This is a genomic window from Mucilaginibacter sp. GW821-FHT07G05 (assembly GCF_059418565.1).
The window spans coordinates 1-57,671 of the sequence record NZ_JBWKQC010000006.1 but is presented as its reverse complement, the minus strand read 5'-3'; the positions used below and the strand labels follow the sequence as shown (position 1 = coordinate 57,671).

General features: G+C 41.2%; 45 protein-coding genes and 1 tRNA gene (1 of these 46 running past the window's edge). 27 read left to right on the top strand and 19 right to left on the bottom strand.

What is annotated here, in order from left to right; translation table 11 throughout:
• From AC07NA_RS16135 to AC07NA_RS16095, 9 genes are all read right to left on the bottom strand, one after another.
• Positions 1–801, bottom strand: partial view of an SIR2 family protein gene (locus AC07NA_RS16135; protein ID WP_494898614.1) — the 5' end (the start) only. 2,256 nt of this gene lie to the left of the window's left edge; only the first 801 of its 3,057 coding nucleotides appear in the window; the start codon lies at positions 799–801; its stop codon lies off the left edge, out of view.
• Positions 802–2,194: 1,393 nt separating this feature from the next.
• Positions 2,195–3,709 carry a hypothetical protein gene (locus AC07NA_RS16130; RefSeq protein WP_494898613.1) on the bottom strand — a complete coding sequence of 505 codons (1,515 nt, stop codon included), beginning with the start codon at positions 3,707–3,709 and terminating at the stop codon, positions 2,195–2,197.
• Positions 3,710–3,719: 10 nt separating this feature from the next.
• Entirely contained in the window at positions 3,720–4,955 is a 1,236-nt protein-coding gene (locus AC07NA_RS16125) for an ABC transporter ATP-binding protein (RefSeq protein ID WP_494898612.1), read from the bottom strand.
• Entirely contained in the window at positions 4,942–6,045 is a 1,104-nt protein-coding gene (locus AC07NA_RS16120) for a hypothetical protein (protein ID WP_494898611.1), read from the bottom strand. Before AC07NA_RS16120 ends, AC07NA_RS16125 begins: the two co-directional genes overlap by 14 nt.
• Before the next feature lie 3 nt (positions 6,046–6,048).
• Positions 6,049–6,372 carry a hypothetical protein gene (locus AC07NA_RS16115; protein ID WP_494898610.1) on the bottom strand — a complete coding sequence of 108 codons (324 nt, stop codon included), beginning with the start codon at positions 6,370–6,372 and terminating at the stop codon, positions 6,049–6,051.
• 151 nt (positions 6,373–6,523) lie between these two features.
• The gene (locus AC07NA_RS16110) at positions 6,524–6,862 is read right to left on the bottom strand and encodes a tyrosine-type recombinase/integrase (protein WP_494898609.1); all 339 of its coding nucleotides are present in this window, start codon (positions 6,860–6,862) and stop codon (positions 6,524–6,526) included.
• 312 nt (positions 6,863–7,174) lie between these two features.
• A complete protein-coding gene (locus tag AC07NA_RS16105; RefSeq protein ID WP_494898608.1) occupies positions 7,175–7,663 on the bottom strand; it encodes an RNA-dependent RNA polymerase family protein in 489 nt (162 codons plus the stop codon).
• 6 nt (positions 7,664–7,669) lie between these two features.
• Positions 7,670–8,014 (bottom strand): hypothetical protein, encoded by a 345-nt coding sequence (locus tag AC07NA_RS16100; protein ID WP_494898607.1) that lies wholly within the window; start codon positions 8,012–8,014, stop codon positions 7,670–7,672.
• On the bottom strand, positions 8,007–8,300 hold the full coding sequence (locus AC07NA_RS16095; protein ID WP_494898606.1) for a helix-turn-helix domain-containing protein: 294 nt from the start codon (positions 8,298–8,300) through the stop codon (positions 8,007–8,009). The genes AC07NA_RS16100 and AC07NA_RS16095 overlap by 8 nt, the downstream gene beginning before the upstream one ends.
• A gap of 831 nt (positions 8,301–9,131) precedes the next feature.
• Between AC07NA_RS16095 and AC07NA_RS16090 the strand changes: the two genes are divergently transcribed.
• The 7 genes from AC07NA_RS16090 to AC07NA_RS16060 all read left to right on the top strand — a co-directional run bounded on the left by AC07NA_RS16090 (position 9,132) and on the right by AC07NA_RS16060 (position 13,606).
• Positions 9,132–10,004 (top strand): SMODS domain-containing nucleotidyltransferase, encoded by an 873-nt coding sequence (locus tag AC07NA_RS16090; RefSeq protein WP_494898605.1) that lies wholly within the window; start codon positions 9,132–9,134, stop codon positions 10,002–10,004.
• On the top strand, positions 9,982–10,575 hold the full coding sequence (locus AC07NA_RS16085; protein WP_494898604.1) for an SLATT domain-containing protein: 594 nt from the start codon (positions 9,982–9,984) through the stop codon (positions 10,573–10,575). Before AC07NA_RS16090 ends, AC07NA_RS16085 begins: the two co-directional genes overlap by 23 nt.
• A gap of 98 nt (positions 10,576–10,673) precedes the next feature.
• Entirely contained in the window at positions 10,674–10,982 is a 309-nt protein-coding gene (locus tag AC07NA_RS16080) for a hypothetical protein (protein ID WP_494898603.1), read from the top strand.
• Positions 10,979–11,320 carry a hypothetical protein gene (locus AC07NA_RS16075; protein WP_494898601.1) on the top strand — a complete coding sequence of 114 codons (342 nt, stop codon included), beginning with the start codon at positions 10,979–10,981 and terminating at the stop codon, positions 11,318–11,320. The genes AC07NA_RS16080 and AC07NA_RS16075 overlap by 4 nt, the downstream gene beginning before the upstream one ends.
• Positions 11,311–11,856 carry an SLATT domain-containing protein gene (locus AC07NA_RS16070; protein ID WP_494898599.1) on the top strand — a complete coding sequence of 182 codons (546 nt, stop codon included), beginning with the start codon at positions 11,311–11,313 and terminating at the stop codon, positions 11,854–11,856. The genes AC07NA_RS16075 and AC07NA_RS16070 overlap by 10 nt, the downstream gene beginning before the upstream one ends.
• Positions 11,857–12,168: 312 nt before the next feature.
• Entirely contained in the window at positions 12,169–12,525 is a 357-nt protein-coding gene (locus AC07NA_RS16065) for a plasmid mobilization protein (protein ID WP_494898598.1), read from the top strand.
• Positions 12,500–13,606 (top strand): relaxase/mobilization nuclease domain-containing protein, encoded by a 1,107-nt coding sequence (locus AC07NA_RS16060; protein ID WP_494898597.1) that lies wholly within the window; start codon positions 12,500–12,502, stop codon positions 13,604–13,606. The genes AC07NA_RS16065 and AC07NA_RS16060 overlap by 26 nt, the downstream gene beginning before the upstream one ends.
• Before the next feature lie 2 nt (positions 13,607–13,608).
• On the opposite strand, the gene AC07NA_RS16055 is transcribed toward AC07NA_RS16060, so the two are convergent.
• Complete coding sequence (locus AC07NA_RS16055) at positions 13,609–13,776, bottom strand: hypothetical protein (RefSeq protein WP_494898596.1); 168 nt, start codon at positions 13,774–13,776, stop codon at positions 13,609–13,611.
• Between the two features lie 569 nt (positions 13,777–14,345).
• On the opposite strand from AC07NA_RS16055, the gene AC07NA_RS16050 reads away from it, so the two are divergent.
• Positions 14,346–14,768: a helix-turn-helix domain-containing protein gene (locus tag AC07NA_RS16050; protein WP_494898595.1), complete on the top strand. Its 423-nt coding sequence runs from the start codon at positions 14,346–14,348 to the stop codon at positions 14,766–14,768.
• Between the two features lie 344 nt (positions 14,769–15,112).
• On the opposite strand, the gene AC07NA_RS16045 is transcribed toward AC07NA_RS16050, so the two are convergent.
• From AC07NA_RS16045 to AC07NA_RS16030, 4 genes are all read right to left on the bottom strand, one after another.
• Entirely contained in the window at positions 15,113–15,394 is a 282-nt protein-coding gene (locus tag AC07NA_RS16045) for a helix-turn-helix domain-containing protein (RefSeq protein WP_494898594.1), read from the bottom strand.
• Positions 15,395–15,583: 189 nt separating this feature from the next.
• Complete coding sequence (locus AC07NA_RS16040) at positions 15,584–16,126, bottom strand: ORF6N domain-containing protein (RefSeq protein ID WP_494898592.1); 543 nt, start codon at positions 16,124–16,126, stop codon at positions 15,584–15,586.
• Positions 16,127–16,131: 5 nt separating this feature from the next.
• Positions 16,132–17,427 (bottom strand): site-specific integrase, encoded by a 1,296-nt coding sequence (locus AC07NA_RS16035; RefSeq protein WP_494898591.1) that lies wholly within the window; start codon positions 17,425–17,427, stop codon positions 16,132–16,134.
• Positions 17,428–17,936: 509 nt separating this feature from the next.
• Positions 17,937–22,562, bottom strand: coding sequence for a sacsin N-terminal ATP-binding-like domain-containing protein (locus AC07NA_RS16030; RefSeq protein WP_494898590.1), 4,626 nt, complete (start codon positions 22,560–22,562; stop codon positions 17,937–17,939).
• 234 nt (positions 22,563–22,796) lie between these two features.
• Here AC07NA_RS16030 and AC07NA_RS16025 point away from each other — a divergent pair, with 234 nt between their 5' ends.
• The 8 genes from AC07NA_RS16025 to AC07NA_RS15990 all read left to right on the top strand — a co-directional run bounded on the left by AC07NA_RS16025 (position 22,797) and on the right by AC07NA_RS15990 (position 39,929).
• Entirely contained in the window at positions 22,797–24,002 is a 1,206-nt protein-coding gene (locus tag AC07NA_RS16025) for a DUF262 domain-containing protein (protein WP_494898589.1), read from the top strand.
• A complete protein-coding gene (locus AC07NA_RS16020; RefSeq protein ID WP_494898588.1) occupies positions 23,980–25,101 on the top strand; it encodes a DUF3696 domain-containing protein in 1,122 nt (373 codons plus the stop codon). The genes AC07NA_RS16025 and AC07NA_RS16020 overlap by 23 nt, the downstream gene beginning before the upstream one ends.
• The gene (locus AC07NA_RS16015; protein ID WP_494898587.1) at positions 25,101–26,048 is read left to right on the top strand and encodes a hypothetical protein; all 948 of its coding nucleotides are present in this window, start codon (positions 25,101–25,103) and stop codon (positions 26,046–26,048) included. Before AC07NA_RS16020 ends, AC07NA_RS16015 begins: the two co-directional genes overlap by 1 nt.
• Before the next feature lie 220 nt (positions 26,049–26,268).
• Positions 26,269–31,590, top strand: a complete 5,322-nt coding sequence (locus tag AC07NA_RS16010) for a DEAD/DEAH box helicase (protein WP_494898586.1) — start codon at positions 26,269–26,271, stop codon at positions 31,588–31,590.
• Positions 31,587–31,982, top strand: coding sequence for a type II toxin-antitoxin system death-on-curing family toxin (locus AC07NA_RS16005; protein WP_494898585.1), 396 nt, complete (start codon positions 31,587–31,589; stop codon positions 31,980–31,982). The genes AC07NA_RS16010 and AC07NA_RS16005 overlap by 4 nt, the downstream gene beginning before the upstream one ends.
• Positions 31,982–34,837 carry a helicase-related protein gene (locus tag AC07NA_RS16000; RefSeq protein WP_494898584.1) on the top strand — a complete coding sequence of 952 codons (2,856 nt, stop codon included), beginning with the start codon at positions 31,982–31,984 and terminating at the stop codon, positions 34,835–34,837. Before AC07NA_RS16005 ends, AC07NA_RS16000 begins: the two co-directional genes overlap by 1 nt.
• Positions 34,838–34,843: 6 nt before the next feature.
• Positions 34,844–39,547, top strand: a complete 4,704-nt coding sequence (locus AC07NA_RS15995) for an Eco57I restriction-modification methylase domain-containing protein (RefSeq protein WP_494898583.1) — start codon at positions 34,844–34,846, stop codon at positions 39,545–39,547.
• Position 39,548: 1 nt separating this feature from the next.
• Positions 39,549–39,929 carry a hypothetical protein gene (locus tag AC07NA_RS15990; RefSeq protein WP_494898582.1) on the top strand — a complete coding sequence of 127 codons (381 nt, stop codon included), beginning with the start codon at positions 39,549–39,551 and terminating at the stop codon, positions 39,927–39,929.
• A 43-nt stretch (positions 39,930–39,972) separates the two neighbouring features.
• Here AC07NA_RS15990 and AC07NA_RS15985 read toward each other — a convergent pair whose 3' ends face one another.
• Positions 39,973–40,677, bottom strand: coding sequence for a hypothetical protein (locus AC07NA_RS15985; protein WP_494898581.1), 705 nt, complete (start codon positions 40,675–40,677; stop codon positions 39,973–39,975).
• A 251-nt stretch (positions 40,678–40,928) separates the two neighbouring features.
• On the opposite strand from AC07NA_RS15985, the gene AC07NA_RS15980 reads away from it, so the two are divergent.
• The 6 genes from AC07NA_RS15980 to AC07NA_RS15955 all read left to right on the top strand — a co-directional run bounded on the left by AC07NA_RS15980 (position 40,929) and on the right by AC07NA_RS15955 (position 49,015).
• Positions 40,929–41,237 (top strand): helix-turn-helix domain-containing protein, encoded by a 309-nt coding sequence (locus AC07NA_RS15980; protein ID WP_494898580.1) that lies wholly within the window; start codon positions 40,929–40,931, stop codon positions 41,235–41,237.
• Between the two features lie 594 nt (positions 41,238–41,831).
• Positions 41,832–42,188 (top strand): plasmid mobilization protein, encoded by a 357-nt coding sequence (locus AC07NA_RS15975; RefSeq protein WP_494898579.1) that lies wholly within the window; start codon positions 41,832–41,834, stop codon positions 42,186–42,188.
• Positions 42,163–43,314, top strand: a complete 1,152-nt coding sequence (locus AC07NA_RS15970) for a relaxase/mobilization nuclease domain-containing protein (RefSeq protein WP_494898578.1) — start codon at positions 42,163–42,165, stop codon at positions 43,312–43,314. The genes AC07NA_RS15975 and AC07NA_RS15970 overlap by 26 nt, the downstream gene beginning before the upstream one ends.
• A gap of 238 nt (positions 43,315–43,552) precedes the next feature.
• Positions 43,553–44,449, top strand: coding sequence for a tyrosine-type recombinase/integrase (locus AC07NA_RS15965; RefSeq protein WP_494898577.1), 897 nt, complete (start codon positions 43,553–43,555; stop codon positions 44,447–44,449).
• Between the two features lie 47 nt (positions 44,450–44,496).
• Entirely contained in the window at positions 44,497–45,501 is a 1,005-nt protein-coding gene (locus tag AC07NA_RS15960) for a hypothetical protein (protein ID WP_494898575.1), read from the top strand.
• A gap of 283 nt (positions 45,502–45,784) precedes the next feature.
• Positions 45,785–49,015: an SNF2-related protein gene (locus tag AC07NA_RS15955; RefSeq protein ID WP_494898574.1), complete on the top strand. Its 3,231-nt coding sequence runs from the start codon at positions 45,785–45,787 to the stop codon at positions 49,013–49,015.
• Between the two features lie 208 nt (positions 49,016–49,223).
• Here the strand turns inward: AC07NA_RS15955 and AC07NA_RS15950 are convergent, their stop codons facing one another.
• The 4 genes from AC07NA_RS15950 to AC07NA_RS15935 form a co-directional block, all read right to left on the bottom strand.
• Positions 49,224–49,922 (bottom strand): nucleotidyl transferase AbiEii/AbiGii toxin family protein, encoded by a 699-nt coding sequence (locus tag AC07NA_RS15950; protein ID WP_494898573.1) that lies wholly within the window; start codon positions 49,920–49,922, stop codon positions 49,224–49,226.
• A complete protein-coding gene (locus AC07NA_RS15945; protein WP_494898572.1) occupies positions 49,880–50,380 on the bottom strand; it encodes a DUF6922 domain-containing protein in 501 nt (166 codons plus the stop codon). Before AC07NA_RS15945 ends, AC07NA_RS15950 begins: the two co-directional genes overlap by 43 nt.
• A 70-nt stretch (positions 50,381–50,450) precedes the next feature.
• Positions 50,451–51,671 (bottom strand): site-specific integrase, encoded by a 1,221-nt coding sequence (locus AC07NA_RS15940; protein ID WP_494898571.1) that lies wholly within the window; start codon positions 51,669–51,671, stop codon positions 50,451–50,453.
• Positions 51,672–51,922: 251 nt separating this feature from the next.
• Positions 51,923–51,996: transfer RNA gene (locus tag AC07NA_RS15935), tRNA-Asp, on the bottom strand.
• A 232-nt stretch (positions 51,997–52,228) separates the two neighbouring features.
• On the opposite strand from AC07NA_RS15935, the gene uxuA reads away from it, so the two are divergent.
• The 5 genes from uxuA to AC07NA_RS15910 all read left to right on the top strand — a co-directional run bounded on the left by uxuA (position 52,229) and on the right by AC07NA_RS15910 (position 57,160).
• Entirely contained in the window at positions 52,229–53,431 is a 1,203-nt protein-coding gene (gene uxuA, locus AC07NA_RS15930) for a mannonate dehydratase (protein WP_494898570.1), read from the top strand.
• Positions 53,432–53,530: 99 nt separating this feature from the next.
• The gene (locus AC07NA_RS15925; RefSeq protein WP_494898569.1) at positions 53,531–54,553 is read left to right on the top strand and encodes a PfkB family carbohydrate kinase; all 1,023 of its coding nucleotides are present in this window, start codon (positions 53,531–53,533) and stop codon (positions 54,551–54,553) included.
• A complete protein-coding gene (locus tag AC07NA_RS15920; protein ID WP_494898568.1) occupies positions 54,546–55,205 on the top strand; it encodes a bifunctional 4-hydroxy-2-oxoglutarate aldolase/2-dehydro-3-deoxy-phosphogluconate aldolase in 660 nt (219 codons plus the stop codon). Before AC07NA_RS15925 ends, AC07NA_RS15920 begins: the two co-directional genes overlap by 8 nt.
• Positions 55,206–55,216: 11 nt before the next feature.
• Complete coding sequence (locus AC07NA_RS15915) at positions 55,217–56,497, top strand: MFS transporter (RefSeq protein ID WP_494898566.1); 1,281 nt, start codon at positions 55,217–55,219, stop codon at positions 56,495–56,497.
• Between the two features lie 51 nt (positions 56,498–56,548).
• The gene (locus AC07NA_RS15910) at positions 56,549–57,160 is read left to right on the top strand and encodes a hypothetical protein (RefSeq protein WP_494898565.1); all 612 of its coding nucleotides are present in this window, start codon (positions 56,549–56,551) and stop codon (positions 57,158–57,160) included.
• Positions 57,161–57,671: the final 511 nt, after the last annotated feature.

Here is a 57,671-nt window from a genome sequence, read left to right as displayed (position 1 = left end):
CAATCCCAACCGCCCTCCGTAATCTGATAGCGAGGCTTTTACTTCTTCATAATGTTTCTCTGGCACAAGCATAAAGTGCTTTTGCCCATCGAGGGGAAAGATTTGCTTTAGCCAATTCAATTCATTTTTGATGTAATCGTCTGAAAAGCTAAAGCCGATAAATAAAACACTTCGCGTTTTTAGCACATCCCGTAAGAGCTCGATAAATGGTGCGCTATTACCCTCATTACCGCCCTTATATAATCGGCTAAAGTCCTCATCAGACAATACAATACCTTCAACGTCGGTAACACCACCATGTAAATGCCAGACTGTCGGATTAACAATTTCGTCGAGTTGGCTTCGCCCGGGTTTAGAAGGCCATTCTTTTATGTTGTTAACATCCGGGCAAGCCCATCGCATTACGGGGTCGTAATTGGTAGTTAAGATGAGTTTGGATCCAAGTTGCCAAATCAAACGTGGTAAGACTAAAGAGTCCGGCCTTGCCCGTTCGCTAGAAAAATCGAATTTTTTCACGATCCAATCGGCAAATAGTGGGCCAAGGTCCCGCTTAATGGTCTTTGCTGCAGCGACATAATTATTGTTTTTTAGCTGAATTTCAATATATTCAGCTTTATCTTGTTCTCCTTCGTCCCGAAGAAGATTGACCGCGGAATCCAATAATTCTCTCCAAGTGGGAAAGAGTGGCTCGCCAGATTTACCCTTCACCGACAGGGAAACACCTGCACCGATAAACGGTACAATTTTGCCCGCTTGAGCAGCTTCAATAAGTCTTTGAGGGAGTTTAGATTCGTCAGGCATGATAAATAGAGGCCACAAATGGTGAAAAGCCAAGTTACTTTATATGTTTGTGTTTTACAATATGATATTCATTTTGATTACGCTAAACAACTCATTTTTCACGATTAATGTATTTTAACAGATTTATTTTCTGTTTCATCTTTACTAATTGATCTAATTTTGATACCAAAAAAGATTGGCATGGAACCATTAAAAAAGTGATTGACGTAGCAAAGAACAGCGAAAGTTTTAGCAAAGCATGATACAATTATTAGTCTTGAAGAAGCAGAGGTGCTAATTAGAATTTATTGAAAAAATAGGAAGATTAAGTATAGAAGGCGCTTTGGATGTTTCCAGGTAGCATTTTGAACAGTACAAGTTAATTTTATCCACAAAGTCAATACAAGTACAAATCAAAACCGGCGGAGAAAAATCTTCCCCGGCAGTTCCGGCTTTGCACTAAATATCAAACCTCGTGCTCCAAATTGTGCAACTTTCACGCCATTTTTGGACGATATATGCCTTTAGTAGACATTCCGGAGCCGTTGATCACCGCGTTCCGAAAAACAGGGTAACGTGTTCCGTTACACTTTGACCATGCGAAGCAGCTGATTTAATAATTTGAATTTAATATTCAGTATCACAACACCTTAATTTAATTGGCACGGAATAGGATGGTCAAGTATACCGGAATGTCCATTCTTAGCCTCATCGTCATGTTCGGAACGCGGATCTATTTGAGGAAGATCATTAAAGGCCATGTCAATAACTTGTTATTACTCTACTAATATAAGAACGACGGCCTTGATTTCCAATGATAAAATATGCTGTCGGTAAACCTCATTCAACCGTTTTATTGTATGTTGAAAGGCACAACCTTCGGTAAGTTTATTTCTTGCGGCGACCGATCCATTACGTAAAAAGCTATGAAACTTACGTTTGCAATAATGCCAATGATGTACTGCGCGTAGCTTGGCGCACGTGCGCTACTAATATCGGCCTGCATTTGGATACCTTCTATATGAATATTGAGGAGTGTAATTTCTGTAATCCGTTGTTCGCTGCCGGAAACAACTTAAACATATGCATATAACTGAAGTGACCGTGGAATGATTGGTGAAGGCAATGTAAAATGGAATGACCTATTCCGCGGATTAGTGGCCATCGAATATTCGGGCGCATTGGTGCTTGAAAATTCTATTCGGCAATTCCTGGTATGGCTGAAGCTGTCAGCTTGTGGCGACCATCCAAATATGATGCTTCAACCTGGCCAGGGGAAGCCTGGATTTTATGAAGATAAAAGCGGCTGAATTTGGACTTTAAGCAAAGTAATCAGCCCTTCACTCCGATTTAAACGTGGTTAATCATTGTCCATTTAGGCTTCGTTCACGTATTTTGATGTCATACTTTCGAATCATTGTGATTCTTTGATTATTAATCTGCTAATTTTATTGAGCCCATTTTCTGTAACTGATTCATTATCGAGTGGTAGTGTGGAATATAAATACACTCTTTTACCTATTAAAGCTGGCAAGCCTAGGATCAAAATTAAGAAATAAGTCGCTGTCAGGAAGTTGAACTGTAAGTGGCGAACATTGATCTCGGTTGCAGGTTGAATACCAATGAAGTTAGCAAAGAAGGTGACGCTTAAAACACCAATGATTATGGATAAGACTGAAATTCCAAGAGTATTTATACCATGACGTTTATGGCCGGATGAAAGCCCAAAAAGCATTATACACAATAATAATATCAAGGGAAGTGACCATAATGTCCCAAAAGTTGTAAACTTAATTATCGTCGGAAAGAACATTGCAATTATAGAAACCGGAAGAATTATGAATGCGACTGCTGGAAAGGTATAGGCGACGCCAAAGCAACTTGCCAGAAACCAGAAATTGGTTAAAACAAAAATTATACACAATCCTAAAAAGGACAAGATTTTCGATATATCTTCAATTTCTTCAGACGGCTTAGTAAAAGTTTCTAGACGCTCAATGTTTTCGATCGTTGACCATTTACCGGATTGCCAGATGAAATGATCAGTGAATAGACTGGCATTTAGTGCACCCTTACTTACATATCTTAATCGCCCTGTAGAAGCATTTTGATAAAAATATAATGCGACTGAATCAACAACTTGTTTTTCCTGATTCTTTAACTGATAGGTTCGTTTAGTTATTGTTTCTGGATAATGCCTGGTATTGATTTTTTTTTCGTTAAAACGCTTATATGACACATACAATTTATGTTTTGCGCTATCTGACGTGTGAATATTTTTGTAAACAATCTCAAGATTTTTCGAATCGTAGTATAATGAGTCGATGTTATCGTCAGAAGAAAATATAACCTTTGAAGCCATGCGCATATCATTCAAAACGGTGTCTGACGTAAATCTAAACCCGTGAGCATTTGTAGCGTCACTAAAATCGATTATTGAGTCAATGAGACAGGATTGATTTTTTGCAGACTTAATATTTGTTTTTTTTAGCTTATAGGCAGCCGTAGTAATTCCATCACTATATGGCTTTAATTCTGCAAATGAAACGCCGGACATCGTAATGAAATTTTCAAGACGTTGGTTGATGATATGGTAAGGAATGTATTGTATAGTAATGATTAGAGAAAAAACTATGTGACAAGTAACAATGAGTTTAATGAAATAAAATCTGCTAATTAATCCATTCAAGCGACGAAATAGAATCATTCGCTGATTGGATAACCAAAACAGGTAAAAAAGCCCGCCAATAAACGTAAAGAGTATCCCTACACTTTCAATACTTGGCATGAATGAAAAATCCACAGGAATTAAAAGTGCCACAATAAGCTCTATGGTAAATATACATGCACTCCACACAAAGACATGCAGCAAGTTACTTGCCCAAAGTAAAGGGTTATTAATCAAAAGGTACTGATCTATTTTCTTCATTAAGGAAAAATTAGTCGTTTTCAAAAAATACTCTGGTCGAATTGCTGACATCGCGGAAATATTCAATTGCAATATTGGCAGCAAGAATAGTTTCAATTAGTTTGGTACTTGTCACTTCTTGAGTGGCCGTTATCATCAACTCTTGTTGATCACCAGCTACTTTTACTACTTCACCCTCTAACGTTTCAAGCGCTGATTTCAATTCTTGGGCACTGGCGTTAATCTTTAATAAAAAACTATGGGTATTGGTTATTTTCTTTATGTCCTGGACCGGGCCATTATACTTGGCGACCCCATTTTCCATAAATATGATATTATCAGATATGCCTTCAATTTCATAGAGGTTCTGTGATGATAACATCACAGCCATCGGTGATTGAAGTGAGTCAGTCAAATTGCGTAGGTCATCAAGAAACATTTTTTGAGTTTTTATATCCAGATGGGCTAACGGCTCATCCATAATTAACAACTGGGGTGACCAAACCAATTGCCTTGCCAATTCAAATCGCAATTTGTAGCCCCCTGATAACGCGTTCCAGCTATGTTGTTGATATTTTTTAAGTCCCAATCTAGTCAATATATACTCCACTGCGTCTTTATTCGCCTGGCCTTTTATCCCCTTAATAGCAGCAGTGAAATGTAGATGTTCAGTCCTGGACGAAATACCAGACCAATCAGGCAGATCTTGTGATATGTATCCGATTTTCTGTTTAATGAGAAGCCAATTAACAGTTTTCGAGAATCCCGGATAACTTATCTCGCCGCTATCAGGAGCTAAAGCGCCAGCCGCCATCTTAAGCACCGTAGACTTGCCATTGCCATTTTTGCCAACGATACTGGTAATCTCACCTCTCCGTAGAATAAACGAAACCGGATTTACTGCAAAGTGACCAAGCCGTTTTTGAATGTTTTCGGCAGTAAGTATAGGCTTGTCATCAAAACGGTCCTTATATATTGTTGCGATATGACTGTAAAGCACGTTACGATCCGGCAGTTCGTTCCCGTCTTGGTCTGCAACTGTATTTAATATTTTTACTGCCTCAGAAATAAGGCGTTTTGCTTCCTCACTATTGTCGTTACCAGACTCAAAAACATCTCGGTATTCATTAGCAAGAAGCATTGCGCGTCTGATTAGTGTCCGATCACTGTGCTTATTACTTATAAAAGTCACAAACGAGTCAATGTTCCCAAAAAAATCATGCGGGATTTCTTTTAGCAGCCGATCCAATTCATCATTTATTGCCATTGCCCTTATACTTTTTAATTGACGCAGTTTGATGTTCCATTATTTGATCTAAGATCTCTAAGATTTCTTGGTAAATCGTAAGCCTTTGCGATTTGTAGTCTTCTCTCTCAAGGATTTCCTTATCTTCTAGTAGATCGCTGCATTTAGAGCATAGTAGAACGCTCCTATTATTAAGAGAGCCATCTTCATTAAAGTTTCTGACAAAATCAATAAAAAGGCTCCCCAACGTTGTCATGTTATTCGACATAAGTGCGGTTTCAATCTCCTGTTTTTTGGCTAAGATATCAAACCTATCATCCTTAAACCCATAATTCTCAAAATGATCAAGGTCGGCAATGTCTCCTTCAAGTTGTTTTGGACTGATTATTTCCGGTCTAACACTTTTTCCCGGATTATTACTTTGTATTTGTTGGAACGTGAGATCTTGGATATCTCTTAATGATAGAAATTTTTTTTTTACATGTGAAGAACCTTTTTTTAAAGCTATCTCGAGTCCCTCGGTGAACATCGTTATTTTTCTATCCATCACAATTAGTGCTGGGAGATCCTTAGATGTGGCGCAAAGCAAGGCGATTCCCTTAGATGCAAATGCATCCTTAAGTTGTATGGCAGCCCCATCTGCTCCACTAGACATAAAACCAGTTCCCGCTGCACCAGCGAAACAACAATCTAGTATGATGTAGCACCGAATCTTACTGGCTGTTCTAGTGATAGTGCTTCCTAAAGTCCGAATCGTCAAACTTGATACAGCAGGACTGGCATCCCTAGTACCTTTAGTAGCCAAAAAATATGCATTATCGCCTGGTGAAAAACTACCGTGACCCACATAATATACAAACAAATCTGCTATTCCCTGCGTGGTTTTGCTGACAATAAAGGAACTAATATCATGATCCTGTTCGTCAGGGCTTTTTTCTGCATTGAAAAGGTCTAAAATGTTTTCTTGGTCTACATTCAATGTGTCTATAAAATAACCTACTATGCGACCTTTTGCTTGCAGAAAGGCTGCACTATCTCGAAAGTTATCTGACTTAGGAAAAGAATCTGCGCCCAACAAGATAACAGCGGTTTTTTTTCTGTCGAGTGCCAAAAGTTATTTTTTAATAGTTTCCAGTATCCGTTCTATATCGACGCTGCTTAAATTCTCACCGATGATTTCTCCATCACTTTTTATGGTCAACTTTCTATCTTGTTTTTTTATAAGCCAGTTGGAAAGTCCTGAAATTATTGCAGTTATTGAAGTAGATCCTAAAATAATTCCAAGGGTTGCACCGAAATCCTGGGTGTCATAATTTTCTTTAATAATAACGCTAGATACTTCTTCTACGCTTAACAAATATGCTTGAAGGTCCAAAATTAATTGAGCGGCTTCGGCCGGATTTGCGTTATCAATAGTGATGTTGATTTGTTGGCTCATTTAAATGCGATAAGTTAGTCGGTTTTAGATTAACGGCAAATTACACTTTTTTACAACTTTTTACAATATTGCGAATTAAATACCTAAAACATATAAATCGCTTAACGGCAATCGATCATGAGTAGCATCAATTTACACAACCACACAAATACTATTTATGATATTTCTCTTTTAACTTCTTCATATCATTACTCACTTTCATATCCAGTATTTTAGCATATTGTTGAGTTGTGTTAAGGTTTTTATGACATAACATTTTACTTACGCTTTCCAGTGAAATACCATTTGATAGCGTTACATTTTTGGCGAACGTGTGACGTGCAATATGAAAGGTAAGTTCTTTTAAAATATAACATTTATCCGCGACCTCCTTTAAATAACTGTTCATCTTTTGATTGCTCAAAACCGGGAATAACTTATTTTCGATTTGGCATTTTGGATGAATACTATACTTGTTAAGAAGCGCTTCTGCCGGCGGGAACAATGGCACTCTTGAAGGACTGCCCGTTTTTTGTCTATTGACAATATAACCAATTTTGTTGGTCGATATCTTCTTTGATGTCCTCTTTGCTCAACTTTTTGACAGTCTGACTCACCAATAAAAATTGCTCAATTTGCTACCAAATTTGCTACCTGCAAATTAATCGACAATAAAAAAAGCCTACTACAAGACGTAATAGGCATTTTTTGCTTTTGAGTGGTCGAGCTAGCCCCAACAGTACTAAATTCGAACCGTTTCATATGTGATATGCAGATTTTTGCTGCTATGTAATTTGGGTCATAACCACCTGAATGCCGTTATTTATTTACGTACATTTTTATAATAACTTAATCTGCCTTTTGTACTGTTCAAGTCGAATGATGGATCGTTTATTAGTTCTTTAAAGAAGTCGGGAACATCCAAAACGTTATTTTTTGTTTCAACACCTGTTATTTCCAAATTACCGGCTCTGTATAACGTTTTTTTTAAGCTTATTTTAAAGCCGTCATTGAGTATTACATTGATTAAGTCCACGCATTTATCTCTAAAATCGAAAGGAGATGAAAATACAAGATCGTCCACGAATCTGGTATATCGTATATTATGTTTTTTGCAATAAGCAATTAGGATTTTGTCATTCGGCAGGAAGATTAAATTAGCGATATGTGTGCTGGTAGGTGTCCCTTGCGGCAATACATGCTTGTGTGTGGTTAAATGTGTTAAAATAGTACAACATTTACTCGAAAAGCCATGATCTAAAAACATCTTATATACTCTTGCGTACCCTATTGAGGGAAAGTATTTTTTCATGTCAGTTTAAAATTTATGCTTCCTGCCTTTATGGGCTTCTGCATTCGCTATGTTGCTATAACCCTTAACTCCGCCCTTTATATTTTCGGGCAATGGTATTTTTGAAAGTATCCGGTTTTTAATAATATCCTGAATTTCATATAGCCGTCCGCAGCTTGGATTTAATTCCCTTTTTATAGTTTTTCCATCCGCATCTGTTTTTACCCGCCCTTTTTCTTTTTTAAGCTTGAACATGGTATAGTAATATTTCTCTTTATTCTGAATAAGGTCATTAATTTCGGCTTCATTTGAAATCAATACAGCCATAAGATGTTTAATATTCTTTATCGCCAATGTCTTTATCTCATTCATCGGCAATCAGATTTTTTATCAGTGTTTTAACTGTAGGGCTTATGATTTGAAACACATCTCTCTTAGACTGAGGAATGTCCGCTTCATTTAAAGAAAGGAAAAAGAGAATTGGTAATGCAATTTGAAGTTGGGCTGAAATCTCTTTTAACGTGGAGATGTTAGGCTCTTTCTGGTTATTTTCTATTTGTGAAAGGTAAGTTTGAGATATATTACAAAGGTCTGCCAAGGCATTTTGTTTAATACCTTTTTGTTTCCTAATATCTTTGATTGTGCTACCTAAGTCCATAATATTAAAAATAAATGTTGGAATGTCCATCAAAAAAATAAACCCTTTAGCTTGTCAAAATCATCGCTAAACAAGACCCGTAAAAGAATCTCAATAACACTTGCTACAATCCTATTTGTGGTAGGGCTTCGCGGGTTATCGGTATCTCGGACGGTTTCGAGAAAAGCGATGCAATCTTTCAAGTGATCTACATCTTTGACAGAAAGCGAACTGCGGCTCTCTGAAACGATTGACTGAATACCATCAATCAATCGGATAATCGTTTGTGTATTAAACATATTTTTTAAAATTTAGTCAGCTAGATATTAAGCTTGCTCCATTCTTAAATACTAAGAGTAACTAAATGCTTCGTCGCAGTTCGCAACATCCCAACATTATTTCTTGCTCCACAAAACGCAAACGGCTACGGGGTCGAAAACGAATACGGGCACGCAAACGAAAAACGGATACGGGGCGCGAAAACGGGTACGAACACGGAGTACGAGAACGGCATGCGGTATGGTGGACAGGTTAGCATTACTATATAGCGTAAGGCAAAACGCGTCACCGGAATAAAACCCAACGGGTGAGTAAATACATTACTCTGAATTGTGTTTGCAGTTTAGTTACAGATTAATACACATTATCTCAAAGAACTCAATTTAGCCTTGCAACTAAATCTTAACAAAGATACATTTTTTATTAAATCTCAGTTAATAAAACTATGTTATTTATTAACATTTATTACTAATTGTGAACAAAATAATTTTAAGGATAGGTTTTGTAGCGTATATTCGTATTATATAATACATTGATTTACAAATCACTATTAAATTATCCTTTAAGGTTATCATGAGCATTTCTAATTGGTTTGAAACATTTAATAAAAATTTAAGGATTTCAACAGATAATATTGATGCGATAACGTACCGCTACAAAAGAATTACCAAACAAATCAATAAGGACTTTTGGTATTCTGAAAGCGAAGCTGCACATAGTTTATATGTTGGATCGTATGGCAGGGACACAGAAACTCATACCAGCGATATTGACGTAATTGTCCAGTTGCCCTATGAAATTTATGTCAGGTATAATAACTATAATGGAAATGGGCAGTCAGCTTTACTACAGGCTGTTAAAGCATCCATTGCGAAAACATATATTTCTTATATGAGGGCCGATGGGCAGGTTATAAAAATTGACTTTTCGGATGGAATTGATTTTGAAATAGTCCCTGCATTTATCAATGACGATAAATCTTATACTTTTCCGGATACTAATGGTGGAGGAAGTTGGAAGATTACTAATCCAAGACTAGAAGTTGCGGCGATATCATCACTTAACAATACCCTTAACAAAAACATGAAACGGTTATGCAGAATGGCCAGGGCGTGGAAAGATAAATGGAGCGTTCCTATGGGTGGGCTTTTAATTGATACCTTAGCTTACAATTTCTTAAAAGACTATACTTACAAAGACAAATCTTATCTATACTACGATTTTATAAGCAGGGACTTTTTTCTTTATCTAAGTAATCTTGACAAAGACAAAGAATATTGGTTAGCTGTTGGTAGTGGTCAAAGAGTTTATAAAAAAGGCAATTTTCAGACTAAGGCATCCAGTTGCTATTATATTGCGTTAGAGGCCATCGAAAAAGAAAAAGACTATCCCTATACAGCAAGATCTAAATGGAGAGATATTTATGGAACAAAATTTCCAGCTTGACAAAGCCCAGCAGATTGAAATATTAGAAGCGCAGATTCGTGAGTGTTTTGGCAGAGTAATTTATACGCATAAAACACAGGAAAAATGTGCTGACATAGTATTCACTTTGCATAAAAGGCTCAAATTGTTGCAAATAATAATTTCAGCATTAGTTACTACCAGTTTATTGGTAAAGTTATTTGGCGACCAACAATGGGCTCTATTTGTAGGTGTAGTTTTATCTACTTTGCTGTTTGGTATAAGCACATACATGAAAGATTATGATTTAGGCGAAATAGCCCAAAAACATACAAATGCCGCGAACGAACTTTGGGACATAAGAGAAACTTACCTTTCACTACTTACTGATATGAAAGCAAATAATGTATCTGTAAACCAAATTATTAGTCAAAGGGATGAACTACAAAAGCGGTTGTTGAATGTTTACACAGGTTCCCCCCGAACGAACAGCAAAGCTTACATACTTGCAAGCAAGTCGTTGCAAAAGAATGAGGAATTGACATTTTCGGACAAAGAAATTGATGCCTTCTTACCGAAAGAGTTAAAGAAAACCAAGTCAGATCCTCAGTAATCAGAAACTTTAAAGACTGCAAATGTTCAAGATATCTACAAGGATTTTCACTACCTTCACTTTGAAAATAATATCGGTTCGCAGACTAAATTATCATTATGACATCAGTACTGAATGCTGTGAAAGAGATATTAACGGCGCATTTCAATAGCGACATTTGCAAATATATTTTAATTGGCTCTCGTATTGAAAACGCGCAAAAAGACAATTCAGATTATGATATAATTATAGTTACAAAGGACAATGTGGATTCTTATGAATTAATAAAAAAAATCACTCCATTTCTGTCTTTAATTTCATTTAAATTCAAAGTCATAATCGGAATATACCCTGTCAAACAAAGCAGTTTGCAAATTACAGATTCGCAGTTTATAAAGAATATTAATACTAAAGGAATTGAATTTTGATCAACACAGGTAGTCACAAAATCAATCAAAAAATTGAGTCCGCTAATATTTTAGTAAATGCTGAATTATATACCCAGGCACTCACATTATATTGGCAAGCATGCAGAGATTATATTTTTTCATGGCTAACTAACCAACAAATTGTTTTTAATAGTACTAATGAGGCTCTTAGAAATGCCATGTTAATTGTCGATGATGATATTAGAGCAAAAATCTTTCAGCTTGAGATAGTTGGCACTTTAGCAGAATGGGATGAGTTTTTTACTGTTACGAAAGAACAGGCTATAGACTTTAAAAATATTTGTATGTCGACTTTAGATGCTTTGGGATGGCAATAATTGAAAATATACAATACGCAGAAGTAATAAAGGCAGAGGTTAATAGACATCTCGAAGATGCCGAGACTTCAAAGTTATCTCATTTCTATGCGGCGGCGAGATATGAAAAACTCCATAAAATGTACATTGGGCTTCCTACCACTATTGCCGCATTGCTATTGTCATGGTTAGTTGCTCAAAAAGATACACTTAATGATTATTCCTCCTTTTTATATGGATTAAAAATTAGTTTGAGTTTAATAGTCGCAATATCCTCAGGGATTAACACCTTTCTAAATTATAATGAACTTGCTTCTCAACATCGAAAAGCTGCACTGAAATATCAAAATATTTGGAGAAATTGTAAAAACTGGAATACTGATTTTCCCGACGATACAGACCTTTCTAATGCAAAAAAAATCATTCAATCTTACAGGAATGAAATGACATCTATCAATCAAGAATCTCCTCAAATACCGAAATGGGCGTGGCGGAGCGTTGATAAACAAATACTAGAGGGATCGACCATTTACAATAATGAACATTTAATTAATTAAATGTTCATTAGCAATATATAACTTTAAGCAAGCCATGTTTTCGCCATGCGAAAACGTGCTTGCCGGGAAACCCGGACCCGGAAATACTTCACTCTGTTCAGCATTTCCAAAAGACTTTTTTCTTTTTTAGAAAGCAATTTCCTAATTTTATATCATTGAATTAAGCCGCTGGCTTAAACAAAATCTTCCATAAGGGAACAAAGTATCTCCCGCAATCTCATTCATTTTCTTGAAAGATTACCCGTATGGAAATTTACTGTTTTTATGTTTTTTGGCGTTTCGCCGTTTTGATCTTGTCTAATTCTTTTGGCTATGGGCAGGCCTAAGTTAACCGGGGACAACAGGCGTTCGGTCAACTTTACCATCAGGCTTACGCCAGCCGAGTTGAAGAAACTGGAGGCTGTCGCACAGCTATGTGGCAAGGCTCCGGGCTTGCTGATGCGCGAGCGTTTCTTCAAAGACAGGTTGCCCGAACCGAAAACAGCCAAACTTGATTATGACACTTATTTTGAACTGAAGAAGATCGGGGTCAATATAAACCAGTTAGCTAAGCGGGTTAATTCTCACCAGATGCCGGTAGGGATCTTGTCTGTGCTTAACAGGTTGTTAAAGCAGCAGGAAGCGATTATTAAACTACTACTTGATGATAGCCATTCAGAAAATTGGTAAAAGCTTTATGGGGGCATTGAGCTATAACCTCAAAAAGCTGAATCATCCCGAAAATTCATTAAGGGCGGAAGTACTGGAAACGAATTTTAGTAGTCTTGATAAAGATATGATCAAAAGGGAGATTGATCTTGTCAGGGAATTAAGGCCGAACCTAAACAGGTACGTTTATCATACCAGCCTGAATTTCTCCAAAGAAGATAAACTATCCAATGAGCAACTACTGAGCATAGCGCACCAGTATTTAGAAGCAAACGGATTTACAGATAACCAGTACATCATATTTAGGCATCACGATGCAGATCATCCGCATTTACATCTTTTGGTTAACAGGATCACTTTTAACGGTGAAGTAGTTTCGGACAGCAATAACTATAAAAAAAGCAAGGCGATATTACGTAAACTGGAAGATCAGTATGACCTTGTACCGGTAGAGCCAAGTAAACGTGTATCTCAAAGTGCAGCTAAAAAGGATGAACTGGAAATGGTATTACGTACCGGTAAAGCATCTAACAGGATGGTCATGCAGGAGATCATTAAGCAACTCCTAAAGAATAAAAATATCACAATATCGGAACTTATCAAACGAGGTGAAAAGGCCGGAATAAATTTCCTGTTCAATCAAGCCTCTACAGGCCGGGTAACGGGGATTACCTATTTCCACAAGGGCTTTAAGATCAAAGGTCAGGCATTAGGCAACAGCTTTAAATGGGCTGAAATAATAAAAAATTTAGATTATAAGCAAATTAGGGACAGCCAGGCAATTAGCGAAGCAAACAGCTGTACAAGAAACCTCTACGGAGAACTCACAGCACCAGGCAACGGAGAAAGAAATGATGGACTTCGTAAAGGCAGTTCAAACGATACTGAATATAGCGGTCAGCAATCAGCAGCAGCTGAGCAGGATGGAACAGAAGATAGTTCAGGTAGAGAAAGATCACTGGAAGCAGGTCAGGATGCTCATTTTCCTGATACTCATTCCGTTAATGATGGCGATAACGGCTTTAACGGTATTAATATTCAGATAAGCGATGATGAGGACGATGCATATTACCGGAGAAAAAGCAGGCGATCTGGCAGATAGTCCTATCTTTTCTTAAATTTAAAAAAGGTGCCGTTGCAAGTTGTTGATGAATTGGATAAGGCGACACCAATACCCGCACCTATGGCGATGCCTATAGCAACGTTATTCAGTGCTACGCCAATCGCTATTCCTGCGCCGATGCCAACGATAAATAAGTTTGGGTTTTTCATGTGTGTGTTATGGTTTTATTTGCCTTTTAGCATTTCCACTTTCTCTTTTTCGCTGGCTAATAAACGTTCCAGTAATTCAACTTTTTCGCTATATAGCCTTTTGTTTTCTTCAACAACTTCTAACCATTTCTCAACGGGATTAAAATTAAATGTTTGAGCATAGAACGCTCCGTTATTAGCACTATTATCATTAAAAGTATTGAAGTAAGTTATAATTGCATCATCGCTGAAGTTCTATATCCCTTCAGATGTAACACCCGGTATTTTTGCAACTTGATTTAGAATATCTTCTTCCACTGTTTCACTTTGCTCTAATCGAGAAACAGTTTGTTGGCTAACACCCCATTTCAGCAGCCAAAGTTTCCTGCTTAATGCCGCGAAGTTCACGGATTCGGGTTATTTTTCTTCCGATATGAGTATTTGATGGTTTAGTCGGTGTTTCCATATCTCAAATATACAAGTTTTCCTGTGGGTAAAAAACTCGGCTCTGTGAGTAAAATACCCGCTTAATGGGTTCGGTACGCAATTTTGTGTGCGGAACTTTATTTGTAATAAAAGTGATTGTTACCATGAACAGGATATTATATATAGCGAGAAAGGCAAAAGGTTTCTCTGTTGAACAGCTTGCCAAAATATTGGAAATTGACAACGGGCAATATATTGAACTTGAACATGCAGATTTAAATATCAATACTACCCAGATATTCAAGTTGTCCAAGCTGTATGATATCGAGCCTGAAATGTTCTTGTATACACAAGATGGCGGTAGTGTTCTCATTAAGGAAGCCATGAATGAAATAACGGGCTACCTGAAAAGCGATGAGGCCGGGCAACTGTTGCCGAAGGAATATGCACGGATCGTAGGGTTAGGCAATACTGCCTTGACACTGATTGCGGATTTAAAGCATTCGCTATACAAGCAGTTTGAACTGGAAAAAGATAATAAAGCGCTTAGGGGGCTTTTAAGCGCGTCAAGCTTAACGATTAATTGAGCAGTAGCAAAAAGAACCGGAAGGTTGCCAAGCCCCGCAGTTCGGCAGGTGGCGAATTATAAATTATAATCGCGCCGCCAGCCTCTGCTACCCGCACAGGAGAATGATTCGTACCTCATCACACACCTGCTTTCCCCACGCGCATTTGACTTGTTTAACATAGCACCGCAGTCACAAAATTAGCACCGCCTTAAAACCGTCAAGAGTATATAAACAGCGCGTTTATTTGTTCTTTAGGGGTTGCGCTGCCCTTGACTGTTCTAAGGCTTACTGCTGCCAGCTGTTTAAGCGGTGCAATGGTTTGGTGTGTACATATGCAGGTTGGTTAAAATTTCAGCTACCTGTCAACGTTCGCCCTTTATTTTTTCTTTTGCCTGTTCGAAGATCTTCATGATGTCCTCGTATTTGTAGTAGATGATTCCGCCGACCTTGGTAAAGGGTAAAGTGCCGTTCGTCCTTAAGTTCTGCAAGGTACCGGGTGAGATCTTCAACAGGTTTTTAACCTGGTAACTCTTTAAAAGCTTTTTAGGTTCTTCGCCTGTTCCGTTCGATCTTCTTATTTCGCTGACCAGCCTTTCCTCCATTTCGATCAAGTCTTGTTTTGTTACGATCTCTATTCCTGCCATGTCTGATAAAATTTGATTGAATACGTTTTTATTTAATTCATTATGGCAGCAAAAGAACTTATTTAGCGAATTCAAAAACAGTGAAAGGGGGTGAAGAATAATCTTCACCCCCTGCATTTTTAAGGAATAATTTGGAAAACGGGTGCGAGGGCTGATTGAAAGAAAGCTTAATTTATTGCCACTTAATGTTTATTCATTATCGGGCATATAGCCGATGCGCTTTCTTTCCTTTACTTCGCTTTTTTGTTGTATTAATTCATCAAGATACCTAAAAACCACTTCCATATTTTTGTCTTGATTATCAAGCTTGGATTTGATCTTTTCAATTTCAAGGCGAAGCTCTGTATTGTCTATCAACATCTGTCGGATCTTAGTGAAGATTCGCATGATCTGAATATTTACCCTTATGGCTGCCTGGCTTGTTAAGACGCTTGAAAGCATCGAAACGCCCTGCTCAGTAAAAACCATCGGTAAATACTTTGAATGACCACCTCTGTTTAAGGTGCCAAATTGGCTCCTTAAAGAATTGTATTCTTCAAGTGCCAGTTCAAACATAAAGTCAGGCGGAAACCTTTCGATATTCCGTCTGACCTGCCTCTTTAATTGCTTTGTTTCGACTTGATAGAGTTCTGCTAAATCATAATCCAGCATCGTTCTTTGTCCTCTTATCACATATATCTTATTTAAAACGAGATCATCAGACATTGCCGCTTCGTTAATTTTGTTGTCCATCGCAGTTATATTGTGGTTGTATCTTTTAATTTCATACGCAAGGCTTTCATATCTGAGCTTACCTTTTGCTCTCTCACCCGTGCATAGATTTGAGTCGTGGTAATTTTCGTATGGCCAAGCATCTTGCTGACTGATTCAATCGGAACACCATTTCCAAGCGTTACCGTTGTAGCGAAGGTATGCCTGGCCATGTGCGTAGTTAAATGTTTGTCTATGTCACATAAGTCTGCGATCTCTTTTAAGTAAGCATTCATTTTTTGATTGCTTTTCATAGGTAAAATGCGACCTGAGTAAATGCAGTCCTCATGATTCTTATATTTATTGATGATCTCAATAGCTTGGGGTAGAAGTGGAACGTTAGCGGCAATCTCAGTTTTGGTTCTGCTGGTTTTGATCCACATCTCGTTATCCTTGTCATTGGCGATATTTGCATACGTCAATTTTGATGCGTCAATAAAAGCATAGCCGGTGTAACAGCTGAAGAGAAAACAATCTCTTACTTCCTCTAAGCGTTTTATGACGAATTTCTTCGCCGCAAGCCTCGTTAATTCTTCCTCTGTCAATTCTTCACGTACAACTTTGCGGGAGGTGCATTTAAATGCAGAAAATGGATTTATGCTGATCCAGTGATTATTTACAGCTATAGTGATAATTCTTTTCAATCGCTTGATGTAACTCATAGTTGTATTATGATCGATACCGGATTTTATTTTAAGGTATTTCTCAAAACCCGTAATAAATCCATACTCAAGCTGATCAAGATAAATATCATTTCTGCCGTATTTAGAGATAATAAATGCTGCAACTTTGCTCCTTATAGTTTTATATTTTGTTAGGGTAGCCTTTACATAGTCCTTACCCACCAGGCTTTCAACATCATTGTTATGCTCGTCAAATACCGCCAAGAGCGAACGCCTTTCAACCGGCCCGCCATTGAATTTATTTTTTATTTCTTCAGCCGATAGGTAATCGTTGTTCTTTTGGAGCTCGGTATATATCCGAAAAATTTCTTCTGAAACCTGATGGATGTGATTGTTGACTGTACGGACTTCGTTTCCGCTTCCCTTCATGAAGCCGGTCTTAGCATCCCATTTTTGGGGATTAACTTTTTTCTTTAGTGAGATCTCCGCCCGTTTCCCCATAACCGTCACCCTTGCATAAAGGGGGATAAGGCCGTTAACATCTGATTTTGCTTTGTTCGCCCAGATCAGGATTGAAAAGCTGTTAGAATTCTTCATAAATAACCATTTTACTGATAAAAGATTTAATAAAATTTGAACCGTTTTGATGCTTTTTTGCATCGGTCTAATTCATTCAAAATCAATCAATTAAATCTTTATTCGGTTACCTAATTTAGGCGATTCAAACAGGTAACCGAATAGGTAACCGAGTGAATCATAAAACTTAGTTTGAAACGGGCGCTTTTGACATAAAAAAAGCGCCTAAATCATTGATTTAAGCGCTTTCGGTGGGTTTTGATACCCTTTTAGCGGAATGGACGGGACATGAACTATGCCCTTATATCTTTGAATTACAATGTTTTTACTTTCTAAAAGCCGGCTGCTCACCAGATGCTCACCTTTTTTTCGCAACTAATTGAATGCAAATAGGTTACATCAAAGTTATGAAAAAGTCTGTTTTGATGCAATTTATATAGCAATAATTATCATTATTAGATGGCAGAATTTGAAGATATCCGACACATTCGTATTCAACCCTCAGTATCAACGGAACGTTTATAACAGATTTCGATTTGGCAAATTGACATTATTATATTAATATAAATAGTTAACTAAATAGCGCTTTGATATTATATCTGATGAAAACGTATCTCAAAACTCTTGTAAATCGCCGTAAATTTATCGTTGGCGAAAAAGTCTTTTCCTTTGTCCAGTAGAAATAAGTTGCCCAGATTTCTGCTCTTCCTGCGCTGTCCGTCCAGGGTATGAGTGATCAAGATCACTTCGTAAAATGCTTTGGCCTCATAAGCTTTTTGCACCTCGTATCGGGTGATCTCGAACGAATCGTTATATTCCCCTCTGCCTTTGACTTCTACGAAGTGCATATTACCCTCCGCGTCGAGGTATTCGATATCGTAACCGTATTTGTCATCTCCCTGCGGGTTATAACCAGGGTGGTCCTTTGGCGCCCGGCTGGCATTCTTTGAGACCCATTTTAGCTGCGTATTGGTTTTGGCTAGCAACTGGTAGGCGATTAGCTCGGCAGCGAGACCGATCTTTTGCTTTTGGGCATCGTTTCCCGCACCGTCATAATGGGAGCCGTTGCCGCTACCGCCGCCGCCATTCCCTTTTGGCGTGGGCACGCTTTCCGTCGACACGTCTTCGATCGCCTCATCGTCCCGGATAGCCAGTTCCGCCATCAGGTCCTCCAAAGTCGAATTAGGCCGGGGTTCTGGTTTAGGCTGCTGGCCGGACAGCCAAGCTTTAAAATTCTGGACGAGATAAGGCACCTGGTCGAAGTATAACAAACTGCCCCACTTTAAAGTATCAGCAAATTTGTGATATTGTTCCTCTGTGAATTTGACTTTGTCCGACCGCAGCGAGGCCTTAAATAGTTTGACCTGCCTAAAGTAGGTCGGGTTCAAATTGAAGCTCGTGCGGCTGGCTCGGATGTCTTTTAGCGTAAACGTTAGTTCGCCGAATGCCTGTTGGAGCAAATGCAGGAAGTGGGCCTCTAGGTCTTCGATTAGCAAATCGATCGGGCAGTTTACCCTAAACTGAGCGCGGTATTCATCCAGTTTAGCTAGATAGCTTTGCTGCTCTGTACGCTTCTTGTCCTTTAGGTACGCATGAACTTTCGCATTGAACCCGGTCTCGAATTTATTTTTCAGCCGGGTTAGTTCAGTGTCAAAGAAATACCGGAAATCCATCTTGGGATAGGCATACGTATTGAGCTGTGGCAGCGTCAGGCCGACCGCAGGAAGTAGTTTTTTTAAAGGATCCAGGTTATTCGCATTGCTGGTTTCTCCGAACTGAAATGCCGCGGAAAATTCATTGAGAATAGCAGTTGTTGTCCCCAGCAGATGCGCAAGCTTTGGTAGGTCGGCCTTAGTACTGTTAAAAATGGCTCCCCGATCATTAATGGCCCTAGCGATTAGCACCGCGTCCCAGAATTTTTGACGGTTGTTAAGCGTCGAGGAACTCAATTTTTCACGAATCTCCAGCAAGCGATCCCCGGTGATTTCACATTCGTCCAAGTATTCCTGCCGGTGACCGGAATTAAGGAAACGGCGCAGTTCCAAATGATAACGGCGGGGTTCCCGGTTTGTGATTTCTACAAAAAGCGCATTGATGGCTTCCGATAGAACTTTGTTGCGGCTGATGAACAGGTTACTCTTAACATGGAGCTCATAGTTGGCCTTATGATCAACAAAATAATCCGTCTCTATGGGTACGGGCGGCGAACCAGCCACCGAAACATTGACTAGGATACTGGCGCGTTCCTTAACGATTGTGTTTTTGATTTGATCAAGTTCCTTGTCCAACGCCTTATCGATCATATATTCCAGGATGGCAATGCTCTGCGGCAGTTCCTCAAAATAGTCTGGCAAATTACTCGTTGCTGAAGCATCTGTTTGCAACAATTGCCGCGCAATTGAATCCGAGAACTTTGTGCCGATCTTGGCCGCTATCTTACCAAATGTTTGCTTGTTGCTCAACGTGAACTGGGGCTGTACGACCTGTTTGATACGGGCTGGCAGAATATCATAATTGGGCCGGTCGTCAATATAAAAGATCTCCTCGCCGCGTTTCCAGTAGGTCGTGCGGTTAACCTCATCCAACGCCAGGAACCATTGTTTCTTCAACAGATCCATGTTGACGGCTTCCCCTTTTGAAAAATAGTAAAAGTCAAATAGTTTGTTCAGCAGCCGATTATAAAAATCCGTGAACTCTTTGTTGTCCGTATCCTTATCTCGGTAACGATCATAGACGGTGGTCAGCAGGTCGATATAGTTTTCCAGCGTATCACCGTCCAGGTGCCGCATGCCCAGCACTTCCAACATATCTTTCTTGTGGGCGAAATTTACCGGGAATACCCTAAGGTAGCGTTTGATCACCCGGTTTTGCGGTTTATAAAAATCAGTCGGGTCGATACCGATGATATCGGCTGGCCTGTACAATTCTTCTTCTCCTTTTAAATTGATCCAGGCCGCGCCTTTTAGGTATCTCAGAAAGCCCGAATAACTCAGTGTCTGCTCTTTGGGCACATATCGGGAATAGGAACTGGAGTTGGAAAACTGGATCCGCGATAAATAATCCGCGCTGATAAATTCTTGGTAGCGGCGCCAGTTACTGAAGACCGCCTCTGTGAACCAGTCATTCAGCTTTGCCGGTACGTCCAGTAAGCGATCATTGTTTAAGGTGAACGGTGTGGTCGACAGACCGGATAATTGAACCAGCCGCCTTTCACGTTCGTCACCCCGGCTCGTGGAAATACTTTTGGCGGAAACATACACCGCCGGAATATTCCAGGCGCCGCAAAGTTTCAAAAAACTCAGAATCTTCTCTTCCTGCATAGTGGAATTCATCAATACGGACTCATCTACAAATTTACCATTGGGATACAGTTCCCGCAGTTCGGGGGATTCCAAGTAAATGGGGTGGTAAATGGGCGAAAGCCAGGCTGCTACGCCTTTGACTGGCAGCAGGATCTTCTCCTGGATTTCTAGCCAGGATTTGTTATCCTGTTCGAGACTGCCCAGATCATTCAGGATCGCGGCGTTCAATGTGCCCTCCGGGACCATCAATTTCAGCAGGCGTCGGGTCAGTTGGTAGGTGCTGTATTCCACGATTCCCGTACGGCTACGGCCTTCCCTGAAATCTGTGATGATGATCCCAGGATTAATAAAATGGATCTTTCTTTTAATTTGCGGCGATAGTTTGATCATCTTTTTATTACCACCGTACAATACATTTTCCTCGCTGGTAACCAGCTGCCACTGATCCGTTAGTAATACCCTCTTACCCGTAAGGTTCAGATCTTCGTGTGCTGTTACATAATTATAAAGGTTTTGAAAAAAAACGGCATTCTGGGCTTTCGCTTGCTTCTTACATTCTGCTTCGATCTCCTCGGCTATTTTGGAAAACTCTAGGTAATGAACGTTAAATTCCTTAACAAGCCAGTCCCTCGTCACCGTATCTTCTAAGTAAACAAGCTGCCTGCCGCCCAGCTTTCCTCCTGGAAACAGATCCTTATCAAACCCATCGGCGATCATCACCTCATCGAGGCCATAATAGCTTTTCGTCAGTTCGTCGTAAATGAATTTTTTATCTCTTAATTTTTCAACGAAGTGGTCATACAGTACCTGTAACTGTTCATCGGGCTGTCTTTTGAAAGTCAAGATCCGGGTGATATTGGTTTTCGTCCTGCTGATTGCTTTGAGCAATTCACCCGCTAGGTAGTCGCCGATCGCTTTGAGGATATGTTGATTGACCGGCGAGGCGCGCAGGGACTTGCGTTCCGGGTCGACAATAAAATAGCTATGTATAATAAAGCGGAAGCCTGAAATGATCTCCAGTGGATAGAATAGATACAACTTGGTGTTGTCCATCAGTTTCACCTGCCGCTTTTCATTGAGTTCCAAGACGATTTTCAGTTCTACCGAAGGATCATGCTGGAATAATTTGCGCTCTTTTTTACTCAACGTAGCAATCGCATCCGGCGGCAACTGGATACGCCCGATCGGGCTGTAGATCTTGAAGTAAAAGGGATCGTCGTCCCTAGTGACGGTCATCAAAGGTGATCTGTCTTTTTTGTCGATCAAGTAGGTGATATGCTTTTGCGGTGACCAGAATTCGACTTTACTGATATTCCCCAGCATCACCAACTCCTTCACCTGTATCCGTTCGAAAGCTTTCAAGATATCTTCTTCCGATAGACCAGGTTTGAGCTTCAGCGCGACCTTGGTCACGATACCAGCCGCCTGTTCCGCGGCGCTAAGATTCTCCTTATCAAAGTGCGGACAGTAGAATAGTGGCAGCTCGTCTTCCTCGACCGCTGTATAATCTTTCGCGGTCAGCGAACGATCGAACAGAATGGAGCCAAAGCGGGTGATAATCTTGGGGGTTTCGCTGATCGCCTGGACCGACTTAAAGCCGATGCCCTTAAAACCGATCAGGTCCTGGCTTTGCTTGCCGCTCCGCCCGATCGTAGTGATCGCTTCGATCCCTTGTTCGTTGAACTCAGCGCCAGTATTGGAGATCGAGAGCAAGTCGTTATCCAATCTGATAAGGACCTCTCCATCCTTATTTAGGTCCTTATTTGCATCTCTGACATTCTGAATCAGCTCAAAGAGAAAGCGCCCTTCGTAAGCTTGCTGTAAATAGAGTTCCGCCTCTGCGATAGTGATGAAACCAGTGCTGGGCGTCGTTAACGCCGATCGATAAAGTGCTGTGACTTTTTGTTGGAGATCCATTAAGCGATAAGGAAAGTTTGAATATACAAATGTTTACTTACACAAATACAAGATAATATCACTAGCCTATACTTTAAAAAATATTGATTGATTCCTTTTAATATGCAAGCACGACATTAATTCAGTTCCTGTGACTATCTTTGAATAATCAAAAATTCATTTATATCTTAACCGAGATAATTAAATCTGTTTAGATAATTTTAAGGGATATCAATTTACAAGAAGAAAAATATAGTGATAAATACAGAGTTAAGTCGTTTAAGGCAATTGGATTATCAGTCTAAGGCAGAATTGCCTTATGATCCTGATGATGTTAATATACGCTTACAGACTTTTCGTGTAATTGAGCTAATCTCCATGATTACCGATGAATCTTTGGACATTCTGGCGGATGATTTCGACGATTTTGATTTTGACGAGCAGAGTAACACAAATCGGCCTTTTCCAGATGAAGATATTGACATCGAGGGGGAAGACGATCTTCAAAGAAATAAAAATTTGTGGAATAATTCTCAGAAAAGTCGCTTCATTGAATCATTGATGATTAAATTACCTATTCCGTTATTCTATTTCGATGGTAGCAGGAAACCTTGGCGTGTAATTGACGGGCTTCAGCGATTGAATACGATTGTTTCTTTTATCAAAGGAGAATTTTCTTTAATTGATCTAGAATACTTAAAAAGGGAATGTGAAGGTTTAAAATTTGCCAGTACAGATTTCCCCGGTCGCTTAAAACGCCGGATATTCGATGCTGAAATTATCGCATATGTTATCAACCCTGGAACCCCACCTGAAGTTAAATACAACATATTTAAACGAATTAACACGGGAGGGCTAAAACTTAATGGGCAGGAAATTAGGAATGCCTTTTTCCGGGGAGGCCCCGCAGAGTTAACCAAAGAACTTGCTAGAAATGAATATTTTAAAAGAGCCACGGAAGGCAAAGTGTCACCTAAAAGAATGATGGACCGTGAGTATACCAATCGGTTTATAGCATTTCAAATTTTTGATTTTCATGAATATAACGGTAAGATGGATCTTTTCCTTTCGTTGTCTATGAATGCTCTTTATAATGCTACCCCTGATGACCTTAATATTATTAGGAACACATTTGAACTAAGCATGACAAGGGCATTTCAGCTTTTTGGTGCTATTGGCTTTCGAAGGCCTAAGGCCAATATGGAGTTTGGTAGACAACCCAATAAAGCATTATTTGATACTGTTTCTTGGAATCTTGTCCAATTAGATAACATAGAGTTTGATTATATAATTTCAAATAGCGTTCACTTCAGAGATCGTTTTTACAGTTTCTTGGATTATGAGCCTATGTATAAGTCAATTAACGATACCACAGGAAACAAATCAGCGGTTAGAAGCCGCTTCAGTCTGTTGCAAGAATTTATAAATGCTTTTCTACATGATCAACCATATCCGTCTTAAAAATTTTAAGTGTTTCACCGATGAACCATTTGGATTGTCACCATTGACCTTATTTACTGGGATTAATGGAATGGGAAAATCAAGTGTCATTCAAAGCTTGTTGCTTTTAAAACAGAGCCACTCGAGTACTGTTTTACAAACACAAAACATCGTTGACCTACATAATTTTAGTTACACTGATCTGCAATCGGCAGATAATCTTTGTAATGCTAATGCTTATCCTAAAACTTTGGAAATAGAGTTAGGTAGTGGTGAAAAACAATTTAACTGGGAAATTGACGCCTCTAAATCTGACAGTACAGAATTGCCTGTTTCATATAGCGGCCCTAATGACTGGAATAAGTTAAATCTTTTCCAACCTGATTTTATTTATATCAATGCCGAACGCATCGGCCCAAGGAAGGCTTACTCTAGGAAAACGGAAAGGGTCTTCAATACTAAATTAGGGATACAGGGTGAACTCACTCCCGTCTATATTTTTGATGCTGTCAATAGGAACGACATCATTGGCCTTGAAAATCTTAAACATAGAGACATTAAAAGTTTAGGATTTTACGAAAATCTCAACGCTTGGATTGGTGACATTTTAGGGCGTGAAACCACAGCTAAAGTAAGTTCGGAAAACAAAGAAGATGTTAACCTTAACTTTGCAGTTAAAGGAGCGAATGGCGGTGATTTTTCTGCAATGCAAGTGGGTTTTGGCTATAGCTTTAGTTTACCAGTAATCACTGCAGCATTAGTTTGTAAACCGGGTGATCTTTTGATTGTAGAGAACCCAGAGGCTCATTTGCATCCTGCAGCTCAGTCGAAAATAGGAATGTTATTGGCATTGGTAGCACAAAACGGCGTACAAGTCATCATAGAAACCCATAGTGATCATGTATTAAATGGTATACGGGTAATCATCAAAGGGTTCGACAGATACGGTAAGGTAGATGCAGAGCTATTAAAGGTCCATTTCTTCTACAATGAGAAAACTACTGATGGTGATTTACAAACACACCGTACTCTATCGGCCCATCCAAATGGCAAATTGACTGGCTGGCCGATAGGTTTTTTCGATGAATGGGAAAACAACCTTGAAAAACTCCTATCCTAATGTTTTGTATTTTAAACAACCTTTCGATTGCCCCTGATGGAGTTCAAATAATGGAACCTGGGCCATTAATTAAGGAATTGATCGATGTTTTTTATTCTGTCAAATCCTACAAACTAGAACAGCTAAAGACTCCTTCCGGATTTGAAGATATGCTTATTGGTGGGGGCTATTCTATAAAGACATACTGGAAGCAGCTAGAAGATCCAGACGAAAAGCAAAGAATACTTGGTTTTTTAACAAATGTTGTTGATGATTTTAACTGGGACTACCAAAAAGAGATAGCTAATGCAGAGGCGGAGAGGATGTTTGAAGTTTCGCATCAGGGCAATATTTCCCAGTCTTTAAAAGACGCTCACGTTTGTCAGCTCCCTTTATTAAGTTTTAGAACAACAGTTACATTTCAAACAGACATTCTTGATTGCCAGAAATACGTCTTAGACCAAAGTGGCGAGCGATATATGTCCATAAGGTTACCGAACTTATACTTTGACGGAAGTGTCGCCAATCACGAAGCGTATTTATTACATACTTGTCAGCAGATTATTCTAGAGAAAAAAAAGTGGGATCCTATTTTTAACCCTTCTTGGCGTACAGAAGTGACTGCAAAAATCATCGCCGATGCCAAATACCCTAATTACAATGAAAATGAAAGTGTAGAAGAAATACGTGCAAAAAACACAGCGGTCGTCATAGAGATTTTAAAAGCTAATGGCTGGATTTTTAATTATAATATTACCCGAAAAAACAAACATCGAGATGAAATATGGAAGGTCTTTACAAATGACCTCACACATGATACCGTTTTTATCTCGGTAGATCTTGGCGAAGGAGAGTTTGAAATTCAGGATCGCCATGGCAAATGGGTAAATACAACATTTTTTGATGGAAGGAAAAATGCTAACAAGAATTATCAAGGAAAAAATACTCATGATATTACTATCAAATAATGTGGTCTTCGCAATATGTCCTTTTTGAAATAAAAGATAACTTCTTGTTCGTTTAGTACTTTAAAGATTTTCTATATATAATTCTACTGTAAATTAATCTAAAGCTTAGTACTCTTATACCTTTCCTTAGTTTACTCATCAATAGTCGTAATATATAATATTATGAACTATCTTTAATAAATTGCCAGAATTTGGCAAATGCCTATTGTTTGTATACAACATGGATATTCTCAATTATCATAAGAAGTTAATTAGTCAGTATAAAGATTATATACGAAGCTTTGTCAATATCAAGGATCAGGGTATTGCAAAGTTTGTAGAAAAAAAGATAAATGAAGGATTGTTATGGCCTGAACCCTTGATCCAGTTCAATCCCACGTTTGAAAAAGGCCGATCGCTGGCAGATCTGGTGAATCAGGAAGGCCTGCACCCCACCTTGAAAAGGATATTTGTTGGTTACGATCTATATAAACACCAGGAAAAAGCAATTTTGCTAGGGTCAAAAGGCCGGGAATTTATCGTGACTTCCGGCACAGGGTCGGGAAAATCCTTAACGTATATCGCTACGATTTGTAATCATGTTTTAAAAATGGGCGCTGATGTATCAAATCAGGTTCAAGCGGTGATTGTCTATCCAATGAATGCGCTTATTAATTCTCAGTTTGAAGAGTTAAAGAAGTTTGAAATTAAATACTTGGAACAAGCTTCAGGGCTAACGATTGATCAAAATGGAAAAAGTTCGGCTGAAATTGTTCGTGAGTTGCACTCGCATACGGACGAAAGGTTTCCATTGACATTTGCTCAATACACTGGGCAGGAAGACGAGGGTCAGCGGGATCGGCTGGAAAAGAACCCACCACATATTATTCTGACGAACTACATGATGTTGGAGTTAATGATGACTCGCGGTGGAAGAGATGTAAAAATTCGTAAAAATATTCTGGACAACATCCGGTTCCTGGTATTTGATGAGTTGCACACCTATCGTGGTCGGCAGGGCTCTGATGTTTCTGTGCTTATTCGTCGGATCAAAGCAGCTGCTTCCGCTGATAAAGTCATTTGTATCGGTACGTCAGCAACAATGGTCTCGGGAGAAGACACCTCCATAGAGCATCAACGCGAAGAGGTGGCAAAAGTTGCTTCAAAGATATTTGGTACGGATTTATCGGCTGAGCAGGTCATTAACGAGTTCCTCATGCGCAGCTTACGTTCTGGTCCTGCGACAAATGACGAATTACGTTTGTCAGTTCAAACGCCAGTGGATCGGTTTGCGAGTTTCGAAATATTTGAAAATAATGCTACAGCAAATTGGATTGAGGAACATATTGCGTTACGGGTAAAGGAAGGTCATCTTGTAAGACGAAAACCAGTTACAATCACTACTATAGCCCGATTGATGGCGGATGCAACAACATTGGATATTGAAACTTGCATGTGCCATTTGCAGGAATTACTGGATTGGGCGAATCAGCTGAACTCTAGGTCAGATAAGGACAGGAGGAAGAATTACCTTCCTTACCGTTTACACCAGTTCATAGCGCAAACAGGCTCAGTTTACACTACATTAGGAGATCAGAGTTCCCGTCAATTATACCTTGATGCCGGATTATATGCCGACAACAAGGATACCAAACTTTTTCCATTAGTTTTTAGTCGCGTATCGGGACATGAGTTCTATAGCGTCAAGCTTGACAAGAAAAATAGTAGAATAGAGCCTCAGGAATTCTATGATGTCGTGGAAGAGCCGGAAGAAGGTTTGATTTCCGAGGAGGGCTATATTTTTATTCAACATCAAGAAGATGACGAATTGGTTTGGGATTTCGAGCGGGATAAAACAGACTTGCCAGAATCCTGGTTTGGTCCCTTAAGAAAGGACGGCACACAAAAGTTGAAACCGGATCAGGAAGCAAAACTGCCCAAAAAGATTTATTTTGATCAGCAGGGTAATTTTTCATTCGACCAAAAAAAGGATTTTGAAGGTTGGTTTATCAGTTCTCCTTTAGCCGTAGACCCGACTTCAGGGATCATCTTTGAACCGCAAGCGGGCGAATGGACAAAAGTCATGAAACTAGGCGGGGAAGGAAGAAGCACAGCCACGACTGTATTATCGTTTGAAACGATCAAACTGCTGGATGCGTTTGAAGAATCGCCAAAAAAACAAAAACTTTTGAGCTTTACAGATAACCGGCAGGATGCGTCACTGCAATCTGGGCACTTTAATGATTTTGTAAAAGTAGGCCAGTTAAGGGCTGCGATCGTCCAGGCGCTGCAGAGTAGCGAGCACCTCGATTATAGCAATATCGCTGATCGCGTATTTGCCTGCCTGGACCTCGGGCAAGAGCAGTATGCACGTCAGCCAGCCCTATTCCCTGGTCCCAAAAAAGAAAATGAGGATGCGCTGAAAGATTTGATCATGTATCGTCTATTGCAAGACTTAAAGCGCAGTTGGCGGGTGGTACTTCCGAATCTAGAGCAATGCGGCTTATTGGCAATTTCCTATAAACATCTTCCGCAATCAGTTACCGATGAATCGCTATGGCTAAAAAATGAACTTTTAGCCATAATGTCCTCTGAAGAACGTTATGAATTTCTGACACAGATCTTTGATTTTTTCAGAAAGGCCTATGCCTTAAACTTTTCGATGCTCGAGCCTGCCCTGATAATGCAGAATGCTAAACGTATCCGTGAAAAATTAAAAAACCCATGGACATTGGATGAGTCTGATAAGCTAGATCTCCCGACATATATACGTTTGGAAAAACTGACCTTTGCAGGCAATTCGTTTCGTACAGAAAGCGTGGGATCACGGAGCATTTTTGCCCGTTACATCAAAAAAACTGCGTTGAAACACGGTATCGAACTGAAAGGAAGAATCGAATATGAATCATTTACCTATACATTATTCGATTTTCTCCAACGAGATGCTGGCTGGCTTTCAGTGAAATTGGTCAAATCGGAAAGTAATATTCAGGTTCCGGTCTATCAGTTAAACGCGGATAACTTGCTTTGGCGTCGGGGCGACACAGAAAAGTTGGCGCCCGACCATATTCGCATTAGATCGTATAAGCCCCTTATTATCCGCCCCAATCAATATTTCCAGCGGTTTTATCAGACAAATTTCCATCAACTCAAACCTATTAAAGGCAGTGAGCATACAGGTCAAATCGCCAACGAAAGCCGTAAACAACGGGAAGCAGCTTTCCGATCCGGGGAAATCAGCGCTCTTTTCTGCTCACCTACAATGGAACTTGGTATAGACATTGCTGATTTATCCATCGTTCATATGCGTAATGTTCCGCCTTCTCCGGCAAATTATGCGCAACGTAGCGGGCGGGCGGGCCGGAGTGGTCAGGCTGCCCTTGTGTTGGTGTACTGCTCAAATTTCAGCGCCCATGACAGGCATTATTTTAAGCATATGACACAAATGGTGTCGGGCGAAGTAACTGCTCCACGGATCGATTTAATCAATCAAGAACTACTGTTAAGTCACCTTCATGCGGGTATTCTGGCTACCCGCCAACTTGCGAATATCAAGGATTCTATTGGTGACTTAATAGAAACCTCAGATCTGGAAAACCTTCCGCTGAAAAAGGAAGTATTTGATTTATTGTTGGTAAAAGAAAAAGAGAAAAAAGAAATACTTGATACATTCAAAAAAGTAATCAGTGACACTTATTTTCAAACCGAATTCGCGCAAAGAAAACCAGCCTGGTTTAATGACAGCTGGATAATCCGTAGCATTGAATTATTTGTCAGCTCATTCGACACTTCACTAGGACGCTGGAGGTCACTGTATCGGGCAGCACAGCAGCAGGTCCGTTTAGCCACTTCAATCATTGAAAACAGGGTTTATGCAGACGATCATGATAAAAAGCGCGATGCTGAAAGAAGCCTGAAACTGGCGGTCAAACAAAGGGAGTTGTTGCTTAACAAAAGCACAGAAGCTGGTCAGGCAGGGAAAAATCGAGAACAAACCGAGTTTTATCCTTACCGCTACCTTGCAGCAGAGGGCTTTTTACCAGGTTATAATTTCACTAGAATGCCCATACGGTCCTTTATGGAAACAGAAGACCAAGGTGGTGAATTCATCGCTCGTCCGAGATTTGTCGCGCTTAGTGAATTTGGCCCCCGCAACATTATTTATCATGACGGCTCAAAATATCGAGTTGACCGGTTGGTGCTTACTGAAGCGGAGTTAAAATTGGAAAAAGCGAAGATCTCACCAAAAACCGGTTATTTCTTATATGACGATCAATTTGGTTACGAAGTGGATCCGATTACAGGCGATCCGTTGCAATTAGATGCTGGGAAGCATTTACATACAACCCTAATAGAAATGACAGAAACACGGGCTCGTGAGATGCAGCGGATTACCTGTCAAGAAGAAGAAAGGACACGAAAGGGCTACGATATCCAGACTCATTTTGCAGTTGACGGTGGGTTTCAAAATACGATGGAAGCTTTAGTAAAAATTAATGAACAGCCTTTATTGCATGTTCATTATATGCCTTCGTGCCGTATTTTTAAAGTCAACTTGAAATGGCGAATTGCTCGTGAAGATGGTTTCACAATCAACCTGAACACCGGTTTTTGGCAAAATAAAAAACAACGGGAAGAAAATTTCGCAAAGGATGAGATTCGGGATGTTAAACTCTTTACATCGGATACTGCCAATGCCATTTACATTCAACCAATACAGGCGCTTGCGCTAAAAGGGGGGGGTAATGGGGTTATTACATTAATGTTTGCCATCAAGCGGGCGATCGAAAATTTCTTCCAAGTTGAAGCAAATGAAATCGGGGCGACCATAATGGGTAGTGAAGACACACCTAACATACTGATTTACGAAGCCGCGGAAGGCAGTCTCGGCGTATTATCACAGATCATGGATAATCCTTCTGTTTACACAAAGTTAATGGAAGAGGCGTATAAGGTATGTTTTTTCGTAAATGGAATAGAACAATTAGGCGAAGTTATCCCGGCAACCTATAACGACCTTTTAAGTTATTACAATCAGCATTATCACCAGCAGATTGACCGCAATCTCGTCAGAGGCGCGCTCCGCAATCTAATGACCTCGAATATTGAAGTCTTGCAGGGCAAAGCGTTTACTAGTTACGAAGATCAATATCTTTTTCTGCAGTCAGCAAGGGATCAAAGTAGTGGCACTGAAGAACAATTTTTAAAATTTCTTTATGAACGTGGACTTAAATTGCCAGATGAAGCTCAGCCTAAGATCCCGGATACTTATGTATACCCGGATTTTTACTATAAGCCAAATGTCCTCATTTTCTGCGATGGTTCCTATCATGATGATATGGCTACGGCCAGCGTTGACCACGAAAAACGTTCAGCATTAAAACAAGCAGGCTATCAGGTATTAGTATGGTATTATAAAGACTCTTTAGCGAATCTTATCGCCAAACGCCCGGATATCTTTAAGCCAGTTAAGGCTGACAATGCCGCAACTCGTAATATTGATGAGATATACGCGAAGGCAAAACGTAAATATGAGTTCACCTTAAGAGAACTCAGCAAATGATCGACCCTGTTTTTCTAACTGCTGAGGAAATTCATCGTCTGCACGCAAATACGATTCGTGACCATGGCGGTCAGGCAGAACTCAGGGATGAGGATTTATTTTTATCGGCAATTTCACAGCCGGAGGCCACATTTGGTGGAGAGTATCTTCATGAGGACTTGTTTCATATGGCTGCAGCATATTTTTTTCATATTTCGCAGAATCAGGCCTTTTCTGATGGCAATAAAAGAGTCGGCCTATTAGCAATGTTTGCTTTCCTAGAATTGAACGGCTATGAGTTAACTGCATCCAACGAAGAGCTCTACCCTAAATTATTGAAGGTTTCAGAAGGCCTTTGTAGTAAGGAACAATTAGCGATATTTGTCAGAGCCAATACCCAACCCTATCAATAATGACGTTTGATTTTAAACCCGGCAGTTTGGTCACTCTTAGGAATAGACCTTGGATTGTTCTTCCTTCGGAAGATCAGGAACTTTTCCTCGTAAAGCCGCTTGGTGGCGCAGATGAGGAGATTACCGGTATATATAAGCCGCTGGCCAATCCTTCCGATATGCCGAAAACCTATAACTTTATCAAACCGGATGCAGGTGATCTCGGAGATTTTCGCTCGGCTAAACTACTTTATAACGCGGCCCGTTTATCTTTCAGGAACGCGGCCGGGCCTTTTCGTTGCCTGGGAAAACTTTCCTTCCGCCCACGTTCATATCAGCTTGTACCTCTGATCATGGCGCTCCGTCAACAAACCACTCGTCTTTTAATTGCAGATGACGTGGGTGTAGGCAAAACGATTGAGGCGCTATTGATTGCCAAGGAGCTCTACGAGCGTAAGGAGATCAAACGGTTCGCCATCGTCTGCCTGCCGCATTTATGCGACCAGTGGCAGGACGAATTAAAAAGTAAGTTCGGGCTGGAGGCAGTGATCATCCGTTCTGGTACAGCTACTGCATTGGAGCGGCAAATCAGGACGCACGAAACCATCTTTCGCGCCTTCCCATTTCAGATTATTTCCATCGACTATATCAAAACGGGACACAAACGCCAGGTATTTTTGGACCATTGCCCAGAACTGGTTATCGTCGATGAGGCCCATACCTGTGCCAAACCCGCTGGCGCCAACAATGCCCAGCAGCTCCGTTATCACCTGTTGCACGATTTGGCACTTCGCGATAAGCAGCATTTACTATTATTGACCGCTACGCCGCACAGCGGCAAACAGGCGGAATTTCAATCGTTGCTTGGATTATTAAATCCTGTTTTCGAACGATCAGACGTGATTACTTCCTCTGAAGAAGACCGGAAAGAAATTGCAAAATACTTTATCCAAAGGCGAAGGAGGGATGTGCTCAACTGGTTGGATGAGACCACGACCTTTCCCGAACGGATAGCTGTTGATCAAGATTATGAGATAGGTAAAAGCTATGGCGAGTTTTTTAATGAAATACTCGCTTATGCCAGGGAACTCGTTAGTCTGAGCACGGCGGCCAACAAGAAGCAACGCTATGGTTATTGGGATGCGCTAGCGCTACTGAGAGGCGTGATGAGCAGCCCAGCCGCAGGTATTGCGATGCTTGAAAAGAAAGCCAACAAAACCAGGCTCCTACAAAATACCGATGAGTTCGAAGAGCTTACTGACGTGGCGGATGAAGTCATGGATACTGATTTTGCCGCCGAGGATCACCTTCCGTTTTCGGTGTTGGAAGCTTTGAACAACAAAGGCGGCACGGAGGCACGGCGGTTATTAAAATACGCTGCAAAATTAAAAGAATTGTCGGGTATTGAATTTGACCAAAAAGCCCGCGAAGCTTTCTTGCAGGTCAGCAGCTTGCTGGAGCGCGGTTATAACCCTATTATATTTTGCCGCTATATACAGACCGCAAATTACCTGGGTGCTATTTTAAAAAAACAGTTTAAAGGCAAAAACTTTAAAAATGTACAATTAGAGGTCGTAACCAGCGAACTCAACGATGAACTGCGCCGCCAGAAAATTGACTTGATGCAGCAGGCCCAGCGCCGAGTACTTGTAGCCACCGATTGTTTGAGTGAGGGGATTAACCTTCAGCAAGGATTCAACAGCGTGATACATTATGACCTGCCTTGGAACCCCAATCGTCTGGAGCAACGTGAAGGGCGCATTGACCGCTTCGGCCAGCAGGCACCTTCTGTGGAAGTGGTGTTACTGTATGGTAGTAACAACCCCATGGATGGCGTCGTATTGGAGGTGCTGTTGCGGAAGGCTCGTGAGATAAAAAAAGCAATTGGTATAGCTGTCCCTTTCCCGGAAAACAGTGCGACCGTAATGGAAGCGGTAACCAATGCGATTCTACTTAAACCTAACGTGGTTGTCAAACAAGTATCCCGACAGCTATCTTTTTTTGAGGACGAAGAAATCACTGCTGAAAAGAACAAGGTAGCCAAAGCCTTCGAAGAGGCTGAACAGAGAGAAAAGGCTTCCAGGAGTATTTTCGCACAAAACATGATCAAGGCTTCGGACATCGAAGACGATTTAAAGGATATTGATGAAGCAATCGGAGATGTCAAGGCCGTAGAACAATTTGTAGTGGAAGCACTGCGCTTTTTGGGCATACAGGTCGAGCCACAAAAAAAAGGTTATTTGATCTATACCCGCAATCTACCCCAAAGGTTGGCCAGTCAGCTGCCTATGCTGACCGACTTCCTGATTTCTTTTCAATCGCCAACACCGCCAGGCTATCGATATATTGGCAGAAACCATGGTTTTACCGAAGCCTTGGCACAATACATCATAAATCAATCCCTCCAGCGCAACGAAGAACACCGGGCATCTCGCTCAGCGGTGGTACGCACGTCCGCGGTCCAAGAGAAAACGATACTATTTCAATTTCGCGTGCGAAATGTCATTGCTGAACAGCCCAGTAACAAAGAAATTGTAGCTGAGGAAATGTCACTATGGGGCTACCGCGGTTCATTGACTGCCCCTGGACCGCTCACAGCAGGTGAGGCAATCGATTTACTGATGACAGCGGTACCGACACAATTAATGGAACGACCGGAACAGGCTTACTGGCTAGAGGAGGACATTGCCTGGATCTATGACGAAAAAATTTTCAGGAGCCATACCGACGATGTGGCACTTAAAAGAGCCCATCACCTGGTAGAAAGTCATATGAAGTTTAAAAAGTTGGTCGCAGGTAATAAGTATAAGGTAGTCGAGCCTGTGTTACCTATGGATGTCCTAGGGGTTTATATTTTTTTACCTACCATTAGTTAGTTGCTTATGAAATATACGGCTATTCAAATTCAAGGCAACCTGATTTCAGAAGAGATTCTTCAAAAAGTCGAAGCGGGAGAGATAATCGGTCAGGCGGCAACAGATTTTGCACTTGAGCCTGGCAGCAACCTGCGTAACGAGATCGAGTATGCTTGGAGCCGTGTCAAGCTCGACTGGAAGCAATTCAGTGATAAGAGCCGGAACCTGCCGGCTTCAGATCCTTATGGAACAAGCCTGAGTCGCAAATGGGTCAAAAACTTTTTGGGTTCCCTTGGTTTTGAATTACGGGACCAAAGGGCTTCGCTGGTCGGCAGCAACAATCAAAATTATGCGATCAGCCATACTGCAGAAAATGCTGCGGATCTACCGGTACATATCGTGGGCTTTTTTGAACCACAGCACCCGGAAAAAAACACTTTGGACATCAAGGCTAGCGGGGGAACGACCCGATATTCTCCGCATGGCACCATGCAGGAATATTTGAATGTTACTCCACATGTTTTCGGAATTACAGCTAACGGCTTGTTTTTGCGCCTAATGCGGGACAGCGGACGCCTAATTAAGTTGACCTATGTGGAATTCGATTTAAAGCGGATGCTGGATGAGGATAAGTATAGCGAATTTACCATCCTTTACCGTTTGTTACATTATACCCGCTTCCCACGGACCGCCGAAGAAGCGGATCAGTCCCTGCTGGAAAAATACTACCAAGAAAGTATTCAGACGGGTAACCGCATCCGCGACGGTCTGAGTAAAGCCGTTAAACAATCTTTGCTTGCTTTAGGCAGAGGTTTTCTGCAGCATCCGGCCAATGAGCATTTACGTTCGAGGTTGCGTGGGGGAGGCTTGAATGCAAGTGAGTATTACCGTCAGTTGCTTCGGGTGATTTACCGGCTGCTATTTTTGATGGTTACTGAAGAACGCGATTTGATCTACGATCAAGAGGATAAGGCACCTGCAATGATCAAGAACAAGAAGATTTACTACGAATTTTATAGTATCGCGCATTTGAGGAAGCAGTCCGAGAAAGGGTTCCTCTATGAGACGGAATTCGATGATTTATGGCAGGGGCTGGCCAATACCTTCCGATTATTTGAGGCCGGTGGCAATGGTCCGTTGCTCGGCATTGCACCTTTGGATGGTGCGTTGTTCAGTAGCCAAGCTATCAACGACTTACATACGAGCTTGATCAATAATCGCTTATTACTCGAATGTATTCGGAACTTGAACGAATTTGAAGACGATCAAAAAAACTTGGTGCCAGTCAATTACCGTTCACTCGACGTGGAAGAATTAGGATCGGTTTACGAAGGTTTGCTTGAACTTCATCCGGTGATCGAAGACTTGGATGCGGGCCAAATTGGTTTCACTTTCCATGAAGGTACCGAACGGAAAACCACTGGTTCTTATTATACACGGCCTGAGCTGGTGAACGAACTAATCAAATCTGCCCTGATTCCGGTAATTGAAGACCGGTTGAAGTCGAATGCAGGCAATAAAGGCGAACAAATGAAGGCACTGCTTAAGCTGAAGGTCTGTGACGCCGCGGCCGGCAGCGGACACATGCTACTAGCTGCGGCCCGGACCATTGCCTGGTACCTGGCACGCTTGCAAAGTGGTGACGAAAACCCTGCCCGTTCTATTTTTCAGAAATGCCTCAGAGAAGTTATCCAACATTGCATTTATGGCGTTGATATGAATCCCGCCGCGGTCGAATTATGCAAGCTCGCGCTTTGGTTGGAAGGACATAATAGTGGTAAACCACTCAGCTTTCTTGATCATAAGATACGAAATGGCAATAGTTTAGTTGGTGTACGTGACCTTGCTGTACTAAATAGCGGGATACCGGCTAATGCATATATACCTTGTACTGGTGACGATAAAGAAATTTGTAGGGAGTTAAAAAAACGGAATAGCGCTTTTAACCGGATGTCCCAATATTCCTTATTTGACCAGCAGCAATTGCTAGGTGAGGATTCCCATAATTTCAGCCAGGAATTTAATTTACTAGAAAATATCGTGCAGGACGATATTGCAGCCGTAAACTTAGTCAGAGTTAGGTTTGAGAAATTCCGGGAACGCCCAAACTGGTGGAGGGACTGGCATGCCTGCAATATCTGGACGGCTGCATTTTTTGAAACCTATAACCGAGTGGTGGATAACGTCCTCTTTACGACTGAAAAATTACAGCATTTCCTGAGAGAACCAAATGCAGCGGAGCCAGGATTATTAGACGAAAGCGAAACACTTTCGCTACAGCATAATTTTTTTCACTGGCCCCTGGAATTTCCGGATGTTTTTGAGCAAGGCGGGTTCGATGTAATACTGGGAAATCCCCCCTGGGAAAGAGTTAAATTACAACAGGAGGAATTCTTCGCGACCAGAGATCAAGCGATCGCAGATGCACCGAATGCGGCAGCCAGAACAAAAATGATCAAAGAGTTAACCCAAACGAATCCGGCCCTCGCTCTTGAATATCAAATGGCACAACATGTGGCCGATTGTTCCGGAAAATTTTTGCGCGAGAGCGGTCTGTATCCGTTGACGGCTGTAGGTGATGTAAACACTTACTCTGTGTTTACCGAATTAGCAACTACACTATTGTCGGTCAACGGCCGATTAGGAATAATTGTTCCGACGGGGATTGCAACCGATGATGGTAATAAAGTTTTTTTCCAAGACATTATCCAATCTAGTCGGTTAATTAGTCTTTTTGACTTTGAAAACCGGCTTGGCTTTTTCCCAAGTGTAGACAGCCGGTATAAATTTTGTTTATTGACCGCCGCTGGCTTGGACATTGGAAGCAAACCAATGCATTTTGGCTTTTATTTAACCAAGATCGAGCATCTGCAGGATCAATTACGCATATTTAGCCTGACAAAAAACGATTTTCTGCAATTCAATCCGAATACGAAAACATGTCCAGTATTCCGCACCAGTGTGGATGCAAATTTGTCGCGCCGAATTTACAGCCGTTTCGGGACATTTGTTGATAACGAAAAGAAAGTCAATGCATGGGGCGCTTATTACATCCGATTGGTCGATTTAGGAGATCATCAAAACGAGATTCAAATGGTACATCTGATGGATCCCGCTGTCTACACGATACCGGTTTATGAGGCCAAGATGTTCTGGCACTTGGATCATAGATTGGCAACCTTTGCAAGTCAGCCCGCCAAAGCCATAGAGGGCGGGGGGGCAATGTTAATGACTTCAGAAGAAAAGGAGGATAGTCGAAGGTTTGCCACAGTTCGGTATTTTGCTAAAGATAATTTATTTCAAGATTTAGTGGGTAAATATCCTGATTACCAAAAGAACTATTTTGTCCTTTGGCGCGACGTTACCAATGCTACTAACGAGCGGACTTCCATTGCCAGTGTTATCCCAAAAGTCTTAGCCTCCCGTTCCTCACCTGGTATCGGATTTGACCATGCGACCTCTCCGGTTCTTTTACTCACTAATTTAAATTCGCTAGTCTATGACTATTTCGTTCGCCAAAAAATCAGCGGGCTACATTTTAATTGGGGGTTATTAAAACAAACGCCTGTAGTGCCACCAGATAGCTATACGGAAGAAGATAAAAACATCATCGCTCAAAAAGCAGTTGAATTGATTTATACGGCCTGGGATGTTAAAGCTTTTGCCGACGACCTGTGGTATACTGCTAATCAGGATTTAAAAATCAAAATTCGTCAGCAATGGGAGGATAATCGGAAATACACAGGGGGACATGACTGGGCTGGCCAAAGCGTTGAAGAACTAGATGGGGCTGTAATTCCATTTCCCCCTTTTAAATGGCATGAAGACCGGCGTGCTATTTTGAAAGCTGAGATTGACGCGCTTTATGCAAGGATATATGGCCTTTCTGATGATGAGTTGCGTTATATCCTGGATCCACAAGATGTCTACGGAGCAGATTTTCCGGGTGAAACCTTCCGGGTATTGAAGGATAAGGAAGTACGGTTTTATGGCGAATACAAAACCAAACGCTTAGTGCTGGCGGCCTGGAATAAATTAAATAATAATGTATCTTTAACCACTAACCATGAACCTGAAATGATTGATTTAAGTCTTCACCAAGGAATTTATAGCATTAGAGAAACGGCTGCGATTACCGGATTCTCGACGCAGAAAGTCACTTCATGGTTCAATGAACTAAACAAAGAAAACTACGAAGGAATTAACACCAAGTCGGTGCGTGATGCAGATAACCGACGCATCAGTTTCCATGGGCTGATTGAATTAGTGGTAATTGGTACGCTTCGGGAAAATGGCTTGTCCCTGAAGAAAATACTTCAGGCGCGCGCGGATCTGAGTGAAAAAACCAAGAAGACCTACCCTTTTGCCACTAATAACGTCAATACAAGCTTGAAAATTGCCGGCAGCGCGATTATCTGGGAATTTGATAACGGGGTTAAAGTAACGCTTAACGGCACCAGCCAGATTAATATTGATTTTATTACCCTTTTCTTCAGAGATATTATCTTCAAAAATGATATAGCGCAACGCCTGATGCCAGCAAAAGGGAATATGAAGGTGATCATCGACCCGCAGATTGGCCTGGGGAAACCGGTGATTATTGATAAAGAAGTACCTGTCGATATGATTGCAGCGGCTTATGTCAAAAACCCAGGTTCAATAAACTTATTAAAAAGTCAGTACGATCTTAGCAACGACGAAGTGATGGCCGCAGTAGCCTATATGCAATAAGATGGATATACTCTTTGACAAACATCATCCAAAAAATCTTATCGAAGCGATCCGATTAATCCAGGCTATGGATGCCGAAGAAGAGTATACTATTTCTTTATATGATAGTACGATACGCGACAGTGAACTAGTTTTACCGATCTTGTTGCGTATTGACAAACAAAAGCGCGGCATTGAACCAGTGACTGAAGTCCTTTTTGAAAGTGGGTTTCGTATACTTGCACTAAAATTTCCGGGAGAGGGTGTTCCGGACATGTTTGAATTATCTTTATTTATTATTGAACTTTGGCCTAAAATACGAAACCTGATGCGGGAAAATAGAAAACCGTTCATTTACAAATCGAATGCTAAAAGCGGGAAATTAATTCGTATTAAGGAATAATAATCTAAAAGATACACGTATTTATTCTCATATTGATAAAAACCTAGATAGTCCTTCTTCGATAATTCGACCAGTTATTAACCTGTCCAATCAAAGTGGTAGATTTCATATTCGGATAATGCAGCTCCACATAATCCTTAAAAGAACTAATCGTTTCAATATTATCCCATTCTAATGCAGTAAGGCAAAGCATCGACCATTTCTTTGTATGCACCATAAAGCTATATAGCTGGATGTAAGGAGGTGCTTTTTCAAATGCTTCTTCAATAAGTTCGTTATACAAAGCTTTTTTAAGCACTTTTTTAAAATCCATGATCAGATCATAAGTTACCAATTGAAGTGTACCCCACTTTATCAATTCCGCCATATGCAGCAATTCCTTGTCATCGAAGAACAAATACAGGTAAGTAATAAAGTCAAATTCCATAGCATCGCAAAGGTCTGTACTGAAATGCGTATAAAGTTTTTTAAACGCTTCCAATGAAAATCCATCCTGAAGCTTGTCTATTACAAAACGAATAACTTCATTTTCCTTCTCAATTATTTGCTCCAGGGCTGAGCCTTTAACGTTGCCATCCGCCAGTTGCATAGCATACCTCGGTTTAGAGAACAATTCAAAATAATAGCTTTTGAAAAAAATAGTTTTTCGCTCATAGGTTACCTGTACGTACAGCGGGTGGGTAAGTTGTCCATGAAAATCTACCTGCTTTAGCCGGTCATTTAAGTAGGTCTTGAAGCTAATTTTCATCTTATTTAAAAATATTTTTAATAGAATTATGTTGTATTTGATCAAGTTCAACGACAATAATAGCACTACAATAAATCAAATCTCATCAAAAGCCGTCAAATCTAATTATGTCAATTGCTGATTTAATGATTCAAAGATAATTATTTGTTTTGACATATTTTAAATTATCAAAACATTGCTTTACATTTGTTTTGATATCAATCCAACTGAGGTGCGGTTAAGGAGGGGCAACTCGAGAATTACCTACACAGATGGATAATAATTATGAAATATTAACAATTAATTTATTGAAAATGACAGCAATTGAGTTGATTACAAAAGAAGATCTGAAGGCGTTTAAGAAAGAATTACTGGAAGATATAAAGGCTATTGTTCATCCGGGAAAAGAACAACAAAAGCAATGGTTAAAAAGCAATGAGGTAAGAAAGCTACTAAACATTTCACCAGGGACACTCCAAAATCTTCGTGTTAATGGCACCCTTTGTTATACCAAAATCGGTGGCATGATGTATTACAAGTTGGAGGACATCTATAAAATTCTGGAAGGAGGTGGGCATTGAAGTCTATTATAAAAAATAAAGAGTTAGCGATTTATGCCGAAAGGGTTAAGCTCATGGGCAGTAATCAGCGACTATACGCCACTCACGTGAGTCTTTTTACCGCTGTATTTGTCAGTTGGCAGCGAAATGGATTTAACAGTCCTTTTTCAGTCAGCCGCCGACAGCTAATGTTGTACAGTCGGATTGCATCATTTGCTACTTATCACAAATGCATAAAGGAGTTAGTTGCTTATGGGTATATCCATTATAAGCCTTCGTATCATCCAATAGAAGGAAGTTTGATGTATTGGCCGGAGAACATGCCTTAGTAAGTTGTAGATCTGTATGACCCTATATACAACTCTCAAAGTAACAGTATAATTAAGTATCAGTAGAACTTAATATCGAAGTAACAGTGTAATTGAATAACAAGGCAAGATGAATCGAGTTCATAAATGGCAGCAAAGTTCCGACATTTAATAATGCACATAAACAGCTATCTGTATATACCAATATATTATCCGGTTGTTTAAAGCAAGCCATGTTTCGGGCCTCCCGAAACGCTTGCCGGGACACCCGGACCCGTTATACTTCACTTCGTTCAGCATAAAATTTATGGGAAGACCAGAGTTGTCAAAGGAGGAAAAAAGGTCAGAAAGGATCACCTTAAAGCTGACAAAAGAAGAAAAGAAAAAGATAGATAAAGCCGCATCAATTTGCGGTTTACCGCCAGTGGTGCTTGTAAGGGAGAAGCTCTTTAAGGGAAGGTTTCCGGAGGCAAAAATTCCCAAGGTTGATATGGACACCTATGTGGAATTAAAAAAAATTGGGGTAAATATTAACCAGCAAACCAAGCAGCTGAATGCAGGTAAATTACCTATCGGCTTACTTGCACTTTTGAATAAATTAAAAGCGCAGGAGGAAAAAATTATTAAGGGATTATTTTATGATAGCCAGTCAGAAAATAGGTAAAAGCTTTTTAGGAGCATTAAACTACAATCTCAAAAAGCTTTATCATCCTGACCAAAATAAGAGAGCAGAATTATTGGACAGCAGTTTTGCATCGACTGATTCCATAATGATACAGCAGGAACTTAGACTAATCAGAAGCTTAAAGCCAAATCTAAGTCGCTATGTATACCACACAAGCCTTAATTTTTCAGTTGAAGATGAATTGGACAATAATAAGTTATTGTCAATCGCCCATGATTATTTAAAGGAAAGTGGATATACGAATAATCAGTATATGATCTTTCGCCATCACGATGCCCCTCATCCTCATATACACCTATTGGTAAACCGAATTTCTTTTGACGGGACAGTAGTTTCAGACAGTAACAATTTTAAACGTAGTGAAGATATTATAAGGAAACTGGAGCGAAGGTATAATCTAAAGACGGTACAATCCAGTAAGGAAACCTTGTTAAAAGCAGCTAAAATCGGCGAAATTGAACAAACATTAAGAACAGGCAAACCCTCAGATAAATTGATACTGCAAAACAAACTAATTAACATCCTCAAGCAGGGAAATCTTTCAATCAAAGAACTAATAGAAAAAGGCGAGCGACAAGGAATTTATTTTCTTTTCAACCAGGCGACGACCGGGAGGATTTCAGGCATTACTTATTTTCATAATGGGTTTAAGATAAAAGGACAGGCTTTAGGGAACAGGTTTAAATGGGCGGAACTGATTAAACAAATCAACTATGAGCAAATTAGAGATAGCAAAGCAATTAGCGAAGCAAACAGCAGAACGAAAGCAAATTATGGAGATCAATCATGGCAAAACGGAGAACTCGAACCAGGCCAGCGTGGACGAAAGAGAGGTGATGAATTTTATACAAGCAGTCCAACTGAATCTTACTTTGACGAGGGAGATTCAAGACAGGCAGATAAAGTTGGAGAAGAAGGTCGATCAAAATCACAAAGAGATTTTGAAGCAGGTGAGGATGTTTACATTCCTCATGATGGTTCCCCTAATAATCGCAATTATGGCCATTATGATTCTTACGGCTTTGAAATAAGCGATGATGTAGATGATGAAGCAATACATAGGAGAAGGAGAAAGAAAAGTCAAAGTAGAAGTATTGGCCGTTGAGGTTCTCGGATGATGTAACCTTATTCACCACTGCCGCAAAGGTAGCCCAAGCCGGAATAAAAAGTCAAGGGTACACAAGCGAGCCGCATCGTAAGCTTTCAGCGGCTGGCTCGCCCTTGACATTTTATCCGGCTTTGCTTTTAGTTGCTTACATGGTGATTAAGGTAGTATCGTTCATAGCTGTCAAAAAAGAAAACTTAACTCCGCCAGTTCTTCGGGATAAACAGATGTTTGTCGAATGAATAATACAAAGAACAATAAATCTACCGCCTTTCTTTTTAAACAGGCCCTCGACAAAAAACTCACATCGGATATTAGTAAACAGCATAAAGACAGCCTGCGATATGTTTACAATCATTTCATGGCTTTTTTGGGCGAAGATGGTCGCGAGACTTCAATCAAAAAAATAAAAACAGCTCAAATTGAAGAATTCCTCCAGCGATACAATTCATCTGCTACAAGCTATATGAATAAAAGGCGCGACTTGAGCGTGCTTTTTAATACTGCCACAAGGTTAATAGACGAAAATCTAATGACGATCAAAAAGACAGAAGTAAAGAGAATAAAAGCTACGCTTCATTTGGCTTATGAAAAAGAACAATTACAGCCTGTACTTGATTTTTTAAAAGGTAATCACACTAATCTATATCGCTGTTGCCTAATGACCTATGGTTGCTTATTACGCCCTCATGAAGAGATACGATTGCTTACAAAAAAGCATTTCAAAAACGGCAACACAGAAATTCATTTAGCAGGAAATGAAAATAAGGGCGGAAGGGTAAGAGTCGCCTTTGTTCCTGATTATGTAAGAGAAGAACTTGAGCCGGTGCTAGCCCAACTAAAAAGAGACGACAATATATTCAGCTTAACTAAAGAGCCCTTCAATTATACCTATTTTGCTAAACAATGGTCGCGGGAAAGAAAGAAACTTCTGAGTCATGGCCTGGTCTATCCAAAACAAACATTGTATTCCTTTCGGCATACTGCCGCAATTAATGTATTTCGACGAACGAAAGATGTTTATATAGTTCAGAAAATGATGGCACATTCCTCGGTAGTTGTGACACTTAAATATTTGAGGAGCCTTGGTGAATTTAATACTGATGAATTAAGAGCAGCAGCACCCGTACTATGATTAGGCTTACCCGTGAAGAGATCTATAACATGGTATGGGAGTTGCCTATGACTGAGATCGCTAAGAAGTATATTATATCTGACGTTGGGTTTCGTAAATTGTGTCTTCGATTAAATATTCCTATTCCCAAAAGCGGGGATTGGTCTAAGGTAAAAGCCGGCCACAAACTTAGGAAGCCTAAATTATCTACAGTATGGAAAGGGAAAGCATTCGCCGAACTTGATGAACGCCCACCAGATCAGCAAGTCAAGAAAGTTTCCGAGTTGGACCTGCTTGTTAAGAAGGTTATCTTAGAGAACCTACCTTTTAAAGTTCCTGACCGCCTAACAAAACCAGACATTTTAACTATTGTTGCAAAAGAAAGTTTATCTAAACTAACCGATGTTAATCATCCAGGAATGGTTGTAACAGCAAAAGGCCAGTTAGATATGCGTGTAGCCCCATCAAACGCCAGTCGGGCGCTTCGCTTTATGGATACGCTGATTAAATGCGTACGTGCTAGGGGCTATTCTTATGAGGTAAATAATGATGGTAATTTCGTTGTTATAAATAATATAAAGCTTCGAGTCAATTTTCGAGAGCAGACAAATAAATTTAGGGTGCATCATAAGCCATATCAAGATTTTGAATGGCGCCCTAATGGTAAACTTGCTTTTCGGCTTGATAGCCGATTAAAGGCAGAATGGAGAGACTTAAAAACTCAGTTACTTGAGGAGCAGCTACCCAAGATATTAGCAAAGCTGGAATTAGCTGCTAAGCAAGAAAAAGAGTATTTAGAAAAAGCACGCCTGTGGCAGGAAAACTGGGAAAGACAAAGGAAAATACAGGCAGAGCGAGAAATACGTCAGCGTCAGGAACAAAAAGAATTCCACGAACTAATGATCAAAGCCAAGCGTTGGAAACAGGCCCAGTTGCTTCGCGAGTATCTTACAGCTATACCAAATGTTAACCATGAATGGCTTTCCTGGGCAAATAATAAAGCAGATTGGCTCGATCCGATTACTAACGCTTATGATGAATGGCTAACAGAAAAAGATTTGGAGGCTGTTTAAAGCCGATTGAGACTATCGTGTACTAATTGTAACTATATATCTGTGTAGCCATATATCTGGCTATATAGCTACACAGATATCAATTGTCAGTTTTATTCTCCGCAAATTTGCGGAGAATATAGCCATGATTCTCCGCATAAATTTAAGACAGACAAGATACACTATTCGTCTCTGGGAATTTTCAGGTTTTCCACTTGTCCAACGTACTGGAAGCGTGTTGTTGGGACTTGATTTATAATTAATTACCTTTAATTCTTATAAATCATTATCACAACAATTTTAAATGGCCGGAACTCATCTACAAAAGCCGTCGCCGCAAACGGTCATCGATTTCGATCAGGTTAAATGGCCTAAACAGGAGGGATATCCCCTAAACATCCACTCTGCCGGGCGAACGGTCGAAAGCATTGTTTACGGAGATATCGCGGATAGTTCCACTTTTTTGATACTGACTGGTTTCACTTCTTTATCAAACTTAGTCGATCTGTTTGGTAGTAAGGACCATCCGCAATTAAGTGCCGTACGTGTACTTATTGGTTTTGAGCCGAATATCAAAGGTCGCAAAGTCTATTTGCGATACGGTCTGGAAAAGGAAATAAAAGAGTACTGGGTTAAAAGAGGTTTATCTATACTTCAAGGTGGTGCGGTGATCTACCTGATCGAAAAAATCCGAAGCGGCTGGATACAGTTCCGCTTCCGGGATAAGCTTCATGCCAAGATCTATGTAGGTGACCACTTCGCTACACTCGGATCCTCCAACTTCAGCAAGAATGGTTTGAACTTACAGGATGAGGCGAACATCAGGGTAGCGAACGAAGGTAGTACCGCCAATCAATACCGGGATATCCGCCTGATAGCCGAGAGTTTTTATGACGAGGCCAGCCCTTATAATGACAAACTGATCGCTTTACTTGAAAACCTTATCGGCGATGCGACTTGGCAGGAAGCCCTAGCCCGCGCTATTGCCGAGATGCTTGAAGGAAACTGGCTGAATGAATATAAAGAGATCATCAGCCGTATGTCCGGCGCTAACCTTTGGCCGACTCAATGGAAAGGGCTCGCACAGGCGGTCTCTATTCTACAGCGTCAGTCGAATGTGCTCATCGCAGACCCGACCGGCGCCGGCAAAACGCGTCTATGTACCGCGCTCGTTCTCTGTCTGCAGCACCTGCTGTATGAGACCGGTAAGCACCATCGCACGGAATCGCTCATCATCTGCCCACCACTTGTACTGAAGAAATGGGCTGGCGAGTTTCATCGCTTCGGTAAGATCAACCATAATCAGGTTTCTATGGGAATGCTCAGTAATGGATCCCCTGAAAATAAAGAACGGATCGGGGCACAACTGAAGCTGGCCAACCTACTCATTATCGATGAAGCGCACAGCTATCTCGCCGATTCTGGGCGTACCTTCCAGATCAAGACCAACCGCGCCGATCATAAGATCCTTATTACCGCTACGCCCATTAGTAGACGCGTGGAGGATGTGCTCAGCCTCGTAAAACTGCTGGATGTCGACAACCTGACCGATGAGGCCTTTAAGATTTATCTCGAATTGCTGAAAAAACCTTACTACGGTAACCAGATGGACAACGTAGCGATGCTCCGGGAATTCATCAGCCAATTCACCGTCAGGCGGACCAAAAAGCGCCTGAACGAGGAAGTTGAAAAGGATGAGGAGGCCTTCAAAAACAGTTTGGAAAAAGGCTGCCGCTTCCCCAAACAGGTGGAAAAGATTTATCAAACCCGGGAAACGCCAGCGGATAAAGATATTGTTCGCGAGATCGGTGAGTTGGCGCGGCAATTGAAAGGCATCACTTATCTGACTGGTTTCCGCCTACAGGACCCCGGGGAAGAGGAGAGTCAAAATTTGAACCATTATGTAGAGCGGCGTATTTTTTCCGCCCGCTCTCTGTCGATCTATATGATTCGTTATGCGCTCCGCTCGTCACACGTCGCGCTGATCGAGCACATTGAGGGTTCTGAAAAGGCAATGACGCATTTCGGCTTCCGGGGTAAATCAAAGGTCACCGGTAATAAGCTGCAGAAGATAGATGACATCATCGCGCGTCGAGAACTCCCGTACCGTCAAGGTAAATTCAAGAGCATACCCTTCCCAGAATGGCTCGTGGACGAGCATCTTTATTTCGAAGCTTGCGAAAAAGAACTGGCACTTTACCGCGAGATTGCCCGCAAAGCCAAGTCATTATCCGGTACCAGGGAACTCGGCAAGGTCCATGAACTGATAAATGCTACCAAGGCCCACCGCAACTTACTGGCCTTTGACTCGACCGTAATCACTTTGTATTATCTCCGCAAACTGTTCGCGGAAAATTACCCTGCACAAAAACTTCTGGTTGCCAGCGGCAGTGAGGAAGACAAAGACAGCCAGAAAGTATTGGATGTTTTTAAACTGGAATCCAAGGACCAGGAACGCTATATTGCCTTATGCTCGGATAAAATGTCGGAAAGCGTAGACCTGCAGAAAGCTTCCTGCGTATTCTTACTGGATACTCCGAGCGTGCTCCGCATTGTCGAGCAGCGTATCGGCCGGGCAGACCGCATGGACAGCATGCATAAAGCCATTGACATTTACTGGGCTTATGATTCCGACGAATATTCGCTCAAAGGAGACGAGCGCCTGATCGAGACCAACCACGTTGTGGAGCTGATTTATGGCTCAAACTTCCAGGTGCCCGAAATATTGAAGGGACGCCGCTTTACCAAGACCGACAGTGTAGAAGCATTGATTGAAGAATATAAGGATTTCGTAGACAAGGACGAATCCTGGACCGGTGTCGAAGACCGCTTTCAGTGTATCCGCAACCTCAAGGAAGGGCCGGATGCCCTGATTTCGGAAGCGGTCTATCAGCAGTTCGCCAATGTGGCCTCCGAGGTCAAAGCCAAGGTAAGCTTCATCGCTGGCTCCGGTAAATGGTGCTTCATCGCCCTGCGCGGCGACCACCGCAAAAGCCCTCACTGGTATTTTATCGATGAGAATGACCTGATCGAAAGTGATATGATTCGCGTGACCGCGCAACTGCGCAGTCATATCAGTAAGGATGCTGTACGCTTGAAATGGGATGCCATCAGCCTGAATCATTATGTTACGCTGTTCAAGAAAAAAGAACGCGAACTGCTACCCGCTAAGAAACGCCGGGCCCTGGAGGTTGCCGATCATATCCTCAGGCAACGCAAGCAGCAGAAAGACCTCGACCGGGAATTGAGCACGGCCCTGAACATGATGCAGGAGCTGCTATTGGGCAGGTCTGAAGAGATCGTCGACTACGACCGATTGGCCGATGAATGGATTGTCGTCCTGCAGCCTTACCTGGAAGTCAAAAGGGAAAATAAAAAAAACAAGAAACTGGAATTCAACCTCAACAGCCTGAAGCGGGATCATGCCCGGATCGAACTATCCGCGGACCAGCTGTACCATATGGCCGAACAGTCGATCATTGCCGAGGCGATCGACAAGCGGATCGCGTCCTGCATCATTGCCATTGGCGGATAAAGATATTTTGCTTTTCACGGTAAATATTGTGTAGAAACAGAGATATTGAGATGTAATGACGTGCTTTACTAGGAATTAATCGGCTATTTAAAGCAGGTTGAACAAAGAGGTAACAATATTATTAGATAGTTGTATATCTTTATAGCCAGATACACCGCTACATAGATATACTTCATATTCTTTACATAAATTAAATTCGCTAGATCTACTATCTCTTAGGATCACCTCTATTGGGGCCGATATCTTCAGAATTATCATCGTCCCGATTAAATCCTCGATTTTGCCGCTCTCTATCATGTTTAGTTATCGCATCATTAATACTCGTACTTACGTGCTGCCATCTTAAGCTTTTATCTTTAAGAATTACCGGAACGTTAAAATCAATATCGTTGTGGTAAAGAAGTGAATTACGAGCTTGAGTCCGATCTACATTAGGATATTTGCTACAATAAAACTCCAGTATGTCATTATATTCAAATTCCTGAAGCAGATAATGAATATCAATAAAGTCCTTTATTCGTTGTCCGCTATGAACTATTGCATTTATTTTCATTGCGGCGATATCTTCTAAAGACATCATTCGAATTCCTTGAATGGTTTCGATTTGTTTAACCGCCGGGTATTTATGACTGATCAGGTCAAAATCCACATCAAAAATACTTCCACTGACGTAGTTGCTTTTTTGCCTTCTGATTAATGCGTTGTATTGTTTTTCCAGATGCATCGCTAATTTTACGGCATCAAAATCTCCGGTATTGAAAAGATCTATGTCAATGGATTCTCTATGGCCAAGCTTCAAAGCTAAAGCCGTTCCGCCAACAAGGTAAAAAGATTTGAATTGCTGATCACGCATCAGCTTGTGGATTAGATCCAGTGTCCCTGGTTTAACTGTTTCTTCGTGTAACATTTGAGCTCAGTTTTGCTCAACTGAAAATATTCACAAACAGCTTCTACAGTCATATCGGTTAAATAGTTGATTTCTTCTTTTAAAGAGTGGATCAGATTATCCTGGCCATAAAATCGTATTATTTCTTTCCAATCTGATTGGTCGCCCTTATTAAGCACCCGCTCAATAATAGTCAGTCTTGACCGTCTCCAATCAATTTTATCAAACTCAAAATCCCAGAATAATACGGGCGATAGATTGGGCCTGCTGATTTTTTGTATCAGCGGCTGCCGTTCTATTTTAATCTCGTCATTTTCGAATGGGATCTTTTTTTTAGAAAGATAATTATTAAGGGTATGATAATTAAAATCCGGGTAGCTATCGCAAAAACCTTTCAGACTTGAAAACACATCAATATCAATGCCTGCAAAACGTTTCCATTGTACCAACACCACTCTTTTATTGATTTCTTTTATCATACCCAAATTTAACCAATAACTATACAAAATGCCTAATATTTGTGAATATTTGTCAATTGAAGGTTAGTGGTTAGTTAATCGATGATAACTTAATTTTAAGTGTAGCCATATCGGAACTGATCTTATGATCCATTACTTTGGCATAAATCTGTGTGGTTTTAATACTGGTATGACCCATCATCTTCGCTACACTCTCAATCGGAACGCCGTTATTAAGTGTTATAGTTGTAGCAAACGTGTGCCTGGCAATATGGAAGGTCAATAATTTGGAAATTCCACACAAATCGGCAATTTCCTTTAAATAGGCATTCATTTTTTGATTGCTCATTACCGGTAGCAATAGGTCATCGACAATACATTGCGGATTGTCTTGGTATCTTTCGATTACTTTTAATGCTGCCGGCAAAATGGGAATGCGAGATAGGGTATCTGTTTTCTGGCGGTTAGTATAAATCCATAAATCACCATCAATACCCTTAACCATTCCAGAGCGTTTAAGCTTTTTAACATCGACATAGGCAAGTCCGGTATAACAGCTAAACAGAAAAATATCCCTAACTAATCGTAGTCTGTCTACCGGAAATTGCTTATCGGCAATAGCTGTCAATTCTTCTTTAGTTAGCACAATCCGATGAACTTTCTTTGTTTTTGGTTTATAATTGAGATAAGGATCGACGGTAAGCCAACCGTTACCCAAACAGATACGGACAATTTTGCCCAAGTTCTTGATATACTTGATCGCAGAGTTATTGGCACACTTGCGCACGCTCCTCAGATAGTATTCAAAGTCATTAAGGAATTCGAAATTGATTTTTGTGATAGGTATATCAGAAACATTGTGCTGCCACTGCATAAAATCTTTGGTATGCATTAAAGCTGTTTCATAACGCTGCAGGGTGCTCTTTTCAAATTCCTGTCCTACCAGGTTACGCATCTTTTGGTTATGGTCTTCAAAAACGGAAACCAAGGTGCGTATCTTTTCTGTTTTACCAATAAAACGATTTTTGAGGCTCTCGGCGGTAACCATTTCGTCATTAGCCGTCATCCAGCGATGAAACTCTTGGGCTTTGGCTTGCAAGGTGTCGAGGTAAGAGTTGAGGGTACGGACGTCTTCTTTGGTGCCGATAGCTCGGCCTGCTTGAGTATTCCAGCGGGATGGGTCACAAGTTTTGCCGGTTGAGGCTTCAGCTCTTTGGCCATCAACGGTAAACCGCAGATAAATGGCTACAGGGCCATTCTTGTAGGTAGAGCGCTTCTTTAAATAAAAAAGCAAATTGATGTTAGTTCTCATTACAAATGAATTAAATAGTGAAACAAAATTGATTATTCCATCATTTGCAATCAAGATGTTCACTCGCTGAACATCTTCTAAATCAGTTACTTATGAAATTTCTGGTGAGCATCTTTTTGGCTTTAATATGCTCACCGAATTGCTCACCTTTTTTATGCTAAAACATGCATATTTTGGTATTTTCGGGCAAACAAAAAAGCCTGTAAATCGATGATTTACAGGCTTTTAGTCAATTTTGACATTGTTTTCTGCGGAATGGACGGGACTCGAACCCGCGACCTCCTGCGTGACAGGCAGGCATTCTAACCAGCTGAACTACCACTCCGTTTTTCCGAAATCCGTTTTGTTTTTCGGTGTGCAAATATACACAGGTTTTCTTATTTCACAAGGGGAGGGTTGTAAAATAGTTCAATTAATTTATACTGCTTTGATTATGTGTTGATTATATTTTATAAAAAAATGAAAATATATGCTCACACATATCAAAATGGCTTATTTTAGCCTCAAATTATTTAAACCAAGGCGGTTTTTAGCTTAAAAAACTGTTTTTATATACTATGATCAACAATTTAAAACAAACGTTTCGCTGGTTTGGCCCGGCAGATCCGGTTACTTTGCAGGCTATTACACAAACGGGGGCCACCGGTATTGTAACCGCCCTGTATCATATATCAAGCGGGGAGGTATGGCCGCTCGGCGAGATCCTACAGCGTAAACAAATGATAGAACAGGCCGGGTTAACCTGGGATGTGGTTGAGAGCGTGAACATTCACGAAGCTATCAAAACCGCCGGTGCAGATCGCGACTGGTATATCGATAACTATATTGCCACTATCAAAAACCTTTCATCGGCCGGCATCAACATTATATGCTACAATTTTATGCCCGTGCTGGATTGGACACGTACTGATCTTGATTTCCGACTAAACAACGGTGCGTCGGCCTTACGCTATGATGCAAAGGCGCTTGCCGCGTTTGATCTGTATATATTGGAACGGGAGGGCGCGTTTAAAGATTATAGCGAAGAACAGCAGGCTGCTGCCAAAGGCTACCTGGCTGAAATAACCGCTGAACAAAAACAACAATTGATCAATAACCTGCTGGCGGGTTTGCCGGGGACTAATAAAACGCTCACCATTCCGGAGTTTAACGGCTACTTGCAACGGTATGCCAATGTGGATGCCGCGGCGTTGAAAAGTAACCTTCAATATTTTCTGCGGGCTATTGTTCCGCATGCGGAGGAAGCGGGAGTGAAAATGTGTATCCATCCGGATGATCCGCCGTTCCCTATATTGGGTTTACCGAGGGTGGTATCTACAGAAAAAGATTTGGAAGATGTGGTGAACGCCAGTCCGTCGCCAAGTAATGGTATCACTTTTTGCAGCGGCTCGTTAGGTGCAAGGGGCGATAATGATTTGCCAGGGATAGTTGAACGCTTAGGCACACATATACACTTTTTACACCTGCGTAATGTACAGCGCGAGGCCGACGGCAGCTTTTACGAGGCCGAACATTTAGGCGGTAGTACTGATATGTACGCGGTAATGAAAAATATTATCATCGAACAAAAGAAACGGGAAGATGCCGGTCGCAAGGATATCGCCATACCAATGCGACCCGATCACGGGCATAAAATACTCGACGATTTTAGGTATAATACCTATCATGGTTATTCGGCCATCGGTCGTTTAAAAGGCCTGGCCGAGCTGCGGGGTTTGGAATTAGGCACAAAAAGAGCGTTATTTGAAAAAGAGGATTGATCTGTTGATCCGCGCAGCTACCAATTACCAAACCTATGATACCATTTACCGGGCAACCGTTTCCGTTCAAATTTAATGTTAACCTCTACCTCAATAGCAATGGATAATAAAGGCGCTGTTTTATCATTTGGCGAACTCTTGCTGCGGATAACACCTGATGCTGATGGTCAATGGCTGCAAAATAATAACCTCCCGTTTTTTGTTGGCGGTGCCGAATTGAATGTAGCTACCGCACTGGCCTTATGGGGATTGCCATCAAAATATTTTACGGCATTGCCGGATAATGGTCTGTCGACGCAAATCATCGCTTACTTACATCAAAAAAATATCGATACTACCCCGGTATTCTTTTCGGGCGACAGGATAGGCCTCTACTTTTTAACCAAAGGGAAGGACCTGAAGAACGATGCCCTCATTTATGACCGTGCACATTCGGCCTTTGCTAATTTGCAACCAGGAATGATTGATTGGGATAGCATACTTGAAGGCGTAAGCTGGTTCAACTTCAGCGCCATATGCCCGGCCATCAGTGATAACGTGGCCCAAGTATGTGAAGAAGCCTTAAAAGAAGCCTCAAAACGCAATATCACCATATCTGTCGATTTAAATTACAGGTCGAAATTATGGAAATACGGTAAAAAACCACAAGAGGTAATGACGGAACTATTGCCTTATTGCGATATCGTGATGGGTAATATCTGGGCAGCCGAAACTATGTTGGGTATTGAAGTAGTGCCCGATATTCATGAAAGCGGCCAGCAAAGCATCTACCTGAAAGAAGCCCTGAATACTTCACAAAAAATTATGGCGCTATACCCTAAATGCAAGGCGGTTGCCAACACCTTCAGGTTTGATGCAAAAAGCGACATTACTTACTATTCGGCATTATACACCGGCGATAAACTGTATCATTCGGCCCAATACGAAACTTCGCATATTGTAGATAAGGTAGGCAGCGGCGATTGTTTTATGGCCGGGCTTATTTATGGGTTTTATAACGATTGGGCTCCTGCCGAAACATTAGCTTTCGCTACAGCATCGGCCTTTCAAAAGTTGTTTGTAGAGAGCGATGCCACCAATAAAACTGTTGACCAGATCAAAAAAACGATAATTTATGAGTAAGCAAGCCGATGTGGTAGATGCCATTATTGTGCAGGGCATGCTGCCCCTGTATTTTTATGAGGATGCCGAAGTAAGCGTACAAGTTGCCCGTACGTTGTATAAAGCAGGGGTAAGGGTGTTTGAATATACCAACCGGGGGGAAAGCGCGCTCGAAAACTTTAAAGCGCTTAAAAAGGTGCAAAAGGCCGAAATGCCCGATCTGCATTTAGGGATAGGTACTATAAAAACCCTTGCCGAAGCCGAAGCCTTCATTAGTGCCGGAGCCGATTTTATTGTTGCTCCCGTAATTAACCCGGAAGTAGGTAAGCTTGCGCATAAACATGGCATGCTGTGGATTCCCGGATGTTTAACACCTACCGAGATTTTTACCGCCCAACAGCACGAGGCGGCCATTATAAAACTGTTTCCGGCAAATATATTAGGGCCGGGCTTTTTGAGCAGTATAAAAGAGCTGTTCCCCGGTCAAAAGTTTATACCAACAGGCGGGGTTGATACCACCAAAGAGAACATTCTCGACTGGTTTAGGGCCGGGGTTTGCGCCGTGGGCATGGGCAGTAAGCTCATCAGCAAGCAGGTGTTAGATAATAAATTATACGATCAATTATATACTGATACCATACATGTGAGCGAGATAATACAAAGTTGTAAGTAAACCAACCAATTATGCCTTCACCTAAAACCGGTAACTACAGATGGGTAGTAGTTGCCTTGTTGTTTTTTGCTACCACTATCAACTACCTTGATAGGCAGGTACTAAGCTATTTAAAGCCAACGCTCGAAAAAGAGTTCGGCTGGGATAATACTACTTACGGCTATATCAATGGCCTTTTCCAGCTTTTTTACGCTACCGGGTTATTAATATCGGGTAGGTTTATCGATAAAATTGGCACCAAGTTAGGGTACACCATATCTATCGTAGTATGGAGTTTGGCGGCCATGTTGCATGCCATCGCCAAAACATCTTATGGTTTTATGGCCGCGAGGGGATTGCTGGGTTTGGGCGAATCGGGCAATTTTCCGTCGGCCATCCGCAGTGTGGCCGAGTGGTTCCCGAAACGGGAGCGGGCTTTTGCTACCGGCATTTTTAATTCGGGCGCTAATATTGGCGCTGTGGCTGCGCCGATATGTATTCCGCTTATATTGGGTTTATACGGCTGGCAGGCGGCTTTTATCATCACCGGGGGCATAGGCTTTGTATGGTTGATCTTTTGGGTCATCTTTTACGAAATTCCTTCTAAAAAGAAAAACCTCGACCCGGCCGAACTCGCCCTTATTAATGAAGATTCAGTTACCGAAACTGCGGCCGATGTAAAGATAGGCTGGGGCGCTTTGTTCCGCATAAGGCAAACATGGGCATTTATAACAGGCAAATTTTTAACCGACCCTATATGGTATTTCTTTTTAACCTGGCTGCCCGATTATTTCAGCAAAACCTTCCATCTCGATTTAAAGAAACCTACGCTGCCGCTCATTATTATTTACACAGCCACAACGGTTGGCAGCATTGGCGGTGGGTACCTGTCATCATACCTCATTAAAAAGGGCTGGTCGCCGTTTAAGGCACGCAAGGTATCTATGCTGATATTCGCGCTTTGCGTAGTGCCCATTGCCTCGGCACGTTTCTGTACCGATATGTGGCAGGCCGTAGCATTGATCAGTTTGGCCGCTGCCGCGCACCAGGCCTGGAGTGCTAACCTGTATACCTCCATGTCCGATCATTTTCCTAAAAGCTCGGTCAGTTCGGTTACAGGTATCGGTGGTATGGCGGGTTCATTCAGCGGTTTTGTGTTCCCCATTGTGATAGGGTACGTGCTGGATATTTATACCCGCCTGGGTAATGTAACGGTTGGTTATAATCTCATCTTTTTGTTCTGCGGTATAGCCTATATCCTGGCCTGGATAATCACCCATTTCCTGATGCGAAATGCCAGGCCGGTTGTTTAAACGTTTTTCATTTATACCGAACACTTTACGCGCATTAACTGTTAACGGAATATGAGCATAGCCGATCAAAACATCCCCGAACAACGCGAAGGCGAGCATAATGATGTAATTCAGTATGTTGATCTGCCCACCGTAGCCGAAGCGCACCATTTGTTTATGCTGGTGAAAGACCGCCTTAAAGATGTATCAAACTGGCATACCTTCACAGGTCCGGTTGAATCAAAGTTTGGCATAACCGATACGCAGGGGCGCGAAACTTATAAGATAGTGGAAAAGGGCGATCATATTTACATAGATATGCCCGGGCCGGGTTCTATCAGCGGCGGCGGTTACGATTGGGTGCGTGTAGAAGCCCTTAGCGAGCACGATAATGCCGAAGCAGAATCGGAATATGTGGCCATTACTGTGCGACCTGTAGCCAACCCCAAAAAGCCCGGAAGCGTGATTGCGCATTTCTTTAGCCACAACTCCACCAATACCTTTATTGTAGAACGTTACCGTAACCGGGTAAGCGCCGCAGTACATGGCCGCAACGAACAACCCAATACCGACGGCAACCTGATCGACGATATCCGCAACATCATAGTAGGCCTAACCGCCCGCCACGGCCTCAGCGGCCCGCACTGGCAGGTATTTGTCGATAATATTTTAAAGCAGGGGTAGGGGGATTATCGCTTCATTAGTTTCTGCGTGCTTAATAATGAGGGCTTAGATTCGAATGAGTAATGTACTGTCTTTTCGAAAATCAATGCCTGTGGTACTTCGTAACCGATAGCCCCGTGATCCGCTCATACGTGCACAAGGCATTAAGCACAGGCCGGTATCCGCTATTCCCGGGTTTAGTTGGGAGAGGGTAGTGCGAGTTTGGAGATGCAATTGTCCTGCTATATGTTTTGCCTCACCCAACCCTCTCCAAGGGATAGGGCTTTATACTTTTATATATTAAATATTGCTTTTCCCGTCAGCAAACAGCTTCGGCGAAAACGGGCAGAACTTTGGAGGCCATGAGCGCAAAGGCGGGCATAGGAACTTGTTGCATGTGGGGTAGATGTCGAGCGGCGAAGCATAGGGCAAAAGTTTCAGCCCCAAGTTCAGCACGTTTTGTATTATAGGTCTACCATAATTCCAAACTTTAATCAAAAAGATTTTTTTCAAGCTGTTCTCTTATACTTTT

Coding starts and splice junctions, on each gene's coding strand:
- AC07NA_RS16130 (WP_494898613.1), bottom strand. CDS start 3,709: ATGAAGAAAATAGATCAGTACCTTTTGATTAATAACCCTTTACTTTGG.
- AC07NA_RS16125 (WP_494898612.1), bottom strand. CDS start 4,955: ATGGCAATAAATGATGAATTGGATCGGCTGCTAAAAGAAATCCCGCAT.
- AC07NA_RS16115 (WP_494898610.1), bottom strand. CDS start 6,372: ATGAGCCAACAAATCAACATCACTATTGATAACGCAAATCCGGCCGAA.
- AC07NA_RS16105 (WP_494898608.1), bottom strand. CDS start 7,663: ATGAAAAAATACTTTCCCTCAATAGGGTACGCAAGAGTATATAAGATG.
- AC07NA_RS16100 (WP_494898607.1), bottom strand. CDS start 8,014: ATGAATGAGATAAAGACATTGGCGATAAAGAATATTAAACATCTTATG.
- AC07NA_RS16095 (WP_494898606.1), bottom strand. CDS start 8,300: ATGGACTTAGGTAGCACAATCAAAGATATTAGGAAACAAAAAGGTATT.
- AC07NA_RS16090 (WP_494898605.1), top strand. CDS start 9,132: ATGAGCATTTCTAATTGGTTTGAAACATTTAATAAAAATTTAAGGATT.
- AC07NA_RS16085 (WP_494898604.1), top strand. CDS start 9,982: ATGGAACAAAATTTCCAGCTTGACAAAGCCCAGCAGATTGAAATATTA.
- AC07NA_RS16080 (WP_494898603.1), top strand. CDS start 10,674: ATGACATCAGTACTGAATGCTGTGAAAGAGATATTAACGGCGCATTTC.
- AC07NA_RS16070 (WP_494898599.1), top strand. CDS start 11,311: ATGGCAATAATTGAAAATATACAATACGCAGAAGTAATAAAGGCAGAG.
- AC07NA_RS16065 (WP_494898598.1), top strand. CDS start 12,169: ATGGGCAGGCCTAAGTTAACCGGGGACAACAGGCGTTCGGTCAACTTT.
- AC07NA_RS16060 (WP_494898597.1), top strand. CDS start 12,500: ATGATAGCCATTCAGAAAATTGGTAAAAGCTTTATGGGGGCATTGAGC.
- AC07NA_RS16055 (WP_494898596.1), bottom strand. CDS start 13,776: ATGAAAAACCCAAACTTATTTATCGTTGGCATCGGCGCAGGAATAGCG.
- AC07NA_RS16050 (WP_494898595.1), top strand. CDS start 14,346: ATGAACAGGATATTATATATAGCGAGAAAGGCAAAAGGTTTCTCTGTT.
- AC07NA_RS16045 (WP_494898594.1), bottom strand. CDS start 15,394: ATGGCAGGAATAGAGATCGTAACAAAACAAGACTTGATCGAAATGGAG.
- AC07NA_RS16040 (WP_494898592.1), bottom strand. CDS start 16,126: ATGGACAACAAAATTAACGAAGCGGCAATGTCTGATGATCTCGTTTTA.
- AC07NA_RS16035 (WP_494898591.1), bottom strand. CDS start 17,427: ATGCAAAAAAGCATCAAAACGGTTCAAATTTTATTAAATCTTTTATCA.
- AC07NA_RS16030 (WP_494898590.1), bottom strand. CDS start 22,562: ATGGATCTCCAACAAAAAGTCACAGCACTTTATCGATCGGCGTTAACG.
- AC07NA_RS16020 (WP_494898588.1), top strand. CDS start 23,980: ATGATCAACCATATCCGTCTTAAAAATTTTAAGTGTTTCACCGATGAA.
- AC07NA_RS16015 (WP_494898587.1), top strand. CDS start 25,101: ATGTTTTGTATTTTAAACAACCTTTCGATTGCCCCTGATGGAGTTCAA.
- AC07NA_RS16010 (WP_494898586.1), top strand. CDS start 26,269: ATGGATATTCTCAATTATCATAAGAAGTTAATTAGTCAGTATAAAGAT.
- AC07NA_RS16005 (WP_494898585.1), top strand. CDS start 31,587: ATGATCGACCCTGTTTTTCTAACTGCTGAGGAAATTCATCGTCTGCAC.
- AC07NA_RS16000 (WP_494898584.1), top strand. CDS start 31,982: ATGACGTTTGATTTTAAACCCGGCAGTTTGGTCACTCTTAGGAATAGA.
- AC07NA_RS15995 (WP_494898583.1), top strand. CDS start 34,844: ATGAAATATACGGCTATTCAAATTCAAGGCAACCTGATTTCAGAAGAG.
- AC07NA_RS15990 (WP_494898582.1), top strand. CDS start 39,549: ATGGATATACTCTTTGACAAACATCATCCAAAAAATCTTATCGAAGCG.
- AC07NA_RS15985 (WP_494898581.1), bottom strand. CDS start 40,677: ATGAAAATTAGCTTCAAGACCTACTTAAATGACCGGCTAAAGCAGGTA.
- AC07NA_RS15980 (WP_494898580.1), top strand. CDS start 40,929: ATGGATAATAATTATGAAATATTAACAATTAATTTATTGAAAATGACA.
- AC07NA_RS15975 (WP_494898579.1), top strand. CDS start 41,832: ATGGGAAGACCAGAGTTGTCAAAGGAGGAAAAAAGGTCAGAAAGGATC.
- AC07NA_RS15970 (WP_494898578.1), top strand. CDS start 42,163: ATGATAGCCAGTCAGAAAATAGGTAAAAGCTTTTTAGGAGCATTAAAC.
- AC07NA_RS15965 (WP_494898577.1), top strand. CDS start 43,553: ATGAATAATACAAAGAACAATAAATCTACCGCCTTTCTTTTTAAACAG.
- AC07NA_RS15960 (WP_494898575.1), top strand. CDS start 44,497: ATGACTGAGATCGCTAAGAAGTATATTATATCTGACGTTGGGTTTCGT.
- AC07NA_RS15955 (WP_494898574.1), top strand. CDS start 45,785: ATGGCCGGAACTCATCTACAAAAGCCGTCGCCGCAAACGGTCATCGAT.
- AC07NA_RS15950 (WP_494898573.1), bottom strand. CDS start 49,922: ATGTTACACGAAGAAACAGTTAAACCAGGGACACTGGATCTAATCCAC.
- AC07NA_RS15945 (WP_494898572.1), bottom strand. CDS start 50,380: ATGATAAAAGAAATCAATAAAAGAGTGGTGTTGGTACAATGGAAACGT.
- AC07NA_RS15940 (WP_494898571.1), bottom strand. CDS start 51,671: ATGAGAACTAACATCAATTTGCTTTTTTATTTAAAGAAGCGCTCTACC.
- uxuA (WP_494898570.1), top strand. CDS start 52,229: ATGATCAACAATTTAAAACAAACGTTTCGCTGGTTTGGCCCGGCAGAT.
- AC07NA_RS15925 (WP_494898569.1), top strand. CDS start 53,531: ATGGATAATAAAGGCGCTGTTTTATCATTTGGCGAACTCTTGCTGCGG.
- AC07NA_RS15920 (WP_494898568.1), top strand. CDS start 54,546: ATGAGTAAGCAAGCCGATGTGGTAGATGCCATTATTGTGCAGGGCATG.
- AC07NA_RS15915 (WP_494898566.1), top strand. CDS start 55,217: ATGCCTTCACCTAAAACCGGTAACTACAGATGGGTAGTAGTTGCCTTG.
- AC07NA_RS15910 (WP_494898565.1), top strand. CDS start 56,549: ATGAGCATAGCCGATCAAAACATCCCCGAACAACGCGAAGGCGAGCAT.